This is a genomic window from Microbacterium sp. (genome assembly GCF_049661145.1).
GTDB lineage: Bacteria > Actinomycetota > Actinomycetes > Actinomycetales > Microbacteriaceae > Microbacterium.
Genome location: NZ_JBASZT010000068.1, coordinates 1 through 44,827 on the forward strand (window position 1 = coordinate 1; position 44,827 = coordinate 44,827).

Sequence of the window (44,827 nt, forward strand, 5' to 3'; positions counted from 1 at the left end):
GGTGGGGATCGCGATCGCAGTGCGGCCGCCGCTGCGCGCCATCCGACCGGCGTGGCTGAGGGCGCTGGATCCGACGCCGTCGGCGGCGACCGCGCCGACGAAGCTGAACAGGCCGAGGATCGCGAACGGCGCGAACGCGACCAGCACGAGCCCCACCAGCAGCGGCCAGGACTGCGGATCCCAGATCGTCGACACCCCCGCCAACCCATTCACGATCAAAGTGACAAACCCGATCGTCAACGGTCCGGTCAGCAGGAGGACAACGACGGCGGACACGTACCGGACCACCCACTGCGGGCCGATACCGCGGACGGGGAAGATCATCCACGCGACCGGGCCGACCATGATCAGCGCGGCCAGCACGATGTTGCGGAACGCGAACACCAGCATCAGCAGCAGCATCGAGACCATCAGCAGCCCGTGGATCAGGAACCCGAAGAAGTAGTTCGCCGACCCGCCCGCCCACATCACCTTCTGCAGCGTCGCGAACAACTCCCACGGGCCCTCACGATTCATCACGTACCAGGTCAACTCGTCAACGCTGTTGAGCACATGCCCCGTCACCCACAGGGTGAGCGGGACGGCAGGGATCGCGATGAAGCAACGCACGACCGCGCCGACCACCTCGGACCGATCACCGGAAATGACGGCGGCCGTGACTGCCCAGACCATTGCAATGAACAGCACGATCAGCACCGCCCAGTTCCAGAACGACCACTCACCCACGGCCGCCGACCACAAGGTCGTCGACGTATCGAATCTCATCGCGTCCGCGACCGTGAACATCATTCCCATCGCCGCCAACGCCATCCCACGACCGGCGTTCTCGAACGTCACACACACGACGTCACCGAGGCTGCAGCCGTAGGCGACAAACGCCTCGGTGCCGCCCGCGGATTTCAGGGCGGACGTGTGGCCCTCGAATGTCGTGCAAACGGTTGTGCTCGCTCCCTCGTACATCACCCAGAGGAAGCAGCGCTGGGGTTTGACCTGCGCGGGATCAGTTGGTGTGCAGGTGATCTGTTTGCTGGTTTCGCGGCAGACGACGGGGTACGTGGGTGCGGACCAGCTCTGACCGGTGACGTCGACTGCGGCCGGACGGGGCGACGCGGGTTCGGCGGCGTGAGTGGGGGTAGGCGCGCCGATGCCGGCCAGCAGGCCGAGCAGGATCCCGACGAGGAGGGTGGCGCGCCGGGTGTTCATCAGAATCCGAAGTCGAAGTTGACGAACCACTGGAACAGGCCGGATGCGGCGCCGACGACCGCGCAGGCGATGAAGATCCACATGATGTTCTCGCCCGCCCATGTCCGCATCCGATCAGACGCGAGACCGCGAAACGCGAGCGAGCAGCCGGCGAGGATCAGCATGATCAGCAGCACGATCAGCGCGGTAGCGAGAACGTACGAGGCGATCACTTGCACGCCCTGGAGCCACGGGGCGCCGAAGTCGGGATCGATGTCGGGGACGTCGACATCCAGCGGATGGATCGAATGGAACATGGGATCTCCTATCTCAGGGGGAGGCCGAGGGCGGCCATGAACGGTTCGGGGTCGATCGCGACCCCACGCACTTGCACCTCGTAATGCAGGTGACAGCCCGACGATTTGCCGGTCGACCCCTCCAGCCCGAGGGCGGTCCCGGCGGTCACCTGTTGACCGACGCCGACCAGCAGCGAGTCCCACTGCATATGGCCGTAGAGGGTGACGACTCCGCCGCCGTGGTCGATGCGGACGGTGTTGCCCCATCCCGGCATCGGGCCGGCGTTGATCACCCGGCCGGGACCGGCCGCATAGATCGGGGCGCCGCAGGGCTGGTCCATGTCGTACCCGAAGTGATTCGCGGGGCAGATCGCGCAGTCCTTCACCGGGTGATACCCGAACCCGCGACCCGTCGAGTACGCCCCCGCCAGCGGATACCCCCAGTCGCCCACCACCGTCGGCAGGGCCGCATCCGTCCCCGCCGCTTTGACCGTGAGATCGGTGGTCGCTGAGCCCGCGAGGGCGAGCGGGACCATGACGAGCGGCGCGAGGATCAGAGCGCACAGCAGGGCGAGGCACAGCAGCACCGCGGTGACTGCTTTCCGGCCGGTCCTCGTATTCGCGAGGGCAGTGACTGCGGCCGGGGCTCCCATCTCAGCCCTCCACAGGCTCCGTGAAGTACCGCACCACCTTGCAGTCCCCAGCCTGCTGGGGAGAATCCGGAGCCGGCACCGACTCCGGACCACACAGCACCTGCACGCTCACGCGCACCTGCTCCGTGTACGACGACTCGGCCCCAGAACCGTCCGTCTGCGTGAACACCATCTCCACATCCGCGGTCCCGATACGCATGTCTCCCGACACGTCCTCCGGCACCGCCGACAACACCACATCCCCCGGAACAGACCCCGCCACACGCCCCGCCTGCGACGCCATCTGATCCCACATCTCCTGCGGAAACACCACCGCCTGCCGCAACTCCAACTGCGCTGCCTTCATGCGTGCGGCACGGTCCGACTCGTTGTATCGCGTGTCCGGAGTGAACCAGGTGTCGAGATACCCCACCCACCCATCCCGAGACGACAGCGTCGTGTCCACTGTGGTCACCGCCGACAACGCGGCACGCACATACTCGTCCGTGTCTGTCGTCACCGGCTCGGGAACCCACCCCGACTCCGAGACCGAAGAATCCACAACGGCACCGTCCGACTCAACCGGGCTCGGGGATGGCGTCCCCGATGAGGGAGTCGTCGCGCCATTTCCAGGAGTCGTCGGGGCGGGTGAGGGGCTACCGATCGCCATGTTCACGATCAATGCGACGATGCCGGCCAGAAGGACTATGCCGCCGACGACCGCCCATACGAGACCGGCGCGGCGTGGACCCTGTCGAGACATCATCTCGAGTCCTCCCTACCGTCGCGCCGCCACTGAACCCGGCCGCTTCCGTCGTGATGGGGCCCGATGCTAGCCACGGCACCAGCGATGGCGCATGACAGATCGGCACGTCTGTGGATAACTCTCGAGATCCCAGACGCGGTAGGAGAAAAACCATACGACCGGGAAGAAACCCAGTCTGTAGGCCATTCGGGGGACAGCGTGGCCCCGCCGCGGAGTGCGGTGCGAGGGGCGCTGGCTGTTGACATGAGTGGATACTACAGCGCTACACTTCGGATGTGTAGCCCTAAATTATCCACTTTGCTGGACGAGCGCACCCGGTACGGGGGACAATGGTCCCGTGCCTCGATACACCCGCCCCGTGAACAGCGAACACGCGGAGGATCCCATCGACGCTCTCGGCAACAGGGTCAGAGCCATGATCATCGGCTACCTGCGTGAACACCCCGACTCCACCCGCGCAGAGATCGCGGCGGCGCTCGACATCATTCCGCCGACAGTATCCAAGGCGCTCGTCAAACTGATCGAGCACGAGCTCGTGGTCGCCGACCCTCCACGCGAGGTCGCCACGCGCGGGCAATGGGTGCGGTACCGGGTCAACGCGCCCGCGGTCAGTGAGATCTATCTGCAGCTGGGTCAGGTCATCGGCGAAGTGTGACCGCCGCGGGCTGCGACAGCACCAAGGCTGCCACGGCTCGCCGAAGCACGTGACAGCTCACTCCAGCCGGGGGATGTCGAGGTCGGTGATGTCGACCGGGTGGCCGGTGGTGAGGGATCGGTTGCCGGCGATGCCGACGGCGATGGAGCGGATGCCGTCGGTCCACCGATTTCCGTCGGGGCGCGTGGGCTCAGCGGCTCACTCGAGGAGATCGCGTGGCAGCGCTGCCGTGCGGCCCAGCGGATCCAGGGCGAGCGCGGACAGCCACACCTGCGCGCGACGCTCGTCTACAAGAGTTTCAGGAGTGCGCAGGTCCTCGCTCCAACCGCCGGCGCCGATGCTCCAAAGTGCGGCGGGAAGATCCCGCCACTCGACATTGAGGTGGACGACGGCATGTGCGTGGAGATTGCGCAGCGCTGTCGGAGACAGGGTCGCCGTGAACCGAACGGCTTCCTCGTCGTGGAGTGAGGCGCGGGGTCGGTAGGACGTCGCGGTGCGTACCGCCTCAAGGAACTCGGCCATGGCGCGCGCTTGCAGGGCGACACGCGCGACACTCTCTGCGGCATTGTGCTCGCGCTCGAGACGGTCGTCGGCGGTGTCGTTGAGGATCCGGGAGAAGTAAGCCGTTCCGCGGCGAGCCTCGAGAAGCCTCTCGACGGGGGCGCCGATAGCAGCGGATGCGGACATTGCGGTCATCGCGCGGGCGGGAGGAAGGTGCGCGCGAAGTTGAGCTTCTCGACGATCGGCGCATCGCTGAAGCGGAAGAGATCGAACGACGACTCCGCCTCGAGCGACCACGGCACCCAGGAAGGGATCACGAAGAGGTCTCCCTTTTCCAGCAGATGCCGTTCGCCGGCGAGGATCACCGCGCCACGACCTTCGAAGACCTGCCACACCGAAGATCCGACTTCGTGACGTATCGCCGTGGACGCGCCCTCCCGCAGACGGTGGAACTCGCAACGAATCGTCGGCAGGACGTCCCCGCCGTTGGTCGGGTTCGTGTACTTGATCGCCGCGTGTCCCTGCTCGACCGTCGCGGGGTAGCCCTCGTCCTCGAGTTCGAGCTGGTTGCGCAGCGCAGCATCCGTCGCTTCCCATCGGTAGGCTCCGAGCGGCGTGCTCGATCGCGGGCCGTGGCCGGACAGCGGTGTCACTCCCGGATGCGCCCACAGTCGCTCGCTACGCGAGATCTCCGGCGAGGCCTCGTCGGTCACCCGTTCCGAACCGAACTCGAAGAACCCGAAGTCCATGTCGTGGGCGAAGGGGACGTCCAGTCCATCGATCCACGCCATCGGCTCGGCCGTGTCGTTGTGGTGTCCGTGGAAATGCCACCCCGGAGTGAGAAGCAGATCTCCTCGGCGCATCGCCACGGGATCACCGTTGACCACGGTCCACACCCCCTCGCCTTCCACCACGAAGCGGAACGCGTTCTGTGCATGGCGGTGCTCTGGTGCGGTCTCGTGACCACCGAGCCACTGGATGGCGCACCACAACGTCGGAGTCGCGTATGCCGTCGGCGCCAGCCCCGGATTTGCGAGGCCGATCGCGCGCCTCTCGCCGCCCCGTCCGACGGGCACCAGGTCGCCGGATCGTTTGGCGATGTCCAATAGCTCAGCCCAACGCCACACGAACGGGATAGCAGACGGCATCGGGGTGAAGGGCATGAGGTCGTTTGTCTGCGTCCACAGCGGCGCCGTGCTGTTCCGCGCGAAGTCGGCATACAACCGGTCGAGCTCCGCAGATGGCTCCGGAAGCGACGGGTCGGAGTGGGGGGTGTCGATGCCGTTGTCGATCGTCATTGATGGCTCCTCGTCGGTGGGTGACGGACGCCATTCGACGCTAAGTCGACGCGGGCGATATCGGCGGCGGATTCCGGTCAGCGGAATGTGTCGGAGTCGGCGTGGAGGTCGCTGATCGCGAGGTCACGACTGATCTCGTGGCTGGTCGTCTGCACCAGCTCGACCAATCGTTGCTGGAGGAGAGGTTCGAAGAGGTCGGACTGAACGGATACGGAAATCGCGCCGATGGCTGCCCCGTCGAGCGAGTTGACCGTCGCCCCGACCGCGGCGACGTCTCGTTCGGTTCCGCCGGAGTTGATCGCGTGCCCGCGGTGCCGCACGGATTCGAGTTCTCGCAGCAGCGCGGATAGCTGATCGCCCACGAGACGGTCCTCTTCCGGCGCGCTCTGGAAGAGCTGGGCGACCGCCCGATCCGAACACGCCGCCAACAGTGCCTTCCCGCCGGATGCGCGCGATGCGGGCATCACAATCCCCTGTCGGTCGCGCGTCCGGCGAGGATGGGATCCTTCAACCGTCTCCAGAAAACGCACGCGCACGCCCGTGCGCACCATGAGGTTGGCGGACTGTCCAGCCCGACGCGAGAGGAGGACCAGATGCGGATGGCACAGTTGGCGAAGTTCCTTCGTCCAGGCCAGCCGTGCCGCGCCCGCATCCATTGACGGGCCGGGGCGGTAGACGTGGTCTTCGTCGATGAAGGCGAAGCCTCGATAGACCAGTGTGCTGAGCAGGCGATGCGCGGTGGAGCGGGCGGTACCGAGGTGGGTCGCGGCATCTGACACGCGCACGCTCCCATCGTCTCGGAGCAGTTGCAGCAAACGAAGCCCGCGGTCGAGTGACTCGACACCGTTGGAGGGCGGACGCGGGAGTGGGTCGTTCCGCATAGAGGAATCCTACGACGGCAGCGAGACCGGCGGACGACCATTGCCGGGTGATGACGCACGACAATGACGTACCTGCATTCGCCACAGCCTTGATCGTGGGGGGTGGGATCGGCGGCCTTGCAACGGCTGTCACTCTGCGACGAACGGGAGTGTCCGTAGTCCTCGTGGAGAGGGCGAGCGAGTTCGGCGAAGTCGGAGCCGGCCTCCAGCTCGGGCCGAATGCGACTCGACTCCTCTTCGAGTGGGGACTCGAGAGCGCTATCCGCGACGTCGCCGTCTTTCCAGAGAACCTGATCGCGAAAGACGCACTGACGGATGAGGAACTGACGCGTATCCCCCTCGGCGACGAGTTCGTCCAGCGCTACGGCGCACCGTATTGCGTGATCCACCGCACCGATCTGCATTCGATTCTTCTCGCGGAGGCGCGACGACTGAACGTCGAACTGCACACTGACACGGAGATCGTCGAGGTGGATAGCGAGAGCGGCTCTGCCCGTGCGCGAGACGGACACACGTTCGTCGCGGACGTGGTCATCGGCGCTGATGGGCTGCGCTCGGAGCTCAGAGACCGCCTTGTCGCCGACGAACCGATCAACTCGGGATACGTCGCCTATCGCGGCACCATCGCGTCGTCAGAGGTCGAGGAGATCTCGAACGACGTCGTGGTGTGGATGGGGCCCGAGGGCCACCTCGTCCAGTATCCATTGCGCCGTGGCGAACTTCTCAACAACGTCCTCGTATTCCGCAGCGACGGCTTCGCGCGCGGCGAATCCGACTACGGCGGCGCGGACGAACTCGACGCCCGATTCGGCGACTGCCATCCGACCGTGCGCCGGGCGCTGGACTTCGTCGGCAAGCAGCGTCGCTGGCCGCTATACGATCGCCTGCCCACGGCCGAGTGGTCGAGCGGTCGCCTGCTGCTGATGGGCGACGCCGCCCACCCCATGCTGCAGTACCTCGCTCAAGGCTGCTGTCAGGCGCTTGAGGACGCCGACGCGCTCGGGCGCCTAGCCCGTACCGCTCCGGCGACGGAGATCGGCGAAGCATTCACCTCGGAGCGCGCCTCGCGGACGGCTGAAGTCCAGACGACCGCCCGGGCGTTCGGCGAGCTGTGCCACCGCACGGGCGCCGCGGCACGCGCGCGAAACGAGATGTTGCGAGGCCGCGCGCTCGACGACTTCCGCCACATCGATTGGCTCTACGCCGCGATCCCAGCGCACATCTGACACCACGGAACCACCCACGAACTGGACACACCCATGAAACTCGCACTGTTCAACGGTCACCGCGCCGGCATCGTCGACGGCGATCACATCGTCGACGTCACCGACCTCCTTCCGGCCGCGAGCCCCGCCGGCGCGTGGAGCGACTGGCTCGCCGTCTACGGAGACTTCACCGGGGTTGCCGCCTTGGATCAGGAGCGTCAGCCACGGCTGCCGCTGGCGGAGGTCGCGCTGGATGCTCCGCTTCCGCGTCCCGGAAAGCTCATCGCCGCACCCGTCAACTACGTCGATCACCAGGTCGAGATGTCGGAGCAGAAGACGATCGCCGAATACGGCGTATTCCTCAAAGCGACGAGTTCGATCCTGCGGCCGGCCGGGACCGTTCGCCTGCCCTACTCGGACAAACGCACCGATCAAGAGGGCGAGCTCGGCATCGTCATCGGTCGAACAGCCACGAACATCGCCAGGGGAGAGGCGCTCTCGCACGTCGCGGGGTACACGGGCGTGATCGACATCAGTGTGCGCTCGACCGAAGACCGATCGACGCGAAAGTCATTCGACACCTTCACTCCCATCGGGCCCTGGATCGTGACACCCGACGAAGTCGGCGACCCCGATGCGCTCCAGCTCGACTGCTGGGTAGGCGACCAGCATCGCCAGAGCGTCTCCACGGCGGAGATGATCTTCGACGTCGCGCAGCTCGTCGCCTACGCGAGCGGCGTGATGACGTTGTGGCCCGGCGACGTAATCGCGTCCGGGACGCCAGCGGGCGTCGGGTCGCTGAGTGATGGAGACCAGATCGTGCTGGAGATCGAACGGATCGGGCGACTTGCGGTCGGCGTCTCCGCGACGGGCGCGATCCCGTACGCGCATCGCCCGCTTCCCAACCAAGCCGTGCGCTGACGACGTAGCGCTCCATCAGCTCAGCTGATAGCCGTGATCGGGCATATCCGGTTGCCCGATGATGCAAGCTGGCTGAGGGTGTAAACGACGGAGGCGCAACGGTCGCGTCTCCCGCAGAAAGAGAGTCGAAGATGACTGAACGTCTGGTCTCGCACCTTCGGTATGCCGCGCTCGCGGTTCCGAACTATGAGGAGGAGCGCGATTTCTTCGCCAAGCACTGGGGGCTGACGGTCGTCCACAGCGCGGACGATGTGACCTACTTTGCAGCTGAGGGCTCGAGTGAGCCGTTCATCCTCCGTCTGCGCCGAGACGAGAAGCGCGTCGACCTCGCTGCATTCGCCACCGCCACCACCGAAGACCTCCACGCGCTTGCCGACAAGCTCAGGGCCGAGGGCGTCGAGTTCGTGCACGAACCGCGACCGTTGACGGGGTTCGGAGGCGGGTACGGGTTCCGCGTTTTCGACGGCGATGGTCGTGTGCTGGAGTTCTCGACGGGATACGAGACGCGCGAGGCCCGCAAGATCCGGGAGCGGGAGCCGATTCCCGCGAAGCTCTCCCACGTCGTGTTCAACTCGGCAGACCTCAATCGCACCGCGCAGTGGTACATCGATCACCTGGACTTCACGATCTCCGATTCGTTGGTCCGGCCCGACGGGGTGGACATGATGCACTTCATGCGGTGCAACGAAACCCACCACTCGCTCGCCCTGGCCATGGGGCCGCATCACTCTCTCCACCACCTGTCCTTCGAGATGCGCGGCATCGAGGAGTGGATGCGTGGGGCGGGCAAGATTCTGCGCTCCGGTGCCCGGATGATCTGGGGGCCTGGTCGTCACAACGCGGGCGACAACACGTTCGCCTACTTCCTCAGTCCCGCCGGCAACACGATCGAGTACACGACGGAGCTCGCCGTCCTCGACGAAGCGACGTGGGAGCCGCACCGGCTCGACATCTCCCAGGTGTCGACGCAGGACCAGTGGGGGACCGCGGCGCAGATGAGCGAGCTCATCGCGAGAGAGTCCTTCAACGACATCGACAAGGGCCTGTTCGTCGCACCGCCGGTGTGACGGACCCGAGCAGAGGAGAGAGAATATGGCTCGTCTTCACTTCGCCGCCGACCACGGCGGCTACGAACTCGGTCGTGCGCTCGAGGCCCGAGCGATCGCGGCGGGGTACGACGTCGTCTGGCACGGCGCCGAGGTACTCGACCCGGGCGATGACTACCCGACATTCGCGATCCGCGTCGGATCGAGCGTCGTGCTCGATCAGGATGCCGGGGAGGACGCATTCGGCATCCTCGTCGTCGACGAGGCCGACGCCGGAATCGTCGCGGCCAACAAGGTCAACGGCGCCCGAGCGGTCGGCGCTGCCTCACCGCGTGCCGCCGCGAACACTCGTGAAGTCGTCGATGCCAACGTCCTGGTCTTCGCGGGCATCGCGTTCGAGGAGAATGCGTGGCTCACACTGTGCGCGTTCATCGCGACGTCGCTGCCGCACTCGGTCACCCGTGGTCGCCAGATCCTGCAGATCGAGGAGTTCGAGAACTCCGGGACGATCGAGGGCTGGGCGGTGCAGCTCGAGCCGACGCAGATCGTCGTGACACACGACTGACACTCGAACTTCGGAGGGGCATCGCATCGGAACCCGGTGCGATGCCCCTCCTCTTTCGCGTGCTTCCGCACGTGTTCCATCTCTGTGGTCAGGCCATCGCATATGAACGAATAGAGCCGGACCTGCGGCGAACCTCATTTTCTTAATATTCCTGTCGGGGCCGTCGCTCACATCGGTATTCCGCCTCACAAGCCGATGCGCGCGAAAGCGGTCCGAGACCTGAACGGTCTCCCGCGTTTCCGGTAACGACGCCCGTGGTCGGACCGCGCGGTGCGACGAAGGATGGAATCACAACGCAACACCCGAATCACCCCGATCAGCAGAGAGGCTGTGCAATGTCGAACGACGTCGTTCTGAACGTGTCGAGCATGTCGAAATCTTTCGGCGTCGTGCGCGCCCTGGGCAGCGTCGACTTCGAGCTCCGCGACGGTGAGATCCACGGTCTCATCGGCGAGAACGGCTCCGGGAAGTCCACGATGACCTCCATCGTCGCCGGTCAGCAGAAGGCCGATTCCGGCACCGTCACCTTCCGTGGCGAACCGTGGGCTCCCGCGACGGTCAACGAGGCGCTCGCCGGCGGGATCGGGATGATCGTGCAGGAGAGCGGAACGGTCCCCGGTGTGACCGTCGCAGAAAACCTCTTCCTCGGCGAGACCGCCCAGTTCACGCGCTTCGGCATCGTCAACCGCGCAGCCATGCACCGCGCCGGCCGCGACGCCCTCGAGAAGGTCGGTGTCACCTCCATCGACCCGGGCCAGCCGACGATGTCCCTCGATTTCCAGGCCCGCAAGCTCGTCGAGATCGCGCGCGTCATGCGCCACAACCCGAAGATCGTGATCGTCGACGAGACGACGACGGCGCTGTCGCAGGAAGGGCGCGACCTCCTCTACGGGCTGCTCAAGGAGCAGGCGACCCGCGGGTCGGTCGTCTTCATCTCCCACGACCTCGACGAGATCATGTCGGTCTGCGACCGTCTCACCGTCCTCCGCGACGGCGACATCATCCGCACCTTCGACAAGGCGGAGTTCGACGAGGATGCCATCCGCGCATCGATGATCGGTCGGGCCCTCGAAGGCGACTACTACCGCGCCGACTCGACGCCCTCGGCCGGCGACGAGGTCTACCTCGAGGCGCGCAGGCTGACCGCGGGTGACAAGGTCAAGGACGTCTCCCTCGCGGTGCGCGGCGGCGAGATCCTCGGAATCGGCGGGCTCAGCCACTGTGGCATGCACGAACTGGGCAAAGCCCTGTTCGGCGCACTCCCGCTCGGGGCCGGCGAGGTCGTCTCGCGCGGCCGCCGCATCACCAGTGAGCAGCGCGCCGTGAAGGCCAAGCTCGGCTACGTGTCCAAGGATCGCGACACCGAGTCGCTGAGCCTCAATGCCGACATCCGCGACAACATCGCGAGCGCGGGGCTTCGGATCATCGGAAAGGGCAAGGGCGGCATCGTCACGAAGCGCGCCGAGACGCGGTACGTGACCACGCCGATGGAGCAGCTCGAGATCAAGGCCACCGGACCGTCGCAGATCGTCGGCACGCTGTCGGGAGGCAACAAGCAGAAGGTCGTCTTCGGGAAGTGGATCGCCTGCGGTACCGAGGTCCTCATCCTCGACTGCCCCACCCGCGGTGTCGACGTGGGCGTGAAGCAGGCGATGTACCAGCTGATGACCCAGCTGAAGAACGAGGGCAAAGCGATCGTGATCATCTCCGAGGAGATGACCGAGCTCATGGGGATGAGCGATCGCTTGCTCGTCATGAAGGACGGCCGGGTGGCGCGGGAGTTCGAACGCAGCGCCGACCTCAACGAGATGGAGATCATCGAATGCATGATCTGAGCACGACGCGCACCGCGCGGGCACAGGATCCGAAAGCCGCATCCAAGGCGCGGTGGGGCAAGGTTTTCGCCGAGCTCGCACCCATCCTCGGGCTCATCATCCTCGCGGTCGCCTTCGTCGCCGTCGGAAGTGCGCGCGGCGTCAACATGGCCTACAGCATCGAGACAGTGATCAACCAATCGGTGATCATCATCGTCATCGCCACCGGCGCGATCTTCATCTTCGCGATGGGATCCTTCGACATCAGCCTCGGCGCATCGACCCTGGTGGCGGCGATGACCGGAGGTCTGGTCTTCAACGCGACGGGGAGTATCTGGCTCCTCCTGCTCGCGTGTGTGGCCACCGCCGTCACCACGTCGCTCATCAGCGCGACGCTGGCCGCGGTCTTCAACCTTCCGGTGTTCGTCACGACAGTGGCGATGCTGTCGGTGCTCGGCGCCGTCGCCGTCGCCCTCGTCCAAACCACCGGCGGGGCGCAGATCAAGATCGCCAGTTCGTTCGCCCGCGAACACGACACGCTGGAGATGAAGCTCCTCGTCGCCGGACTCTTCGTAGCGCTCTGCATCTTCCTGTTCAACTTCACGCGCCTCGGCCGCACCGAAAAATTGATCGGCGGCAACCCCATCACCGCACGACTCACCGGCATGTCGATGAAGAAGACGGCGATCATCGCATTCGCCATCGCCGGACTCGCGGTCGGGCTCGGCGCCTTCCTCACCATCCTGCGCACGCCGACGCTCACCACGCAGAGCGCCGCCGACATCGGGATGAACATCCTCGTCGCCATGGTGTTCGGTGGAATGCCGATCGCGGGCGGCGCACGCAGCCGTATCTACGCAGCCCTCATCGGTGGACTGTCGATGGCGCTGCTCACCCAGACCCTGACCACGCTGCTGTCCACCACCGCAGCAGGCAGCGGCATCGCTCAGATCGTGCGAGCCGTCCTCTTCCTGGCGGTCGTGTGGTTCGCCACCGCCGGATACCGCGGAAAGGTGCTTCCGCGCTGACGCGCGACCGCACCGATCCGCACAACCACCCAACGAAGGGAATCCCATGAGAATCACACGCAAGGCCACAGCAGGCATCGCAACAGCGGCGGCAGTCGCGCTCGCACTCACCGGGTGCAGTGGCGCCGCATCCGGAAGTGAGAGCGGATCAGCGGGCGGCGACGTCACCATCGGCGTCCTCGTCTCCGACGCGACCTCGTCCGAGGCGCTCGGCTTCAAGGACTACTACCTGGACTACATCGCCGAGAACTTCGACGTCAACTTCGTCTACTCCGACGAGCTCGCCGACGCCGAAGCGGAGAAGTCGGCGATGGAAGGCTTCATCGCCAACAACTACCAGGCCGTCATCTCGTTCGCCTCGGCCGACCGGCCCACGCAGATCGATATGGCCGAGGACGCCGGTATCTACTACGCAGTCGGCACCGGCACGCTGAGCGCTGACGACTACGACACGTACAAGGATTACGAGTACTACGTCGGCGCCATCGGCCCGAGCCTCGAGATCGAGCAGCAGGCCGGCTACGACATGGCCAAGTACTACGTCGAACAGGGTGACACGTCGTTCGGCATCTTCGGCGCCGGTGTTCCCTACCGCCTCGACATGCACGTCTACCGCGTCGCGGGAATGCTCGCCGCGCTGGCCGAGGAGCCGTCGACGACCTACGGCGGTCTCAAGGACGCTGGGGCGATCGTCGGCAAGATCTATCAGGACGGCACGATCAACCCGGCCGACTTCTCCTCCGACGTCTACTCGCTCGACGGCTACTTCGCCGCCTGGGACTTCGGTGACCCGGCATGGCAGGCCGCACAGGCGAACCTCGTCGCGGCAGACCCCGACGTCATCCTCGCCGCCGGAACCGGATTCGCCGTCGCCGGCGCGGCCGTGGCCGGCACCGACATCCAGATCGGCGACATCGACGCCTACACCGAGGACAACCTCAAGGCGATGGAGGCGGGCACGCTGACCTACCTCGCAGGCAAGTTCACCTCGATCAACGGTCCCATCTTCGCGGCGACCCTGAGCGCAGTCGAAGGCAAGCCGTTCCGCGACGGTGACTCGGCGCTTGCCCTCGCCCAGGGCTACTGGGTCGCGACCTCCGCCGACGAGTTCCAGCAGATCCTCGACGCCGACACGATCGACGCCCCGGTCTACGACAAGGCTTCCCTCGAGCCGTTCATCGGTACCGACGCGACCTACGAAGACTTCGCGGACTTCGTGAGCAAGTACACCTTCGCCGACCTCGTCGGCTGACGACACAACGGACCAGAGAGGACAGGGAGGCACCACTGATGGGCAGCTTCATGCGACGGGCGACGGGAACGCTGATCATTCCGGTCGGAGTGTTCGCCATCGTCACCGCGCTGTGCGCATTCAACGGGGTCTCCCTGTTCTCGACGGGAGACAGCGTCCTGCTTCTCACCCGAGGAATGGCGATCACCTTCCTCACAGCGATGGCACTCGCCATCAACCTCAACAGCGGCAGGTTCGACTTCTCGCTGGGCTCGATGGCGACGCTGTCCGCGGTGATCGGGACCACGACAACCCTCGCCACCGGCGGCGGATTCGCCACGATGGCTGTCGTCACCCTCGTCGCCGGAATTGTGCTGGGGACGATTTCCGGACTGCTCTACGTTCTGCTGCGCATTTCGCCACTCGTGCTCTCGCTGGGGATCACCCTGCTGTACGAGGGCGTCGCATTCACGATCAGCGGTGGAGCGAATGTGAGCTTCATGCTCCGCGACGACCTCACGGCGTTCTCGAAGAGCCCCCTAAACATGCTCCTCGTCATCGGCGCGGCCCTCGCCTTCGTCTACATCGCATTCGACCGCAGCAGATTCGGTTTCGACTACCGTGCGCTGATCACCGGCCAGAACGCCGCCGTCGCATCCGGCGCGAAGGAACGACTCAACGCGATCGGCACCTACGCCGCGAGCGGCCTCCTCATGAGCGGCGTCGGTCTCATCCTCGCCTCCCAGATCGGCTACGTGGCAGCCGGCACCCTCAACTTCGGGACCATGGGCATCATGTTCACGGCGTTCCTGCCGATGTTCATCGGCGGCTACATCGGCAGGTTCTCCAACGACAAGCTGGGATACCTCCTCGGCGCCTTCGCTACCACGGTGATCTCCCTCTCCTACACCGCCCTGGGACTCACCAGCAGTGCGCAATCGATCACGACGGCACTGCTCCTCGTCCTCTTCCTCATCTTCTTGAGCAACGAAGAGACCCTCAAGGCATGGCTGCGCATCCTCACCGGTCGGAAGCGCCCGACCGACCCCGAACCGCTGGAGCCGTCCAGCGACGACAAGCCCACCGCCGACGCCGTGCGTCTGGGAGGACACCACGCATGATCGACCTCACCGCATCCCCCTTCTCCCTCGACGATGACGCCGTCTCCTGGGTCCACGAGACCCGGGGGCGGATGACGACGGAAGAGAAGATCGGACAGCTGTTCTGCCTCATCACCTACACCAATGACCCGGGCTATCTCGGTTACCTCACGCGGGGACTCCACGTGGGTGGGGTCATGCTCCGCACGATGGGCATCGATGAGGCGACTGAAGCGGTCGCGACACTCCAGCAGACCAGCGATGTGCCGCTGCTGATCTCGGCGAACCTCGAGGGAGGTGCCGACCAGACTCTCATAGGCGCGACGCACGTCGGGTCCAACATGGCGATCGCCGCTACCGATTCCGTCGACCGGGTTCGAGAGGCCGCCGGAGTCATCGCGCGCGAAGCACGCGCGGCCGGAATCAACTGGGCATTCACCCCGGTCGTCGACATCGACCTGAACTTCCGCAACCCGATCACGAACACCCGTACCTTCGGCGCGGATGCGGAGAAGGTCGCTGCCTTCGGAGCCGCGTACGTCGAGGCGCTCCAGTCTGAGGGGGTCGCGGCATCCGTCAAGCACTTCCCGGGTGACGGCGTGGACGAGCGCGATCAACACCTGCTGGCCTCGGTCAACACCATGTCCGTCGACGAGTGGGATCAGAGCTTCGGCGTCGTGTACCGCCGGTCCATCGAGGCCGGAGCGAAGACCGTCATGGTGGGCCACATCATGCTCCCCGAGTACAGCCGCGCGCTGCGCCCGTCGATCGCGGACCGCGACATCATGCCTGGACTGGTCGCCGAGGAACTCCTCAACGACCTCTTGCGCGATCGCCTCGGATTCAACGGCCTGATCGTGTCGGATTCGACGACGATGGCGGGGATGGCCACCGTCCTTCCTCGCCGCGAGGCCGTGCCCCGAGTGATCGCCGCCGGCTGCGACATGTTCCTCTTCACGAAGAACCTCGAGGAGGACTTCGAGTTCATGCGCGAGGGGGTGGCGAACGGTGTCCTCTCCCAGAGTCGGCTCGACGACGCCGTGACGCGCATCCTTGCGCTCAAGGCCTCGCTCGGCCTCCATCGCGAGGTCCCGATCCCCGACGCGCCGCATAGCGAGATCGGGCGACCTGCGAATGCGGCGATCGCGGCCCGCGTCGCGGACGAATCGATCACCCTGGTGAAAGAAGAGCCCGGCGTCCTGCCGATCACCGCCGCGAGATACCCGCGCGTCCTCGTCTACGCGATCGACGCCGGCGGGAGCGCCATCGGTCAAGGAGCCAAGGCCGGTGTCGTGGACGCCCTCGTCACGAAGCTGCAGGAGGCAGGACACGACGTGACGCGGTTCGTCCCCGGCGGCGGCTGGGAAGGGATGGCCGCGCCCACAGCCGACGTCATCGACCATCAGGACCTCATCCTCTACGTCGCCAACCTGTCCACGAAGTCGAATCAGACCGTCGTTCGCATCGAATGGGCCGAACCGATGGGCGCGGATGTCCCCGCCTACATCCCCGCCGTGCCCACTGTCTTCGTCTCCCTCGAGAACCCCTACCATCTGCTGGACGCCCCCCGCGTGCGTACCTACGTCAACACGTACGGCTCCTCGCCGGAGGTGCTCGACGCCGTCATCGCGAAGCTTCAAGGCGAGGCGGAGTTCACCGGCACCTCCCCGGTGGACGCGTTCGTCGGACGATGGGACACCCGTCTGTGAGCGACCCGCGCGGTGTGATCTTCGACCTGGACGGCGTGCTCATCCACACCGACGAGCTGCACTTCCACGCGTGGTCCCAGATCGCGAAGCGGCTGGGGATTCCGTTCACGCGTGAGGACAACGACCGGCTTCGGGGAGTGTCCCGGGAGGACAGTCTCGACATCATCCTGGCGCTCGGTGGCCCCGAGGTGTCGGCGACGGAAAAGGCGGTGCTCGCCGACGAGAAGAACGCGATCTACCGTCGCCTGCTCGGGCAGCTCTCGCCGGCGGATGTCGACCCCGCGGTCCGGGAGACCCTGGCGGAACTGCGCAGACGGGGGCTGCGGCTGGCCGTCGGTTCGTCGAGCAAGAACGCCAAGATGATCCTGGAGCGCACCGGACTGCGCGAGAGCTTCGATGCGGTGTCCGACGGCGAAAACGTCACACGCAGTAAACCCGATCCGGAAGTGTTCCTCATGGCGGCGCAGTTCCTCGCGCTGCAGCCGGCGCAGTGCGTGGTCGTCGAGGATGCCGGGGCCGGGATCGCCGCCGCCCATGACGGAGGATTTCCCTGCTTCGGACTCGGTGACGCCGCCCAGCATCCGGACGTGACGTGGCGCATCGATAAAGTTGAAGATGTTCTGGAGCATCTCGCGGTCTGACCGCGGCGAGCGGAGGCGCTTGTGTATACGGAAAGCGAGCTGGTCGCGCTCGCCCGTGCGCTGCCTGCCCGAGTGATGCTCGTCGAGTCTGACGAAGCAGTCGCACCATCACGTCGTGACGAGGCGCAACTCATGTTCGTGACGCAGGGGCGGGCCGACCTGATCGTCGACGACGACGAGGAGACCGTGCTCGAGGCCGAGGGCGTCTTCTTGGTCAACTCGGGCTCGATGTTCGAAATCCTGCCGCGGCCGGCCGTGCAGATGGTCGTGTTGAGGCTCGATCTGCGACGTCTCATCGAGAACTCGGACGACACGGTTTTCCGTATCAACTCCGCACCTTCGGGAGGTGCGATCGCCGTGAGGCCCCTCGCCCACCTCCTGGCGCGGATCGTGAAACTCAACAGCAGCGACGGGGAGCAGAACCGTTTCAAGACGGCATCGCTCATCTACGCCCTGCTCGACGAGCTCACTCGTCGACACTCCGCGATGACCGGAGAGGTGTCGGCGGCGACGCAGAAGCACCGCGAGCGCCTCCGCGCCCTGCTGCGGTACATCGATGATCACTACGCGGAATCGCTCACGCTCGCAAAGGTGGCGCAGCACGAGCATCTGTCAGGTCCGTACCTGTCGGCCTTCTTCAAGGAGCATGTCGGCACCACTTTCTCCTCTTACTACAACGCGCTCAGGCTCGAGCGGGCGGTCGATGACCTCGTGACGAGCGACGAGAGCGTCGAATCGATCGCACGCCGCAACGGATTCCGCGATCCCAGAGCTTTCGTCAAACTCTTCAAAGAGCGATTCGATGTCCTCCCGAGTCAGTACCGGCGGTCGGAGCGGGAAGATCGCGCACATCGGCAGCCTCGATCGACGGTGGTCGACCACGCGGCGGACACGCCTCTCGGGGTTCTCGCCGCCTACCTCCCCCCGGGCGAGGTGCCCTCAGACGATATGGCCGTCGACACGGTCCCGCTGACGAGGATCGTCGCACTCAGTGCGATCGACGCATCCGCAAAAGGCACGCCGCTTCGACACACGTATCGGCGGGTGACGACGGTCGGGCGAGCGAAAGAGCTCCTTTACGAAGACGTCCGCGCGATGCTTTCCGAGTGGCAGCGCGACGTCGGTTTCGAGTTCGTGAAATTCCACGGGTTGTTCGGGGATGACATGCATGTGTATCGAGAGGACGACCTCGGCAACCCGGTGTACAGCTTCCTCCTCGTCGACAAGGTGATCGACTACCTGCTGTCTATCGGGCTCCGTCCTTTCGTCGAACTGTCCTTCATGCCGCAGGGGCTCGCTTCCGTCCCCGATCGGACCGTGTACTCCTCCCCGTTCAACGTGAGTCCGCCGCGGCAGCTGGAGCGCTGGGTGGACCTCGTGAACGCGTTCCTCGCACACGTCGTCGAGCGATACTCGCTCGACGAGGTCGCCTCATGGATGTTCAGCGTGTGGAACGAGCCCGACACCGGCCCGACGCTGTTCGGGTTCGAAGACGACGCCGAGTTCCACGCGTTCTACAAGGCGACCTTCGACACGGTGCGTCGATTCGGCAAGAACATCCGGTTCGGAAGCCCGGCGATGCTCGTCACCTACGCCCAGAACAAGGATTGGCTTCAGGCCTTCCTCGACTTCGCCGACGCCAACGGCTGTCGCCCCGACTTCCTCACGATCCACTTCTATGACAATGATTTCGCCTGGGAATCGCTCCCCGAGCACAAGCCGGGTGCCCCCTCGTCGACACGGCTCAACCGCGACCAGGACACCTTCCACAAGACGCTCAAGCAACTCGATCTCCTGCTGAATGATCGGGGACTGCACATTCCGGTCTACATGACCGAGTGGAACCTCACCGTGTCGCATCGGGACCTCCTCAACGACACAACGTTCAAGAGCTGCTACCTCGCGAAGAACCTCCTCGAGAACTACGACGCGCTCGAGTCGTTCGGATACTGGGCGCTCACCGATTTCATGGAGGAGCTGCAGCCCAGCGCCGACATGTTCCACGGAGGGCTCGGACTGCTCACCTACAACGGGGTGAAGAAGCCGCACTACTACTTCTTCAAGTCCCTCAGCAGAGCGGGGGAACGTCTTCTCGCGTCGGGGGAGGGCTACTTCATCTGCGCGGGAACACGTGGCCTGCAGCTTTACCTCTACAACTACGAGCATTTCGGGCATCTCTTCGCATCGGGCCAGCGCTACGACATGACCTACCTCGAACGGTACGCGCCGTTCTCCGAAGTGGGTCGGATGGACTTCTCCGTGGAGTTCACGTCACTGCCCGCCGGCCGATATCGGCTGCGCGAGGAAATCATCAACAGCGAGCACGGATCAGCCTTCGACACGTGGATCAGGATGGGGGCGCCGGCAATCGACGCCATGACCGTCGACTACATCCGGCAGGTCTCAGTACCCCAGCTGGTCGTCGAAGACATCGAGATCTCCGACTCCGGGCCGCTCACGGTGTCCGCCGTACTCGAGCCGCTGGAAGTGCGGGTCATCGAGCTCGTGCCTCTCGGCTGAAACGCGATCGACGCCGTCCCCCGAAGGGGCACGGCGTCGATCACGTTCGCAGGTCAGATCGACAACTGTGCGGCGAACGAGCCGTGCCCGACGCGCACGGCCTCCCTCCCCGGCAACTCCACCACGGCGCTCGCTCCGACGGGAACGGTGTAGGAGAGCGTCAACTGGTCGCCGACCAGCTCCCAGTCCACCGCCGCCTCTCCGTACGGCGTCGTGAGGGTGGCGCCCGCCGACGAGACTCCGGGACCGGGCCGCGGGGCGATCCGCAGCTCGCGGCCGCCCGGCGCACTCACGCTGAGCCCCGCGATCGTCCCATGGATCCAATGCGCGACCGACCCCAGCGCGTAGTGGTTGAAGGACGTCATGTCGCCCGGATTCACGCTGCCATCGGGCAGCAACGAGTCCCACCGTTCCCAGACGGTCGTCGCCCCGAGGTCGATCGTGGCCATCCACGAGGGCGCATCGTGGTTGAGGACCATCCGGTATGCCGTGTCGAGATGTCCGGTGCGGGTGAGCGCCTCGGTGACCACAGGCGTTCCGAGGAAGCCGGTCGACACCCGGTACCCGCGCTCACGGATCAGTGCGTCGAGTCGCGTGCCGGCGCGCTCGAGACCGTCAGCGTCATCGATGAGGTCGAATGCGATCGTCAGAGCGTGCGCGGCGACCGTGTCGTGCGACGCGTCACCGGATTCCACGTATCGCCGGCGATACGCAGCGCGGATCTCGGCCGCCAGCGAACGATACCGCTCGGCGTCGTCTGTCTCGCCGATGGTCTTCGCCAGCTCTGCCAACGCCGCAGTCGAACGCGCGAAGTAGGCAGTGGACACGAGATGCGGATCGGTCACCGCCTCGAAGGGGCGGTCGGGCGGCGCCGCAGGGTCGAGCCAGTCTCCGAGTTGACGCTGCTGGTCCCACAGCCGGGACGGACCCGCGAGCGCGGACACCTTCTCGACCCACGTCCGTGCAGACGCGTACTGGCGCGCGACGAGTTCAGCGTCGCCGAACGCGCCGTAGAGAGCCTCCGGAACGATGGCCGCTGCGTCGCCCCATCCCGCGACCTCTCCATCCGGCCGCCACCAGGCGCCGCCGGGAACCCAGGGCACGTACACCGGAACGTTACCGCCGTAGCGATCCTGCTCCACGCGGAGCGACCGCAGCCAGTCATCCAGCACACCGTGTACGTCGTACAGGAAGCTCGCGGTCGGGGCGAAGAGTTGGATGTCGCCCGTCCAGCCGAGCCGCTCGTCGCGCTGCGGGCAGTCGGTCGGGATGTCCACGAAGTTCGAGCGCAGTCCCCACACGACGTTCTCGTGAAGACGGTTCAAGTCTTCTCGATCGGAGCGGAACCAGCCCGTGCGCTGCATGTCGGAATGCAGCACCCGCGAGACGATCGACCCCGCGCTCGGCGGCTCCTCTCCCGGCCACCCCGTGACGAACGCGTAGCGGTAGCCGTGGATGGTGAACCGAGGTTCCCACTCCACTGCTTCTCCGGCGGTGATCACCTCATCGACCGAAGCTGCCTCCCGCAAAGGACGGCGGCACAGCCGACCGTCCTGCAGGACCTCGGCGTGCTGCACGGTGATGTGCGTACCCGCCGGCGCCGCCGGGATGCGCAGTCGAGGCCGCCCGGAGTGATTCTGGCCGTAGTCGATCAACCATCCGCCGTCGACTGCGCTGATCGTCTGCGGAAGGAGCTCCTCGACGGCGCGCACGGGCTCGCCGGCCGGCGACGACAGGATCGCGTAGTCGAGGGGATGTGCTTCGGTCGGGCTCCAGGCGGAGTCGTCGAAGCCGGGCTCGGACCATCCCGCGGGGATGAGAGCGAGATCGATCCGCTCGCCGTCGTACAGGCTGGCGCGCGTCAGAGGTCCGGGAGCGCTGCGCCAGTCGGTCCCCGACGTGACGGTGTGCGTCGATCCATCGGCGAAGACGACCTCGACCTGCGCGAGGACGCCGACGTGTTCGCCGTAGATGTTCTCCGTACCGCCCTCGAAGCCGATGCGGCCGCGGAACCAGCCATCGCCGAGCCACGCGCCGATGGCGTTGTTCCCCGGATGGAGGTGTGCCGTGACGTCATAGGTGAACACGCGCAGATACTCCGCGTAGGGCGTCCACCCAGGAATCAGCTCGTCGCGGCCGACCCGCTGGCCGTTGATCTCCACCTCGACGAGGCCGTGCGCGGTGAGATGCAGTCGCGCTTCCACGATGGCAGCGGGAAGCTCGAACTCGCCGCGGACGAGGGGTGCGCGGCGTTCCGTCAGCGGTGGCTCCTCATACCCCGGTCCAACGAGCAGCGCAGTCCAGTCCGAGGCGTCGAGCCCGCGTTCAGCGACGGCCGGATCGCTCCATTCGCTCCATGACGCGGTGTCGGCGTCGCGAGTGCGGACCGTGACCGATACGCGCGACCGCGAGGGAAGATCCTCTCCCGGCCAGGGGACGAGCACCTGGTCGGGCGACTCGACGATCGTCGTGCGAGGTACGGCGGCCTCGGCGACTCCCGGTGCGGTGATGGTCCAGGCGAGCTCGTAGGCATCCTGGCGGTAGCCGGCGGGCGCGGTGTCGATGATCCAGGACAGGCGCGGTCGGGTCTCGGAGATGCCGAGTCGGACGCGCTCGGGAAAGTGCTCGATGCGCAGCCGCGGGGCGGCAAGGGGGAGGGTCATGTTGGTCACTCTCGGATAAAGCGTTGTATCGATTCAGCGTACGGGGGATTCTCCGTGTTGTCTGACCACCTCACCCCTTCACGGCGCCCGCCGCCATGCCCTTCATGATCCGCTGGTTCAGGAAGAGGTAGAGCGCGAGCGTCGCAACGACGTTGATGGAGATGGCGGCGAACGTCGGCCCGTACTGCACCTGACCGAACTGGCCGGTGAAGTTGAGGAGACCGACCTGAATCGTGCGCAGCGAATCCTTGGTCGTGAAGGTCAACGCGATCAGGAGGTCGTTCCAGATGAAGAAGAACTGCACCAGCGCGACGGTGAACACCGCGTTGCGTACCATCGGGAATCCGACCGACCAGAATGTGCGATAGATGTTCGCTCCGTCCAGCGTTGCCGCCTCGAAGATCTCACGAGGCACGCTGCGGAAATAGGTCGCCATCATGAACACCGTCAGCGGGAGACCGATCACGGTGTACGTGATGATCAGTGGCCACAGCGAGTTCGTCAGGCCGGCGCGGAAATAGATCGTGAACAGGGGGAGCAGGATCATCTGACCGGGGATCATGATGCCCGCAAGGAACATCAGCAGCACGGTGCCCCGTCCCTTCCACACCATGACCTCGAGGGCGAAACCCGCAGCCACGCCGAGGACGATCGTGAACAGCAGCGACGGGAAGACAGCGAGGATGCTGTTGCGGAAGTAGGTCGGCAGGTTCCCGTCGACCCAGGCGCTGACGTAGTTGTCGAAGTTGAACCAGTTCTCGGGCAGGGCCCAGGTCGGGTTGTTCAAGAACTCGGTCTGCGTCTTCAGCGACCCCGTCAGCAGCCAGAACAAGGGGTAGACCACGACAATCAGAAGGATCGTGACGATGATCCACTTCGGGACGCTGCGCAGTGTGCGGCCGAGGCTCCAGGGGCGGCGCGGACGGCGGATGGCGGTGGTGGTCATTGTCGGTCAGCCCTTCGTGAGGTCGCGCCGCGTGGTGCGGAAGATGAATAGCGTCACGATGAGGCACAGCATCGTCAACAGCAGCGCGATGGAGCTGCCGTACCCGTACTCGCCGTACGTGAAGGACGTCTGGAACATGTAAAGCGTGAGCGGCGTGGTCGAATTGCCGGGGCCGCCCTTGGTGAGCGCGAGGATCGAGTCGAACACCTTCAGGGTCCCGTTGATCGAGAAGATGATCGATGACAGGAGAACCGGCAGAGACAACGGCAGGACGATATGCCACGTCAGTCGCCAGCCGGACGCCCCGTCGAGCCGTGCCGACTCGAAGGTCTCCTCGGGGATGTCGAGGAGACCGGCGTACAGCAGCACGGCGTAGAAGCCCATCGAGCGCCACAGGTCCATCAGGACGATCACCACGAACGCGGTGCCGGCGCTACCGAACCAGTCGACCGGGCTCAGCCCGACGGCGATCAGTAGATCGTTGACCAACCCGGTCTGAGGGGCGATCTTGAAAAGCTCCTGGAACAAGAGCGCCACGGCGACGGTGGGAAGGACGACCGGGAAGAACACGAGGGTGCGCACCAGGCTCGAAGCCCGTCGCAGCCAGAAGACGTACATCAGAGAGATCAGATAGCCGAACAGCACCTGCGTGACAGTGACGATGACGGCGTACTTGATGGTGAAGACAGTGGCGTCCTGCACCTTGGGGTCGGTGAACAGCTTGGCGATGTTGTCGAAGCCCACGAACTCGAACCCGGTGATCGGGTTGCCCTCGAAGACGGTGTAGCCGAGCGACCAGAAGATCGGCACGAGCATGACGAGGGTGTAGACGAGGAGGGCGGGGCCCAAGAGGACGAAAACGGCGCGCCAGTCGCCGAGGACACGGTTCACAGGGGTGAGGCCAATCTTGAGGGAGGTCGACGGCTGCGGCCCGCGGGAATGCGGGCCGCAGCCGTTGGTGATTACTGGAGGTCGGACTGGACGAGGTCCATGAACTCCTCGGGCGAGATCTGGCCGGTGACCAGCTGTGCCGCGTTCGTCTGGCTCGTCGTGGCAGCCTTGGCGTTGAAGAGCGCTTCGAACCAGAGCACGCTCTGCGTGGTCGCGTTGATCTTGTCCTGCACCTCGGTCGTCAGAGCGGGGAGCCCGGTGACGCCGTCGGCGGTGAAGCCCGTGATGACGCCCTGCTCCTGCAGCGACTGGGCACCGAAGTTCTCGGCGATGCACTTCAGCCATGCGGCGGCGTTGTCGTCGAATGAGGCCTTCGCCATCGCCAGGGGCACGCCGACATTGGCCGCGAGCTGGTCGCTGCTGCCCGCGCCGCCCTCGACATCGGGGAAGGGCATGAAGCCGATGTTGTCTGTGCCAATCTGGTTCTGCTCGGGGTCGTTGAAGTTCGAGAGGATCCAGCTGCCCATGTAGAACATGCCCGCCTGCCCCGTCAGGAACTGGTTGACGGCGGTGTTGTAGTCGATCGAACCCACCGACGGGCCGAAGTAGCCGGCTTCTCCCAGCTCGGCGATCTTCGCCGCGGCCTCGACGTACTCGGGGTCGGTGAGCTTCGCCTCGCCGTCGGCGACCTTCTGCAGGGCGTCGGGGCCGATGGTGCGGTACAGGTAGTTGCCCACAAGGCGGGTGAGCGGCCAGCCGTCCTCACCGTCGGCGGAGAAGGGCACGATCCCCGCGGCGTTGAGCTTCTCGGCGGCGGAGACCAGGTCGTCCCACGTCGTGGGGACGTCGATTCCGTTGTCGGCGAAGAGTTTCTTGTTGTACCAGATGCCTTCGACGTTGAACTCGGTCGGCAGAACGTAGTCGCCGCCGTTGTAGAGGGCCTCCACGGTCGACTTCGCTGCCGGAAGGATGTCGTCGGCGACACCGAGCTTCTCCAGCTCGGCGCCGATGTCGACGAGCTTCCCGCCATCGTTAAGGTCTTTGGCCACCTGCGGGGAGTTGCCGCTCGCGAACAGCACTGGGAGTGCGTCCTGTCCAGCCAGGAGTTGGAGCTGCTGATCGTAACTCGCCTGCGGCTGCGTCGTGACGTCGAGGGCGAGCGCTGAGTCTGCATCGGCGCACTGCCCGGTGCTGAGGGCGGTCAAAGTGTCTTGGATCGCCGTGTTCTCGGCGAACGACAGGTAGGTGAAGCTCTCCGGCGACGATGTCTCGCCTCCGGTACCGCCTCCGGCGCAGGCGGTGAGCGCGAGTGCGGTGGCGCCGATGGCGGCGCCGACGACGGTGAGCCTTCTCACCGAACGACGTGCTGTGGTCACAGTTCCTCCTTGAATGCGGCCTCGATTGAAGCGCTACAAAGAACCATAGGAATGTGACTGGTGGAGTCAAAGCCGAAGCGACATGGCTTATGTGATGGCAGTTATCACGGTTCCCAATGTCAGTTGAAGCGCTCCAACAACGCATATGATGGCGGAATGTCGACGTCGCCCGCTCCACGTTCCACGATCGGGATCAACGACGTTGCGCGATTTGCCGGTGTGTCGATCGGTACGGTGTCGAACGTTCTCAACCACCCGCAACGGGTCGCCCCCAAGACTCTGGAGCGCGTGCAACACGCGATTGATGCGTTGCGCTATGTGCCCAATGGTGCGGCACGATCGCTCGCCGCCGGCGAGAGTCGCACCATCGGAGTCGTGATCTCCGATCTCGACAACTCGCTCTTCATCGACATCGCCCGTGGGGCAGAGGATGCCGCCGAGCGGATGTCGCACGTACTGATGCTCGCCAATACGGATGGTCGCGTGGAGCGTGAGCGCAGGGCGCTCGACGTGTTCGACTCCGCGCGCGTGGGGGGGCTGATGCTCACTCTCAACGACGCCGATCATTTTCGCAGCGTCGTCTCGCATCGACCGGGCCGCACACCTCTCGTCCTGCTCAACTACCACGATCAATCAGGGATCTACGACAGCGTCTACATCGACAACGTCCACGGCGGACGCACGGCGGCCAGGCACCTCATCGACTCCGGTCGGCGTCGCATCGTGTTCGTCGGTGGCCCCACGAGCTTGCAGCCGATCGCCGAGCGGCGTCGGGGGTTCTTGGACGCGATGGCGGAGGCGGGGCTGCTGCCGATGGATGTGCTCGCGCTTGAGGCGATCAACCGCGCGGACGGGTGGCGTGCGGGTCGTCGACTCGTCGATCGCGTGCGCAGTGGTGAGGTCGATGGAATCGTCGCAGCCTCCGATCTTCTCGCAGCCGGCATCATCCAAGCGTTCGCCGAAGCGCCGGACATCACGCTGCCCGGAGACGTCGGGGTCATCGGGTACGACAACAACCGAGCCGCGTGGGATGCGCCTCTTCCCATCACCACCATCGGGCAGCCGGGACAAGACCTCGGGGCTGCCGGCGTCGAGTTGTTGATCGAACGGATGAACAGCGGCGGCACCGAGTCCGGGGGGACACGCGCGCTGAGTCTCACACCCAGCCTGGTCGAACGGATGAGCACCCGACGCGCGTGACTCGCCGGGCGCTCATCCGCGAGAGCTCAGACCAGCGGCTCCGACTCCAGCGGCGCCGCAGCGCGGGTCCGGGACGCCCTCGTCCCCAGGAGCACGACGACGCCGACGACGGCAGCGGCGATTCCGACAACCCCGACCGACACCGGCAGGGAGCCGGTCGCCGCCGTGATGCCGCCGACGATGATCGGAGTCGCGAACTGGCCGAAGAAGAAGGCCGCGGTCCACCACCCGGTCACCCGGCCGCGGTCCTCGAAGCGCGTGCGTGCGAGCGCCCAGGTCACCAGTGAAGGCAGGAGGATCCCCGAACCGAATGAGGCGATGACAGCGCCGATGAGGACACCTGCGAAGGCGGGCGTCAGCCATACGATGATCATCCCCACCGCCTGAAGAGCGAAGGCGGTCGGCACCAGTTGCTGGGAGCCGCGACGGGCGAGACGCGGGAACAGGAGGGCGCCGGCGGCCGTCGCCAGCGAGGCGATAGCCGCGACGAGGCCGATTGTCGCGGTGTCGGTCGGTGCGACGCCCGTGCCCACCACGAGGTAGCTGGTCTCGATGATCATCACGTAGAACGTGAACCCGCCGAAGAGGCTGACCACAAGAGGCAGCGCGATCGCGCGCCAGGGAACGGCGGCGCGTTCGCCAACGACGGCATGCGAGTCCGTCGAGTCCGAACGCGCCGGCTCCCAGATCGACACGATCATCAGCACCGCGATGGGAATGGCGATCGCGTAGATCCAGAATGGCGCGTGCCAGCCGGCGGATCCAACGGCCCCGCCGACCGCGATGAACACCGTTGCGCCGAGGGTCGTGGCGACCGTCTGCAACCCGAGGTACCGATTGCGGCGCCTCGCCTCGTGGAAGTAGTCGACGATCAGGGTGGTGCACACGGTCATGATCGCCGCTTCGAATACGCCGACGAACGCGCGGCTCACGAGGATCCCGCCGAGGCTGTCCAGCCACGCCGGCACAGTGCCGGCGACGGCATACGCCAGCATCGCCACGATCAACAACGTCTTGCGTCCGAGGCGATCGACGATCTGGCCCGCGAAGGGCGCGAAGATCGCGATCATGAGCGCCGGGATCGCGACGATCATCGGAACGAGGATGTCGGCGCCGGGAGCATCGCCGAAGTGAGCGGACAGCTGCGGCAGCACGGGAGTGATGAGGACCGAACCCATCACGGGCATGCAGCTTCCAGCCAGCAGCAGCGCTGCCTGCCACGGGCCCGGTGTGCGTGAGCGGGTGGACGGGGGAACGGGGATGTCAGTCATCGACATATCGGGAATCTCCTTCGACTCGCGAGAAAGGTACGGCCGCGCTACATCGTCGGGCGAGCCGTGATCGGCGATAACGACCATCAGAGGTGCTGATGGTGCCTGCAAAACCGGCGTGATGAACGGCGGCTTCGAGAGCGCGGAGTCGCGGGATGCGAAACTTTCTGGTTGCACACGCCCCGCATGCGCTCGACGAATGACTGAGAGTCGGCGATCGAGTACCTCTCTGACCAGATCCTCTTTGCTCCCGGAATGCCTCAGCAAAGACGCGTGGGTGATCCCGAGGGCCTGCGCGAGGGGGCGCAAGTCGTGATCCGTCAGGTCGCCAGTTCGGTGAATGTCTCCGCGATCCAATCGGCGATGATCCCGCCGACGTAGGGCATGTGGTCTACCGAGATGTGTTCGGTACCGCCTTCCGGGTCGTCGAACAGACGCAGCTCGCGCTTGGGCGAGTTGACCGCCTGGTCGTAGCTCTGATGCGCGTACTTCACCGGGATCTGCCGGTCGGCGACGCCGTGGGTGATCAGGAACGGAACCGTGATCTTGTCGACGACGCCGTTGAGGTGCATCTCCTTCGTCTTCTCGATGAAGTCCGTCATATCCCTGGCGTCCCATACCCAGAACGCGTGATCCCAGTAGTGGGGGACCGGGTTCTCGCCCTCGCGGCGTCGCCGGGCCTCCTGGACCTCCGCCCAGTTGTGGTTGGCGCCCCACGCGACACCGAGCTTGAGCCGCTTCTCGAAGGCGAGCGCGCGCGGTGCGTAATAGCCGCCCAGCGACCAGCCCACGATCCCGATCTGTTCGGGGTCGATGCCGAGCTGCTCCGCGTGGTCGACGAGCCAGTCGACGATCGGGGCAGCCCACGCCTCCGTGTCGTAGCGGGCCGTCAGTCCGCGGAGGCGCAGTGCCTCCCCGGAACCGGGGGTGTCGATCATGAGGGTGGAGACGCCGCGTTCGGCGAGTTGTTGCGGGAACTGCGAGTAGTACATCATCTCCTTCGTCGAATCGAAGCCGTTCCACTGGATGATGACGGGATGCGGCCCGTCGCCCGGGGCCCTCAGAAAGTAGCCGGGGAGCAGGGCGTCCTGGTAGGGCACATCGACCGTCGTCAGCGGAATGTCCGAGAGTTCGACGTGCTTGAGAAGGAGATCGATCGACTTCTGATAGGCGGCGGTTCTGCCCTCCCACTTTGGTGACTGCAGTCGCTCGGCCTGCGACGTGTAGAGGGAGGCGCGGTAATAGGTCTCGCCGGCACCGATGCGCCGCCCGCGAGCCTCGTCCTCCTTCGCCTTCTCGATAAGCCGGTCGGCGACCGCCGCCCACGCGGCATAGAGCTCTTCCGTGCCTGCGTCGTCGCCATTCTGAGAGGCGAGAAGGACGGGCTTGCACGCGCGGTCGACCTCATCGATGTAGCCGCCGCAGTTGAGTGCGGAGACGGCGGCCATCGACCAGACGTAGTTGGTGGGGAAGTACATGAACATGGAGGTCTCCTTATGCAAGTGCGGGGTCGGCTGGCGGCGAGTCGTTCAGCGCAGAGTGCGCGAGCCTGTCGGACAGGAGCTTCGCCCCGGCCGTGGAGGAGAAGCCGCCGTCGACGGGAATCTCCGCTCCGCTGACGTAGCCAGCGGCATCCGAGAGGAGGAACGTGACGACCGAGGCGACCTCGTCGGCGAGGCCGACACGTTCGAGAGGTGTCAGGTCGAGCTGCGTCGATCGCATCATGACCGGCGCGCCCGCGGTCATCGGCGTATCGATGAAGCCGGGATGGACGATGTTCACGCGGATCCCCCGCGGGCCGTACTCGGTCGCCGCGACATGGGTTAGTCCCCGCAGAGCCCACTTGGACGACGTGTACGCGGCGGGGTAATGCGCGGTCAGCGCCGCGACCGAGCCGACGTTCACGATCGATGAGCCCACATCCATGAGCGGCGCGAGATGCTGGATGCCCAACATTGCGCCCGTGACGTTCACCGCGAACACGCGATCCCAGTCGGCACGCGCAGTTGCCCCCAGGCGAGTGCGGTGGGTGATCCCGGCGTTGTTGACGAGACCACGGAGAGGATGCGCGCTGCGGGAGGCCACCGCCGCCGCGAGAGAGCGCCAGCCGGATTCGTCGGCGACGTCCAAGGGCAGATACTCCACCGGGGTGCCGTCGTAGTCCTCGGGCGCGGTCGGTGCGATGTCGGTCGCGATTACGTTGGCGCCGAGAACCGACAACTGGAGTGCCTCGCGCATACCCTGTCCGCCGGCCGCGCCCGTGACGACGATCGTGCGCCCGGCCAGTCCCGGGTAGCCGATCACGCTCGCACCCGCAGCCGAGGACGCGCCGTCGCTGCCGGAATCTCCGGGCCGACGACGGGCGCTCCCACCGGATTGCGGAGCGAGCCGATCCCCTCGACATTCATGCGCACCTCATCGCCCGCGCGCAGCGGCGCCGGACTGAGCGAGCCGCTGCGGCCCCACAGTTCGGCCAGGCATCCGCCGTTGCCGACAGTGCCCGAGCCCAGAACATCTCCGTCAACGACGCGGGAGTTCCGTGACGCGTAGGCGACGAGAGCGGCGAAGGGCCACGCCATGTTCGAGACAAGATCTGCTCCGACGAGCCGATCGTTCACGAACACCTCCGCGCGCAACGCCAGATAACCACCGCCATCGACGAACCGGGAGAGTTCGTCGGCGGTGACGATCCACGGGCCGAGGCTCGTTGCGAAGTCCTTCCCCTTGGCCGGCCCCAGTCGTACTTTCATCTCGCGGCCCTGCAGGTCGCGCGCGGACCAGTCGTTCATGATCGTGTAGCCGAAGATCACGTGCTCCGCCTCGGTGACGGAGAGGTTCGCGCCGCCGCCTCCGCCGATCACCGCGGCGACCTCGAGTTCGAAGTCGAGGCGCTCGGCCACCGGGGGACGCAGGGGCGCGTCCGGCCCGAGTACCGTGTGCGGATTGGTGAAGTAGAACGTTGGCGCCTCGTACCACTCGGCGGGGACATGACTCGTGCCGTCGATCGCCGCGCTCACCCCTTCGACGTGCTCTTCGAAGGCAACGAAGTCGCGGATCGACGCGGGGACGAGCGGTGGGAGCAGACCCACCTCCCGCCACGGCGTGCCGATGCCCGGCTCGATCCGGGAGTGGAGGGTGCGGGCCGCGTCGAGGCCTCCGGCGATGACGTCCGCCACGGTCAGTCCGTCCGGAAACTCCACCGCCCGATCACCGATGATGAAACCCTCCCGGGTCCGGTCGTCGTCCCCAGGCGCCGTCCAGCGCGCGAGCCTCACGCCGGCTCCGCGAGCTTCTGCGAAACAGAGAAGATCAACCCGCCGGCGTCAGCGTCGCGATTGTGCTCGAGCTGCCACTGCCCCAGCTGGACAGATGCCTCCACGACCATCCGCGCCCGAGGGATCCGACGAGCGTGGAACTCGTCCCACAGTGACTGGTCCACCTCCGAGCGCGTGGCGAGCAGCTCGGTGAGGACCAATGCGTCCTCGAGTCCCTGAGCGGCGCCTTGTGCGATCGTCGGGGGGCAGGAGTGGGCCGCGTCGCCGATGATGACCACCCGGCCTCGGTTCCACGGTTCCGCGACGAGGTGTTGGGTGAACCAGGTGTAGTGCGCTTTCGCGCCGGACTCGAGATCCGCGCGGATCGACTCCCACGGCCCGCCATATGCCCGGGTTTGCTCGAGCATCAGCGCGCGGGCCTCATCCTCGGAGGCCCCGAAGTGCTCCTGTGCGTCGCCGACGAGGATGGCGTACATCGAGTCGTCGCCGGTCGGTGTGTAGCCGGCGATGTAGACCGGGCCGCCGTAGTAGAGCTCGGTGCGCTCCACCTCGGCAGGGCGCGAGACGAAGGCGCGCCAGATGCCCATGCCCGTGTGCTGCGGTTTCGTGTCGATGCCGATCGCCTCGCGGATCGTGGAGTGAAGACCGTCGGCGCCGATGAGCAGGTCGTAGTCGCCGACCGATTCGCCGTCGACGTGTACGTGGACACCCGACTCGGTCTGGGTGAATCCGCTCACGCGTGACCCGCACCGGATGTGCGCACCGGCTCGTTCCGCTTCGGCGTAGAGGATGGCGGCGAGCGCGGGACGGGGCATTCCCATACCCGCCGGGTATTGCGGACCGCCGCTCTTGACGTCTGGCAGCTGCGCCACCACGGGTGCGTCGGGTCCGGGCGCGCGGAGGGTGAGGCCGTCGAACGCGTAGCCGGCCGCACGCACGGCGTCCCAGACCCCCAGCGCATCGAGCGAGCGCAGCGCGTTGCCCTGGAGGGAGATGCCCGAACCGAGCGCGCTCAGGTCGGGTTTCGCTTCGAAGACGTCGACGTCGACGCCAGCCTTGGCGAGCTGGATGGCGGCGGCGAGGCCGGCGACGCCGGTGCCGGCGATGGCGACTCTGTTGACTGCGGGCACGAGTGAACCTCTCTGTTCTGGATGGGTCGGCGTCAGAGGACGGCGATCGGGTTGATGGGGGACCCGACGGCCCCGGTGATCGGCAGTGGTGGGGCGGAGAGCAGGAATTCGAAGCGGCCGACGTGGGCGCAACGAACGGCGAGCTCGTCGAGATTCCACATCTCGCCGATCGTGAGGCCCATGTTGGGTATGACGACCTGGTGCAGCGGCTGGAACGCCGCTGCGTCGAACTCGTTGGGTCGTACCTCGAAACCCCATGTGTCGGTCGCGACCGCGGCGATCTCCCGTCGGTGCAGCCAGCCCGCGGTGGTGAGAGACAGACCGGGCGCAGCGCCGCCGGCGTATTCTCCCCATCCGTTGCGGCGGGTACGGGCGTATTGCCCCGTGCGGATTAGGAGGACGTCGCCACGGCCGACGGCGCTGCGGGCACCTTGCGCTTCGATCGTCGCGTCCAGATCGCCCGCGGTGATGGCGTATCCATCCTCGAGTTCACCTGTGTCAGGGCGCAGGTGCCGACCGACATCGAGCAGGACGCCGCGGCCGACCACGCTCGCCGCAGCATGCTCGATGCCGGTCACCAAATCGCCCTCGCTCGTGACCACTTCGCCGGCGGGCCTACCGTTCCATGCCATCCCGTGGTCGAAGATGTGCCCGAGTCCATCCCACTGGGTCGAGCACTGGAGCGGCATCGAGATCACGTCGTCGGCGCCTCCGAACCCGTGCGGAAAGCCCTGCCCGATGTACTGAGCCTCGACACCGGTGTCCGTCATGGTGTGGACGGGATTCGTGCGGCGACGCCAGCCCCGTTGGGGGCCGTCGGTGTCGAAGCTCTGCGCCAACGACACCACCTCGCCGGTACGCACAAGGCTCGCGGCGCGAGCGCGCGCCGCGTCGTCGATGAAGTTGAGCGTGCCGAGGCGGTCGTCGTCTCCCCAACGCCCCCAGTTGCGGAACGCCTCCGCTCGGACGCGGATCTCGCGTTCCGGGTCCGCGCGATCGAGGTCGAGCGGGCGCTCCGAGGGCAATTCGATCATCGTCGATCCTTCCGTTCGCGCAGCTCCGCGCGTCATGACACCTTCGCCCCGGAGGTGAACATCAGGGAAGGCGGCATTCGCGATCGTCGGTATAGTTTCGGTCGATAACGCATCCGCCAATGGGGGAGGGGCACCCGCCGATGAACACCACAGGCTCGTTGTCGCGCCTGGATCTGAACCTGCTGATCTCGCTCGATGCGCTGTTGACTGAGCGCAGCGTCAGTCGCGCGGCCCATCGGTTGCACTTGAGTCAGCCATCGCTAAGTGCGGCGCTCGCCCGCCTTCGGACGCATTTCTCCGATCCGCTCCTTGTGCGACGCGGTAATTCCCACGATCTCAGCCCTCTGGCCCTTCGGCTCGTCGATCAGGTCTCTGCAACCCTGGAAGGCGCGCGCCGCATCTTCGAGGAACAGGCCGAGTGGGATCCGGCCACGGCGAATCGAGAGTTCTCCGTGTACATGTCGGACTACGCGCTGTGCACGATCGCCCCTGTCGTGGCGCGGATCGCGCGGAGCATCGCTCCCTCGGTGCGCTTCCGCTTCCTCCTGCACAGCCCCGCCATTGTCGACGACGCCTCAGAGCAATTGCGGAATGTGGACGGCATCGTGCTGCCGCATGGCTATCTGACCGACCTGCCTTTCCTTGACCTGTGGCAGGACGACTGGATGTTGATCGCGTCGGCTGACAACCCCATCGTCGAACGAGGCGTGGAACTCGAAGACCTGGGCGCGGCGCAGTGGGTCTACACCTTCCAAACGCGCACGGCGTTCACGTCGGCCAGTCGACAGCTTCAGTACATGGGCATCGAACCCCACATTGCCGCCGTGGTCGAGAGTTTCCACGCGCTACCACTCTTCGTGAAGGACACCGATCGGATCGGTTTGGTGCAACGCGGGCTCCTATCCTCGCTGCCGGCGCAGGACGGGATAGTCGCGCTGACACCGCCCTTCGATGTGGTTCCGCTGGCCAACGCGCTGTGGTGGCACCCCGTCCATCGAGGCGATCCCGCTCACCGATGGCTTCGCGATCTCTTCGCGCAAGCGGCCGCTTCACTCGCCACCGACCTCGCACGAAACCGGAAACACAACCAGCCCACACCCGATTGAGAGCGAAGCTATGGGGCCGCAGGGCTGCTGGAGTCGGCGTTGACGAGAAGACGCGCCGAGGGAAGAGCCGTGCGTGAGGAAACCGCGGTGGATTCTCGGGGGACGAGCTGGCATGCCACCACTGTCTCTTCAGCGAGGAACTTAACGTCGACCCGGCCGCAGTGATCGAATTCCGCTACGCGATCGTCGTGGCGGACGCTGGCCGTGATGCCGCGCCCACTCTCGCCGCCCGAGCGTGCGAAGTCCTCGAAGGCTGACGTCGTCGGACAGCTGAGGCTCCGGAACTTATTCACGGCGCACGGGTCGAAGGACGCAGGCGAGTCTTGGTTACCCTCAGGTGAAACGATTCAACCGGAATCGTCCACCAGATCGAGGTCCCCATGGCGACGCTATCTCCCATTCACCTGTCCGCCTTGGAGTTGCAGGGGATCGAGTTGCCGTCGTGGGCGTTCGGTAATTCGGGGACGCGGTTCCGGGTGTGGACGACGGCGGGGACGCCGCGGGATGTGTTCGAGAAGGTCGCGGATGCGGCGAAGGTCAACGAGTTCACGGCGTTGGCGCCGTCGGTGGCGTTGCACATCCCGTGGGACAAGACCGACGATTACGCGGCGTTGCGCGGGTATGCGGAGGGTCTGGGGGTGAAGCTCGGGACGATCAACTCGAACACGTTCCAGGACGAGGACTACAAGTTCGGTGCGCTCACGCACCACGATGACCGGATCCGTCGGAAGGCGATCGATCATCACCTGGAGTGCATCGACATCATGGATGCGACGGGGTCGCGGGATCTGAAGATCTGGCTCGCGGAGGGGTCGAACTATCCGGGTCAGATGGACATGCGTGCCCGGCAGGACCGGTTGGCGGACTCGTTGCAGCAGATCTACGCCCGCCTGGGCGACGATCAGCGCCTGGTGCTCGAGTACAAGTTCTTCGAGCCGTCGTTCTATCACACCGACGTCCCGGACTGGGGGACCAGTTACGCGCAGGTCGCCGCGCTGGGGGAGAAGGCGCTGGTGTGTCTGGACACGGGGCATCACGCGCCGGGGACGAACATCGAGTTCATCGTGATGCAGCTGCTGCGCCTCGGCAAGCTCGGGTCGTTCGATTTCAATTCCCGTTTCTACGCGGACGATGACCTGATCGTGGGGGCGGCCGACCCGTTCCAGCTGTTCCGCATCCTCGTCGAGGTGGTGCGCGGGGGCGGGCTGAACAACCCGGATGTCGCGTTCATGCTCGACCAGTGCCACAACGTCGAGGACAAGATCCCGGGGCAGATCCGTTCGGTGTTGAACGTGCAGGAGATGACCGCCCGCGCGCTGCTCCTGGACCGTGACGCGTTGGATGCCGCGCAGGCTGCGAACGACGTGCTCGGCGCGCAGGCGGTGTTCATGGACGCGTTCTCCACCGACGTGCGCCCCGCCCTCGCCGAATGGCGGCGCTCCCGCGGGCTGCCCGCCGACCCGATGGCCGCGTACGCCGCATCCGGCTACCAGCAGCACATCGCCGCCACCCGCACCGGCGGCACCCCAGCCGGCTGGGGCTCCTGACCCGCCCATCCGCACCCACTACTGCTTCACCGTTCAGAAACCCCGTCCCGAAAGGACCCCCATCTCATGTCCACCCCCACGATGACCACGCGACCGACGATCGAGGAGTATCTCGCGAACATGGGTGCCGGTGGCGCCCGGATCTGCGAGATCGACGCGAGCGAGGCCGGTGCCGGCAACATCTCCATCTGCGTCGACGAGTTGCCGCGGGTGCGGGAGGTGTTCCCGATCTCGGAGCGCATCCAGCTGCCCCTGCCCGCCCACAACCTCGCCGGCCGCACACTGCTGGTGACCGGGTCGGGACGCCGGCTGCGGCAGATCTCCGAGGACCCGGTGGCCGCGATCGGCGCGGTGATCGTCGACGCTGACGGTGTCCACGCGGAGATGCTCACGAGCCCGCGGCGCGCGTTCGAGAAGCTGACCAGCGAGTTCAACTCCCACCTGGGCGTGCACGATGACCAGGTGGGACGGCGGAACCTGCCGTTCCACGCGGTGGTGCACGCGCAGCCGCCGCACCTGACCCACCTGAGCCACATTCCGGCGTACCGGTCGGACCGGGCGATGAACACGGCGATCCTGCGGTGGGAGCCGGAGTCGATCGTCGCGCTGTCGCAGGGCATCGGGGTGCTGGAGTTCATGGTCCCGGGCTCGCCGCAGTTGATGGACGCGAATGTCGCCCGGCTGCGGGAGTTCGAGATCGTGCTGTGGTCCAAGCACGGCACCATGTCCCGCTCCGACGTGTCGGTCACCCGCGCGGTCGACCGGGTCGAGTACGCGGAGACCGGCGCGAAGTACGAGTACATGAACGTGCTCGCCGGCGGCAAGGGCGAGGGCCTGCTGCCGGAGGAGATCCGCGCCGTCGCCGACGCGTTCGGCATCCAGTCGCCCTGGCTGTCCTGATATGACCGCCGCCAGCGTCGTCGCCGTCGACCTCGGAGCCACCAGCGGACGCGTCGTCCTCGGACACGTGGATACGAACCGGCTCGACCTCGACCTCGTCCACCGTTTCGCGAACACCCCCGTCCCGGTGCGGGACGGGCTGCGGTGGAACATCCTCGGCCTGTACGGGGAGGTGCTCTCCGGCATCCGCGACGCCCTGTCGCGGGAACCGGGGGCGCGGTCGATCGGCGTCGACAGCTGGGCGGTCGACTACGCCCTGATCCGGGGCGACCGGGTGCTGGGAAACCCGTTCCACTACCGTGACGCACGCACCGCGCGCGGCGTGGATCGCGTGCACGCCCGCGTCCCGCACGCGGAGCTGTACCGGCGCAACGGTCTGCAGTTCCTCCCTTTCACCACCTCCTATCAACTGGCGACCGAACCGCAGGAGATGCTCGGCCTCGCGGACCGGATGCTGCTGATCCCCGACCTGATCGGGTACTGGCTCACCGGACGCCAGGGCGCCGAGATCACCAACGCATCCACCACCGGACTGCTGCCCCTCGGCGCCGACGAGTGGGACCGGGACCTGCTGGAGCGGCTCGGCATCCCCACCCACCTCACCCCGCCGTTGATCGCGCCCGGGGAGACGCTCGGGACGCTTGCGGGGGACACCGCCGCCTACGTCGGCGCGGTGGGGGAGCTGCCGGTCGTCGCGGTCGGCTCTCACGACACCGCGTCGGCTGTCGTCGCGATCCCGATGACCGACCCGGCCACCGCCGCCTACATCTCGTGCGGCACGTGGGGGCTGGTCGGGCTCGAACTCGAGCGCCCGGTCGTCACCGACGCGGCCCGGCAGGCCGGGTTCACGAACGAACGCGGCGTGGACGGACGCACCCGGTTCCTCCACAACGTGATGGGGCTGTGGCTGCTCAGCGAGTCCGTCCGCCAGTGGGAGCGCGAGTCCGGACGGCAGGTGCAGCTGTCCGAACTGCTCGCCTGCGCCGCGCTGGTCCCCGCGGACCGGACGGCGGTGTTCGACGTCGACGACCCCGCCTTCGCCGCACCCGGCGACATCCCCGCCCGCATCGCCGCCTGGTACGCCGACCGGGACCTGCCCGCCCCGGCCAGCCGGCCCGAGTTCGTGCGGGCCATCATCGAAAGCCTCGCCTACGCGTTCGCCCGCGGCATCCGCACCGCCACAGGCCTCACCGGTCGCACCGTGGACACCATCCACCTCGTCGGCGGCGGCTCCCTCAACACCCTGCTGTGTCAACGCACCGCCGACCGTGCCGGCATCCCCGTGATCGCCGGACCCGTCGAGGCCACCGCGCTCGGCAACGTGCTCATCCAAGCCCGCACCGCCGGCGCCCTCCCCGCGGATGCCGACCTCGAAACCCTGCGCGCCCTGGTCGCCGCGACTCAACCGCAGCAGCAGTACCTCCCGCAGCCGCAGCACGCGCGGCTCGCCTCCTGAACCACCGTCGACGCCGACCCGGCGCCACCCAACGAAGGGAAACAAAATGGTCAATCGCATGGTCTGGAACCAGATGGCGTACTTCGGAGGAGGCTCGATCACCGTCATCCCCGACGAGATCGCCCGCCGCGGCTACACCAAAGCGCTCGTCGTCACCGACCCCGGCCTGCTCGCCGCCGGCACCGTCGACAAAGTCACTGCGCTACTGGACGCCGCGAACTTCCCCTACGAGGTGTACGCGGAAGTGGTCCCCAACCCGACGATCGAGAACGTGCAGCGCGGGGTCGAGGTGCTCGCGGCATCCGGCGCCGATGTGCTCATCGCCGTCGGTGGTGGCTCCCCGCAGGACACCTGCAAGGCGATCGGGATCATCACCCGCAACCCCGAGTTCGCCGACGTCCGCTCCCTGGAAGGCGTCGCGCCCACGAAGAACCCGTCGGTGCCGATCATCGCCATCCCCACCACCGCCGGCACCGCCTCCGAGACCACGATCAACTACGTCATCACCGACGTGCAGAACCAGCGCAAGTTCGTCTGCGTCGACCCGCACGACATCCCTCTGCTCGCGATCGTCGACCCGGAGATGATGTCCGGCGCACCCCGCGGCCTCAAAGCGGCGACCGGCCTGGACGCCCTCACCCACGCGATCGAGGGATACACCACCGCCGCGGCATGGGAGCTGTCCGACATGTTCCACCTGAAGGCGATCCAGCTCATCGCCGGCAACCTCCGCGCCGCCGTCGACGGCGACCCGCACGCCATGGAGCAGATGGCCCTCGCCCAGTACATCGCCGGTATGGGCTACTCCAACGTCGGACTCGGCCTCGTCCACGCCATGGCCCACCCGCTCGGCGCGTTCTACTCCGCCCCCCACGGCGTCGCCAACGGCATCCTCCTCGCCCCCATCATGGCCTTCAACGCCGAAGCGACCGGCGAGAAGTTCCGCGACATCGCCGCCGCGTTCGGCGTGAAAGACGCCGCCACCATGCCCCTCCACGCCGCACGCGAAGCCGCCGTCACCGCCGTCGCCACACTCGTCGACGACCTCGGCAGCCCCACCACCCTCCGCGACGTCGGCGCCAACGAGGACGACCTCGCCGCCCTCGCCCAAGCCGCATACGACGACGTCTGCCGCGGCGGCAACCCCCGCCACGTCAACACCACACAGATCCAGGAGCTCTACGCGGCCGTGTACTGACCTCCGGCTCTCGATCGTGGGGGCGTAGCGTTGCATCTGCGCTACCCCACGATCGGCTGAATCGGCCCATCAGGGAATCGGCGCGCATCAATCAGAAGTTGCGTCCGATTTGCGTCCGGGTGAGCGACGGTAGGGCGAACTCAACGTCAGTACGGAACCAAGGAATCCGCGGAAACACGCGGCTGATGGAGGTGAACGTAGGCTAGTCTCGTCTCGGAGGCCGGGTTCAAATCCCTCCGTCTCCGCCAGAAATACCTGGTCAGGAGCACTTTTCTCAGGCGAGAATATCGCTCCGAAAGCCCGATTTCGCTGCCAGCAGCGCGCCAAAATCCCTGGTAAGACCAGATGTTCATTGGCCGTCCGGCCTCGCGGTGGCGTCGGTCTGGCGATCGTCGCGCAGGTATATCTCCACCAGGTCGCTCGTCCAGGTCGGGATGCCCGCGCCGAAGAAGTCCTTGTCCTCGCTCCAGATCAGAAGTCCTTGTCCTCGGTCCAGATCGGGCAGTCGAGGATCAGCGCCGCTGCGGCGATGTGCCAGTCGTCCGGATCGCGGCGGCCGATGCGCTGCAATGCCCTCGCCTGCATGGGAGCGGTGACCTCGGCGGGCAATTTCTCGACCAGGAGACGGACCGCATCCAACCCCAGGGCGAGCTGTTCCGGGCCGATCCCGCGCTTGTTCATGATCGCCGGCAGGTTCGCCTCGGCCTCCTCGAATGCGGCCGAGGGCGCGCAGAACTCGACCGACTCTGCGTACTTCGCCAGCAGCCCCCCAACCTTCACGCCGAGCATCGCTCGGATGAGGATGTTCGCGTCGAGGACGATGCGCCTCGCCGTCACGATGCGGCGGGGGCTTCCCGCTGCGCCTTCCGGCGCGCTCTGCGCGCGGCGTCGAACTCGGCCACGACCTCATCCTCGTCAATGCCCTGCTCGGCCATCAGCGCGTGCAGCTTCTCCGTCGCCGCCCGGTAGGCGGCGATCGCCTCCGCGCGGTCGCCGCGGGTCGGGATGAACACGCCGACCCGGCGGCCGTGCCGGGTCACCGTCACGGGCTCGTCACCGTCGATGTAGTCGGCGAGGTCCTGCCGGAACTCGCGCACACCCACCGTTACCGCCATGACCGCACCTCCCTGATGTGTAATCCTTGCGTACACAATACCCGGAACTCGGTGGCGGTGTCGAGTGCCCGAAGCCGCCGCCGCCTCTGTCGCGCCCGAGGCCCAAGATGTCTGACGGCGAGTGTAGCCTCACGGCATGACGGTCAAAGCCGATGGAACCCGACCTGGAGGCCAGAGCACGTTGAGGATCGCCGCCAGGGTGCTCGCCGGAGCAGTCGAGCCCGGCTGGGCGCTCTTGGAGGACACAGCCGACGAACGGTTCTCCGGGTGGACCATCTACGGGCCGGGGGATTTCACGGATGAGCGGCTGCCCGAGGTCGGCGAGGACGACGAGCTTGTGGAGGTGTCCTTCTCCGAAGTCGAGCGCGTACTACCGGAGGCGCGGGATCTGCACGATTGGGGCAACGGCGAGTTCCCGCTGCTCATGGAGTCCTGGGTGCACCGAGGCGAGCGCAAGTGGATGCCGTGGGAGGACTTCAGCAAGTACGGCGAACCGGCCGAGGGGTGAACTCAACCCGCCTCGACGACGGCTCTCAGGAACGTGCGCCAAGTGACCCCCAAGTGACCCCGAGCCTCCCGAGGATGCCGTTTCGGGCCGATTCTGGCGTGTGATGAGTGTGAGACGTGCGGAACGTCCGATGCCCCGACTTCCTAGCAATCAACTGGACGAAGTGATACGACAAGAACATCCCGGTCGCCGGCCCGTTGTTCGATGAGCATCTGAAAGGACTGGAGCGATGACCGCGACGAAGGCGAACCCTGTGACTCAAGACGACATCATCGAGCGCTACGGCTATGACCGTGAACAGCTTCGTGAGGCTGCCGAGAAGCTCGTCGATCAGGTTCGTGGCGAGCGTCTGAAGGAGCTTCGTCGTAGTCTCGGTCTCACCCAGGTCGAGGTCGCGAAGCGTCTCGGTGTCTCGCAGAACCGGGTCTCCCTGATGGAGCGGGGTGATCTCGGCCAGCTTCGTATCGACACCCTTCGTCGCTACGCTGAAGCCTTCGGTGTCGACCTTCGCATCGACCTGCTCGCCGGCGACCGCATCGCCTCGCTCGCCTGAGCCGCGCACCACGGAGTCCGACGGAAGAGGTTGCGATGAGTGTCATTCAGGTCCAGTTGGATGCCGACGTGGAGCGCCTGGTCGATGCCCAGGTTGCCGCCTCGGGCAGGTCGCGCGATGCGGTCATCGCTGCCGCACTGCGGCGTGGCCTCGGCGGCGGACGGCTGCGCGCCATTCTCGATGGGGGTCGCATCACCGCCGTGAACGAGGACGAAGCGACACGCATTGCGTCAGACGAAGTGGTAGCTGCGCGCGCCGGACTCCGCACGAAGTGACCCGTCAAGCGCCGCGCGGCGCGGTGCGGGACCCGACGTCATCGTCGTGGCATCCTCTGCCCGGGCCTGTCTTGTGACCATCCGCGCGGTGACTCCTTCCAGGTGGGGATGCCTGCACTGAAGAAGTCTCTGTCCTCGGTCCAGATCGGGCAGTCGAGGATCAGCGCGGCTGCGGCGATGGGCCAGTCGTCGGGGTCACGACGGTCGATGCGCTGCAGTGCCATCGGCCGCATCGGATCGGTGACCTCGGCAGGCACTTCCTCAACCAGGAGGCGGACCGCGTCCAACCCCAGGGCGAGCTGCTCAGGGCCGATCCCGCGCTTGCCATGATCGCCGGCGGATCGCCTCGGCATCTTCGAACGCGATCGACGGCGCGCAGAACTCGAACGACTCCGCATACGTCGACAGCAATCGGCCGACCTTCACGCCGCGCATCGCCCGGATGAGGATGTTGGCGTCCAGGACGATGCGCCTGGCTACCACGACGCGGTGGTGACTTCCCGCTGTGCCTTCCGCGACGCCTTGCGCGCGGAGTCGAACTCGGCCACGATCTCATCCTCGTCAATGACAAGCCGGGTTTAAGTCCCTTCATCTCCGCCATTTCTCCCTGGTCAGGCGCTATTCTTGTGGTTCGACTGCTGGGAGTTGGCGGCGTTGGCTCTGGCGACCCCGAACTGGGGTGCCTTGTACTCGCCATCATTGTCGGAGAGCCTGGGGACATGTGGGATCGTGACGCAGCCGCGGCGGCCGCCGATGCATGGGTGGCCCGTTACATCCACGCGTGGCAGACGAACGACCCGGGTGACATTCGCTCCCTGTTCACGCCGGACGCGGAGTACCGGGACGGGCCATCGACGAAGCCGTGGGTCGGTCACGACGCGATTCTCGCTGGCTGGCTCGGGCAGAAGGACGATCCCGGCTCATGGTCCTTCGAGTACGAGATCACCGCGATCGATGGCGACGTCGCGATCGTCCGGGGCTGGACGAGCTACCCGGCGGCGACGGAGAAGAGCCGCCGCTACGACAACCTCATGGTCATCCGGTTGACCAGCGACGGCCGCGCACGATCATTCACCGACTGGTGGGTCATCCCCGGAGCTGCCGAGACCGAGGCGTGACATCGGCGCTACCGGTCGTTGAGCGGAGGAATCCGCCGGATTCCATTTCCTGCGGGAATGGCGACACAACGGGACGGATGAACCCCCGCGGCATCCGCTCATCCGGCCCACTGTGTCGCCATCCGAGGCGATGGCGACAACTTCGGCCGGATGAGGCCGCGTAACACCGTGGCGAGGGCGACGGCACTCGACACGAGCGTCCCCCGAGTTGATCGCCGCCCAGCCCCTTGAGCGGCTGAAAGTGCAGCGCTCTCCGTCGACAAGGAACCCGGGCTATGCGCGGTTCCACGGCGGTGTCGGGAACTCGCTGGGTGGGAGCGTCGGGATGAACAGAAACCACGCGGCGGCGACCACGGCGACGCTCGCGGCGATGACGACGAGCACGGCCACCAGGGCGCCGGTTGCAGGGGGCCTCTTGATCAGTGCGACGACGGCGACCCCGAGGAGAATGAGCCAACCCAGCCCGAACACCACCGCGATGCCGATGCCGAGCTCACTTTCGCGGTCCTCCCACGAGTAGCCACGAGTGAGCCCGTCGGACCAGGCGACACCGGCAAGCGCGAGCCAGAACACCGCTCCCACGCCCAGCGCTGTAGCCACGGCACCGAGAACCAGGCCGAGAAGAGGCAGGCCGAGTCCTGTTCGAGTCGGTCCGCTGTCGCCCATCACTCGAATCTATCCCGATCATCTGCGGGGTCCACGGATGCCGAAAGCGTCGCGACGAGGTAGAAGAGGTAGGCGCGCAATGCCGGCTACGCGATGGTCGGCGCCCGCGAGAACGGGATCGAGCCCGCCAGTGCGAGCAGTGCCAGGAGTGACGCGACGAGGACGGCGACCCAGGCGCCGCGGGGCTCGGTGAGAGCCAGGGCGTCACCACCGAGAGTGGGCACTGTGGCGACGATTCCGACGAGCAGAAGCAGCGCGAGGATGCCGACGATGATCCGCGCCCACAGCGGGCCGGTCCGGCCCAGTGCGAAGCCGCCACCGATCGCCAGCAGCGCGACACCGACCGCGCCGCCGCCGAGCCCGGTCGTGAGGAACGTCCACAGCGCCCCGGGAAACGACAGCGCAGCCACGGCGAAAGCCATCGGCGCGAGCGCGAACCACCGCAGCCCGCGCCTGCGCCCGGCCCGCCGCCGAGCCTCGGCGACGCCGAGCAACGCCCCGCACACCGCGCCGGGCAGCAGGATGCCGACGAACGTACCCGCCCAGTCGACGTGCGGCACTTCGCTGATGTGCCACATGTAGGCGCGCAGCGCCGCCGCCCATGCCAC

46 protein-coding genes are annotated in these 44,827 nt (G+C 66.3%); 22 read left to right on the forward strand and 24 right to left on the reverse strand.

All coding sequences use genetic code 11. The features are described 5' to 3' along the window. The 4 genes from WBP48_RS03035 to WBP48_RS03050 all read right to left on the reverse strand — a co-directional run. A partial coding sequence (locus tag WBP48_RS03035; RefSeq protein WP_424435895.1) for a hypothetical protein occupies positions 1-1,203 on the reverse strand: 1,203 nt, incomplete at its 3' end. Then, on the reverse strand, positions 1,203-1,499 hold the full coding sequence (locus WBP48_RS03040; protein ID WP_424435898.1) for a hypothetical protein: 297 nt from the start codon (positions 1,497-1,499) through the stop codon (positions 1,203-1,205). The genes WBP48_RS03035 and WBP48_RS03040, both read right to left, overlap by 1 nt. An 8-nt stretch (positions 1,500-1,507) precedes the next feature. Next, positions 1,508-2,065, reverse strand: a complete 558-nt coding sequence (locus tag WBP48_RS03045; RefSeq protein WP_424435901.1) for a M23 family metallopeptidase — start codon at positions 2,063-2,065, stop codon at positions 1,508-1,510. A 67-nt stretch (positions 2,066-2,132) separates the two neighbouring features. After that, positions 2,133-2,672: a hypothetical protein gene (locus WBP48_RS03050; RefSeq protein ID WP_424435904.1), complete on the reverse strand. Its 540-nt coding sequence runs from the start codon at positions 2,670-2,672 to the stop codon at positions 2,133-2,135. Positions 2,673-3,234: 562 nt separating this feature from the next. Here WBP48_RS03050 and WBP48_RS03055 point away from each other — a divergent pair. Beyond that, positions 3,235-3,531, forward strand: coding sequence for a helix-turn-helix domain-containing protein (locus WBP48_RS03055; protein ID WP_424435907.1), 297 nt, complete (start codon positions 3,235-3,237; stop codon positions 3,529-3,531). A 198-nt stretch (positions 3,532-3,729) separates the two neighbouring features. On the opposite strand, the gene WBP48_RS03060 is transcribed toward WBP48_RS03055, so the two are convergent. The 3 genes from WBP48_RS03060 to WBP48_RS03070 all read right to left on the reverse strand — a co-directional run bounded on the left by WBP48_RS03060 (position 3,730) and on the right by WBP48_RS03070 (position 6,211). Then, positions 3,730-4,227, reverse strand: a complete 498-nt coding sequence (locus tag WBP48_RS03060) for a hypothetical protein (RefSeq protein WP_424435910.1) — start codon at positions 4,225-4,227, stop codon at positions 3,730-3,732. Continuing rightward, positions 4,224-5,330: a cupin domain-containing protein gene (locus tag WBP48_RS03065; RefSeq protein WP_424435913.1), complete on the reverse strand. Its 1,107-nt coding sequence runs from the start codon at positions 5,328-5,330 to the stop codon at positions 4,224-4,226. Before WBP48_RS03065 ends, WBP48_RS03060 begins: the two co-directional genes overlap by 4 nt. A 77-nt stretch (positions 5,331-5,407) precedes the next feature. Continuing rightward, on the reverse strand, positions 5,408-6,211 hold the full coding sequence (locus WBP48_RS03070) for an IclR family transcriptional regulator (protein ID WP_424435916.1): 804 nt from the start codon (positions 6,209-6,211) through the stop codon (positions 5,408-5,410). Positions 6,212-6,261: 50 nt separating this feature from the next. Here WBP48_RS03070 and WBP48_RS03075 point away from each other — a divergent pair, with 50 nt between their 5' ends. The 11 genes from WBP48_RS03075 to WBP48_RS03125 all read left to right on the forward strand — a co-directional run bounded on the left by WBP48_RS03075 (position 6,262) and on the right by WBP48_RS03125 (position 19,991). Next, positions 6,262-7,437, forward strand: coding sequence for an FAD-dependent monooxygenase (locus tag WBP48_RS03075; RefSeq protein WP_424436025.1), 1,176 nt, complete (start codon positions 6,262-6,264; stop codon positions 7,435-7,437). Positions 7,438-7,470: 33 nt separating this feature from the next. Next, a complete protein-coding gene (locus tag WBP48_RS03080; protein WP_424435919.1) occupies positions 7,471-8,337 on the forward strand; it encodes a fumarylacetoacetate hydrolase family protein in 867 nt (288 codons plus the stop codon). Between the two features lie 131 nt (positions 8,338-8,468). After that, positions 8,469-9,404 carry a VOC family protein gene (locus tag WBP48_RS03085; RefSeq protein ID WP_424435922.1) on the forward strand — a complete coding sequence of 312 codons (936 nt, stop codon included), beginning with the start codon at positions 8,469-8,471 and terminating at the stop codon, positions 9,402-9,404. A gap of 25 nt (positions 9,405-9,429) precedes the next feature. After that, complete coding sequence (locus WBP48_RS03090) at positions 9,430-9,948, forward strand: RpiB/LacA/LacB family sugar-phosphate isomerase (RefSeq protein WP_424435925.1); 519 nt, start codon at positions 9,430-9,432, stop codon at positions 9,946-9,948. Between the two features lie 335 nt (positions 9,949-10,283). Beyond that, positions 10,284-11,783: a sugar ABC transporter ATP-binding protein gene (locus tag WBP48_RS03095; RefSeq protein ID WP_424435928.1), complete on the forward strand. Its 1,500-nt coding sequence runs from the start codon at positions 10,284-10,286 to the stop codon at positions 11,781-11,783. Further along, on the forward strand, positions 11,771-12,790 hold the full coding sequence (locus tag WBP48_RS03100) for an ABC transporter permease (RefSeq protein ID WP_424435931.1): 1,020 nt from the start codon (positions 11,771-11,773) through the stop codon (positions 12,788-12,790). Before WBP48_RS03095 ends, WBP48_RS03100 begins: the two co-directional genes overlap by 13 nt. 46 nt (positions 12,791-12,836) lie before the next feature. Then, positions 12,837-14,042, forward strand: coding sequence for a hypothetical protein (locus WBP48_RS03105; protein ID WP_424435934.1), 1,206 nt, complete (start codon positions 12,837-12,839; stop codon positions 14,040-14,042). Positions 14,043-14,080: 38 nt separating this feature from the next. Next, on the forward strand, positions 14,081-15,142 hold the full coding sequence (locus tag WBP48_RS03110) for an ABC transporter permease (RefSeq protein WP_424435937.1): 1,062 nt from the start codon (positions 14,081-14,083) through the stop codon (positions 15,140-15,142). Beyond that, positions 15,139-16,830, forward strand: a complete 1,692-nt coding sequence (locus tag WBP48_RS03115) for a glycoside hydrolase family 3 protein (protein ID WP_424435940.1) — start codon at positions 15,139-15,141, stop codon at positions 16,828-16,830. The genes WBP48_RS03110 and WBP48_RS03115 overlap by 4 nt, the downstream gene beginning before the upstream one ends. Then, positions 16,827-17,471 (forward strand): beta-phosphoglucomutase, encoded by a 645-nt coding sequence (gene pgmB, locus WBP48_RS03120; protein WP_424435943.1) that lies wholly within the window; start codon positions 16,827-16,829, stop codon positions 17,469-17,471. Before WBP48_RS03115 ends, pgmB begins: the two co-directional genes overlap by 4 nt. Positions 17,472-17,492: 21 nt before the next feature. Beyond that, positions 17,493-19,991 (forward strand): GH39 family glycosyl hydrolase, encoded by a 2,499-nt coding sequence (locus WBP48_RS03125; protein ID WP_424435946.1) that lies wholly within the window; start codon positions 17,493-17,495, stop codon positions 19,989-19,991. 53 nt (positions 19,992-20,044) lie between these two features. Here WBP48_RS03125 and WBP48_RS03130 read toward each other — a convergent pair whose 3' ends face one another. The 4 genes from WBP48_RS03130 to WBP48_RS03145 all read right to left on the reverse strand — a co-directional run bounded on the left by WBP48_RS03130 (position 20,045) and on the right by WBP48_RS03145 (position 25,867). After that, positions 20,045-22,654, reverse strand: coding sequence for a family 78 glycoside hydrolase catalytic domain (locus tag WBP48_RS03130; RefSeq protein WP_424435949.1), 2,610 nt, complete (start codon positions 22,652-22,654; stop codon positions 20,045-20,047). Positions 22,655-22,724: 70 nt separating this feature from the next. After that, positions 22,725-23,600 carry a carbohydrate ABC transporter permease gene (locus tag WBP48_RS03135; protein WP_424435952.1) on the reverse strand — a complete coding sequence of 292 codons (876 nt, stop codon included), beginning with the start codon at positions 23,598-23,600 and terminating at the stop codon, positions 22,725-22,727. Positions 23,601-23,606: 6 nt separating this feature from the next. Further along, entirely contained in the window at positions 23,607-24,491 is an 885-nt protein-coding gene (locus WBP48_RS03140) for a carbohydrate ABC transporter permease (RefSeq protein ID WP_424435955.1), read from the reverse strand. 71 nt (positions 24,492-24,562) lie between these two features. After that, positions 24,563-25,867 carry an ABC transporter substrate-binding protein gene (locus tag WBP48_RS03145; protein ID WP_424435958.1) on the reverse strand — a complete coding sequence of 435 codons (1,305 nt, stop codon included), beginning with the start codon at positions 25,865-25,867 and terminating at the stop codon, positions 24,563-24,565. A 156-nt stretch (positions 25,868-26,023) separates the two neighbouring features. On the opposite strand from WBP48_RS03145, the gene WBP48_RS03150 reads away from it, so the two are divergent. Continuing rightward, positions 26,024-27,067 (forward strand): LacI family DNA-binding transcriptional regulator, encoded by a 1,044-nt coding sequence (locus WBP48_RS03150; RefSeq protein WP_424435961.1) that lies wholly within the window; start codon positions 26,024-26,026, stop codon positions 27,065-27,067. A 26-nt stretch (positions 27,068-27,093) separates the two neighbouring features. Here WBP48_RS03150 and WBP48_RS03155 read toward each other — a convergent pair whose 3' ends face one another. The 6 genes from WBP48_RS03155 to WBP48_RS03180 form a co-directional block, all read right to left on the reverse strand. Then, positions 27,094-28,338, reverse strand: coding sequence for an MFS transporter (locus WBP48_RS03155; protein ID WP_424435964.1), 1,245 nt, complete (start codon positions 28,336-28,338; stop codon positions 27,094-27,096). A 320-nt stretch (positions 28,339-28,658) separates the two neighbouring features. Further along, complete coding sequence (locus WBP48_RS03160) at positions 28,659-29,822, reverse strand: alpha/beta hydrolase family protein (protein WP_424435967.1); 1,164 nt, start codon at positions 29,820-29,822, stop codon at positions 28,659-28,661. A gap of 10 nt (positions 29,823-29,832) precedes the next feature. Continuing rightward, a complete protein-coding gene (locus tag WBP48_RS03165) occupies positions 29,833-30,642 on the reverse strand; it encodes an SDR family NAD(P)-dependent oxidoreductase (protein ID WP_424435970.1) in 810 nt (269 codons plus the stop codon). Continuing rightward, a complete protein-coding gene (locus WBP48_RS03170; RefSeq protein WP_424435972.1) occupies positions 30,639-31,613 on the reverse strand; it encodes a fumarylacetoacetate hydrolase family protein in 975 nt (324 codons plus the stop codon). Before WBP48_RS03170 ends, WBP48_RS03165 begins: the two co-directional genes overlap by 4 nt. Next, positions 31,610-32,743 (reverse strand): FAD-dependent monooxygenase, encoded by a 1,134-nt coding sequence (locus WBP48_RS03175; protein WP_424435975.1) that lies wholly within the window; start codon positions 32,741-32,743, stop codon positions 31,610-31,612. The genes WBP48_RS03170 and WBP48_RS03175 overlap by 4 nt, the downstream gene beginning before the upstream one ends. Positions 32,744-32,775: 32 nt before the next feature. Next, the gene (locus WBP48_RS03180; protein WP_424435978.1) at positions 32,776-33,777 is read right to left on the reverse strand and encodes a cyclase family protein; all 1,002 of its coding nucleotides are present in this window, start codon (positions 33,775-33,777) and stop codon (positions 32,776-32,778) included. Positions 33,778-33,917: 140 nt separating this feature from the next. Between WBP48_RS03180 and WBP48_RS03185 the strand changes: the two genes are divergently transcribed. The 5 genes from WBP48_RS03185 to fucO all read left to right on the forward strand — a co-directional run bounded on the left by WBP48_RS03185 (position 33,918) and on the right by fucO (position 39,984). Continuing rightward, positions 33,918-34,883 (forward strand): LysR substrate-binding domain-containing protein, encoded by a 966-nt coding sequence (locus WBP48_RS03185; RefSeq protein WP_424435981.1) that lies wholly within the window; start codon positions 33,918-33,920, stop codon positions 34,881-34,883. A 380-nt stretch (positions 34,884-35,263) separates the two neighbouring features. Then, positions 35,264-36,430, forward strand: a complete 1,167-nt coding sequence (rhaI, locus tag WBP48_RS03190; protein WP_424435984.1) for an L-rhamnose isomerase — start codon at positions 35,264-35,266, stop codon at positions 36,428-36,430. Positions 36,431-36,496: 66 nt separating this feature from the next. Beyond that, the gene (locus WBP48_RS03195; protein ID WP_424435987.1) at positions 36,497-37,330 is read left to right on the forward strand and encodes a class II aldolase/adducin family protein; all 834 of its coding nucleotides are present in this window, start codon (positions 36,497-36,499) and stop codon (positions 37,328-37,330) included. Between the two features lies 1 nt (position 37,331). Further along, entirely contained in the window at positions 37,332-38,786 is a 1,455-nt protein-coding gene (locus tag WBP48_RS03200; protein WP_424435990.1) for a rhamnulokinase, read from the forward strand. A gap of 58 nt (positions 38,787-38,844) precedes the next feature. Beyond that, positions 38,845-39,984, forward strand: coding sequence for a lactaldehyde reductase (gene fucO / locus WBP48_RS03205; protein WP_424435993.1), 1,140 nt, complete (start codon positions 38,845-38,847; stop codon positions 39,982-39,984). Between the two features lie 349 nt (positions 39,985-40,333). On the opposite strand, the gene WBP48_RS03210 is transcribed toward fucO, so the two are convergent. Genes WBP48_RS03210 through WBP48_RS03220 form a run of 3 tightly spaced genes read right to left on the reverse strand, consistent with a single transcriptional unit; the run spans position 40,334 to position 41,099 of the window. Continuing rightward, the gene (locus tag WBP48_RS03210; protein WP_424436028.1) at positions 40,334-40,555 is read right to left on the reverse strand and encodes a PIN domain-containing protein; all 222 of its coding nucleotides are present in this window, start codon (positions 40,553-40,555) and stop codon (positions 40,334-40,336) included. Continuing rightward, on the reverse strand, positions 40,456-40,821 hold the full coding sequence (locus WBP48_RS03215) for a PIN domain-containing protein (protein WP_424435996.1): 366 nt from the start codon (positions 40,819-40,821) through the stop codon (positions 40,456-40,458). Before WBP48_RS03215 ends, WBP48_RS03210 begins: the two co-directional genes overlap by 100 nt. Next, positions 40,818-41,099 carry a type II toxin-antitoxin system prevent-host-death family antitoxin gene (locus WBP48_RS03220; protein ID WP_424435999.1) on the reverse strand — a complete coding sequence of 94 codons (282 nt, stop codon included), beginning with the start codon at positions 41,097-41,099 and terminating at the stop codon, positions 40,818-40,820. Before WBP48_RS03220 ends, WBP48_RS03215 begins: the two co-directional genes overlap by 4 nt. Positions 41,100-41,235: 136 nt before the next feature. On the opposite strand from WBP48_RS03220, the gene WBP48_RS03225 reads away from it, so the two are divergent. The 3 genes from WBP48_RS03225 (at position 41,236) to WBP48_RS03235 (ending at position 42,435) form a co-directional block, all read left to right on the forward strand. Then, on the forward strand, positions 41,236-41,607 hold the full coding sequence (locus WBP48_RS03225; RefSeq protein ID WP_424436002.1) for a hypothetical protein: 372 nt from the start codon (positions 41,236-41,238) through the stop codon (positions 41,605-41,607). 229 nt (positions 41,608-41,836) lie between these two features. After that, positions 41,837-42,160 (forward strand): helix-turn-helix domain-containing protein, encoded by a 324-nt coding sequence (locus tag WBP48_RS03230; RefSeq protein ID WP_424436004.1) that lies wholly within the window; start codon positions 41,837-41,839, stop codon positions 42,158-42,160. A gap of 35 nt (positions 42,161-42,195) precedes the next feature. Then, entirely contained in the window at positions 42,196-42,435 is a 240-nt protein-coding gene (locus tag WBP48_RS03235) for a hypothetical protein (protein WP_424436007.1), read from the forward strand. Positions 42,436-42,473: 38 nt separating this feature from the next. Here the strand turns inward: WBP48_RS03235 and WBP48_RS03240 are convergent, their stop codons facing one another. After that, entirely contained in the window at positions 42,474-42,788 is a 315-nt protein-coding gene (locus WBP48_RS03240) for a PIN domain-containing protein (protein WP_424436010.1), read from the reverse strand. Beyond that, entirely contained in the window at positions 42,739-42,918 is a 180-nt protein-coding gene (locus tag WBP48_RS03245; protein WP_424436013.1) for a hypothetical protein, read from the reverse strand. The genes WBP48_RS03240 and WBP48_RS03245 overlap by 50 nt, the downstream gene beginning before the upstream one ends. A 236-nt stretch (positions 42,919-43,154) precedes the next feature. On the opposite strand from WBP48_RS03245, the gene WBP48_RS03250 reads away from it, so the two are divergent. After that, complete coding sequence (locus WBP48_RS03250; protein ID WP_424436016.1) at positions 43,155-43,553, forward strand: nuclear transport factor 2 family protein; 399 nt, start codon at positions 43,155-43,157, stop codon at positions 43,551-43,553. A gap of 273 nt (positions 43,554-43,826) precedes the next feature. On the opposite strand, the gene WBP48_RS03255 is transcribed toward WBP48_RS03250, so the two are convergent. Beyond that, entirely contained in the window at positions 43,827-44,219 is a 393-nt protein-coding gene (locus WBP48_RS03255) for a hypothetical protein (protein WP_424436019.1), read from the reverse strand. Between the two features lie 86 nt (positions 44,220-44,305). Continuing rightward, a partial coding sequence (locus WBP48_RS03260; RefSeq protein ID WP_424436022.1) for a hypothetical protein occupies positions 44,306-44,827 on the reverse strand: 522 nt, incomplete at its 5' end.

Excerpts from the sequence above, each read along its gene's own strand:
- WBP48_RS03040 (WP_424435898.1), bottom strand. The coding sequence starts at position 1,499 with ATGTTCCATTCGATCCATCCGCTGGATGTCGACGTCCCCGACATCGAT.
- WBP48_RS03060 (WP_424435910.1), bottom strand. The coding sequence starts at position 4,227 with ATGACCGCAATGTCCGCATCCGCTGCTATCGGCGCCCCCGTCGAGAGG.
- WBP48_RS03065 (WP_424435913.1), bottom strand. The coding sequence starts at position 5,330 with ATGACGATCGACAACGGCATCGACACCCCCCACTCCGACCCGTCGCTT.
- WBP48_RS03070 (WP_424435916.1), bottom strand. The coding sequence starts at position 6,211 with ATGCGGAACGACCCACTCCCGCGTCCGCCCTCCAACGGTGTCGAGTCA.
- WBP48_RS03075 (WP_424436025.1), top strand. The coding sequence starts at position 6,262 with ATGACGCACGACAATGACGTACCTGCATTCGCCACAGCCTTGATCGTG.
- WBP48_RS03080 (WP_424435919.1), top strand. The coding sequence starts at position 7,471 with ATGAAACTCGCACTGTTCAACGGTCACCGCGCCGGCATCGTCGACGGC.
- WBP48_RS03085 (WP_424435922.1), top strand. The coding sequence starts at position 8,469 with ATGACTGAACGTCTGGTCTCGCACCTTCGGTATGCCGCGCTCGCGGTT.
- WBP48_RS03090 (WP_424435925.1), top strand. The coding sequence starts at position 9,430 with ATGGCTCGTCTTCACTTCGCCGCCGACCACGGCGGCTACGAACTCGGT.
- WBP48_RS03095 (WP_424435928.1), top strand. The coding sequence starts at position 10,284 with ATGTCGAACGACGTCGTTCTGAACGTGTCGAGCATGTCGAAATCTTTC.
- WBP48_RS03100 (WP_424435931.1), top strand. The coding sequence starts at position 11,771 with ATGCATGATCTGAGCACGACGCGCACCGCGCGGGCACAGGATCCGAAA.
- WBP48_RS03105 (WP_424435934.1), top strand. The coding sequence starts at position 12,837 with ATGAGAATCACACGCAAGGCCACAGCAGGCATCGCAACAGCGGCGGCA.
- WBP48_RS03110 (WP_424435937.1), top strand. The coding sequence starts at position 14,081 with ATGGGCAGCTTCATGCGACGGGCGACGGGAACGCTGATCATTCCGGTC.
- WBP48_RS03115 (WP_424435940.1), top strand. The coding sequence starts at position 15,139 with ATGATCGACCTCACCGCATCCCCCTTCTCCCTCGACGATGACGCCGTC.
- WBP48_RS03130 (WP_424435949.1), bottom strand. The coding sequence starts at position 22,654 with ATGACCCTCCCCCTTGCCGCCCCGCGGCTGCGCATCGAGCACTTTCCC.
- WBP48_RS03135 (WP_424435952.1), bottom strand. The coding sequence starts at position 23,600 with ATGACCACCACCGCCATCCGCCGTCCGCGCCGCCCCTGGAGCCTCGGC.
- WBP48_RS03150 (WP_424435961.1), top strand. The coding sequence starts at position 26,024 with ATGTCGACGTCGCCCGCTCCACGTTCCACGATCGGGATCAACGACGTT.
- WBP48_RS03155 (WP_424435964.1), bottom strand. The coding sequence starts at position 28,338 with ATGACTGACATCCCCGTTCCCCCGTCCACCCGCTCACGCACACCGGGC.
- WBP48_RS03160 (WP_424435967.1), bottom strand. The coding sequence starts at position 29,822 with ATGTTCATGTACTTCCCCACCAACTACGTCTGGTCGATGGCCGCCGTC.
- WBP48_RS03180 (WP_424435978.1), bottom strand. The coding sequence starts at position 33,777 with ATGATCGAATTGCCCTCGGAGCGCCCGCTCGACCTCGATCGCGCGGAC.
- WBP48_RS03185 (WP_424435981.1), top strand. The coding sequence starts at position 33,918 with ATGAACACCACAGGCTCGTTGTCGCGCCTGGATCTGAACCTGCTGATC.
- rhaI (WP_424435984.1), top strand. The coding sequence starts at position 35,264 with ATGGCGACGCTATCTCCCATTCACCTGTCCGCCTTGGAGTTGCAGGGG.
- WBP48_RS03195 (WP_424435987.1), top strand. The coding sequence starts at position 36,497 with ATGTCCACCCCCACGATGACCACGCGACCGACGATCGAGGAGTATCTC.
- WBP48_RS03200 (WP_424435990.1), top strand. The coding sequence starts at position 37,332 with ATGACCGCCGCCAGCGTCGTCGCCGTCGACCTCGGAGCCACCAGCGGA.
- fucO (WP_424435993.1), top strand. The coding sequence starts at position 38,845 with ATGGTCTGGAACCAGATGGCGTACTTCGGAGGAGGCTCGATCACCGTC.
- WBP48_RS03220 (WP_424435999.1), bottom strand. The coding sequence starts at position 41,099 with ATGGCGGTAACGGTGGGTGTGCGCGAGTTCCGGCAGGACCTCGCCGAC.
- WBP48_RS03225 (WP_424436002.1), top strand. The coding sequence starts at position 41,236 with ATGACGGTCAAAGCCGATGGAACCCGACCTGGAGGCCAGAGCACGTTG.
- WBP48_RS03230 (WP_424436004.1), top strand. The coding sequence starts at position 41,837 with ATGACCGCGACGAAGGCGAACCCTGTGACTCAAGACGACATCATCGAG.
- WBP48_RS03235 (WP_424436007.1), top strand. The coding sequence starts at position 42,196 with ATGAGTGTCATTCAGGTCCAGTTGGATGCCGACGTGGAGCGCCTGGTC.
- WBP48_RS03240 (WP_424436010.1), bottom strand. The coding sequence starts at position 42,788 with ATGCCGAGGCGATCCGCCGGCGATCATGGCAAGCGCGGGATCGGCCCT.
- WBP48_RS03250 (WP_424436016.1), top strand. The coding sequence starts at position 43,155 with ATGTGGGATCGTGACGCAGCCGCGGCGGCCGCCGATGCATGGGTGGCC.
- WBP48_RS03255 (WP_424436019.1), bottom strand. The coding sequence starts at position 44,219 with ATGGGCGACAGCGGACCGACTCGAACAGGACTCGGCCTGCCTCTTCTC.